Origin of the sequence: Ochrobactrum teleogrylli (genome assembly GCF_037482325.1) — a bacterium.
Classification (GTDB): domain Bacteria; phylum Pseudomonadota; class Alphaproteobacteria; order Rhizobiales; family Rhizobiaceae; genus Brucella; species Brucella teleogrylli.
This window is the reverse complement of sequence record NZ_JBBHKQ010000002.1, coordinates 634387-692057: the sequence shown is the minus strand read 5'-3', so window position 1 is coordinate 692057 and position 57671 is coordinate 634387. Positions and strand designations below refer to the sequence as shown.

Genomic DNA, 57671 nt, shown 5'->3' with positions numbered 1-57671 from the left:
AACGCCCCTGGTGGGACATGAGGGTCGGGAATTCGTTCGAGGATTCGTTCGTCATCGCGACGCGACCCTGACCAAGAAGATCCATGACCTGCGTGAAGGTGTGGTTGGTGGCGCCGGGCGGGCCGTACTCGCGCAGCATGTCGCCGTAAAGCTGGATGCCCTTGACGGTGCCCGGTTCGCAGAGCGAAGCCTTGCCGCTGGCATCCGTGAACCCACCGCCCATGTTGTAGATGAAGGCGCCGAGCGAGTAGCCGACGGTGCCACGCAGACCGCGTGCAGCCCATGGCGTGATCGAGTTGTCGCACGCCTTGATCTTGGCTGCGACGTCGGGAAGCTGTTCAAGCGTGTTGGGCTTCTGGATGCCGCACTTCTGGAAGACGTCCTTGCGCCAGTAGAACAGTGGGCCTTCTACGTTGATCGGGATGCCGGTCACCTTGTCGCCGAAGACGCCGCTGTTGCGAAGCGCCGGGCTGAAATCATTGAAGTCGAACTCGGGCGACGTCGACGCATCGAGAAGCGGCTTCAGATCGGCGTACCAACCATTCTTCTGAAAAAGCTGGGCTTCGCGGTTCGGAAGGGTGAGAAACACGTCAACATCGGGCGACTTCGCCTGCATCAGCGTGGACAGACGGGTACGGTACTGCTCTTCCGCGAATGCCTCGAAGCGAACCTTGATACCTGTCTTCGCGGTGAACTCCGGTACGCTGTCCTTGATCTTCTGGGTCCAGGACAGGTTGTTCAGCATAAGGTTGATTGTCTCGCCCTCATGCTTCTTCCAATCGAAGTCGGCCGCATGGGCTGCCGAAGCCATCATCATGGCGGTCGCGGCTGCCGCGATATGCATGCTCGTCCAATTCATAAACGGTTCTCCTCCGTGAGTGGGAATCGATTCTGATCCCGCCGCTGGTCGCTTCGGACATCCGTCGCGGCGTTGCGCTCTCCCGGCGCAGGTCGCAACATCATCCGCTCTTTCGTTTTTGTCAACTTGTTTTCGTGTTTGGTCGAATTTGATGCAATGCAAAGCTTTTGTGCGATGCAGCAACCAAAAGCGAAAAGAAAAATACAGGAAAACAGCAAGAGAAGCCGTTTCTGACTTCAAAACAGTGAGCGGTTTTGGTAGATATCCGCGCATATGCATCGTGGAACTCTCTTGAATGAACCAGCCCTCTAGGTCGTCCAATCTGAAACGAAGCGCCGAGCGGCACGCATTGATCATGTCCACACTCGAGGCGGAGGAGTACGTTTCGATCGAGTCGATGGCGGAGCTGTGCGGGACGTCTGTCCAGACTATCCGAAGAGACTTCTCCGAATTGGCAGATAAGGGGCAGGTCGTCCGATATCACGGTGGCGCGAGACTTCCGGATCCGTCGGAGGACAGTCCAAGTTACGAAAACCGGAACAGCACGAACAGTGATGCGAAGGCAGCGGCAAGCGAGTTGTTGCTGAATCTTATCCCTGACGGTGCCACCCTGTTCCTGGCGGGCGGGTCGACGCTTGCGATTTCCGCACGCGTTCTCGCCAGACGCGAGAACCTAACGATCGTCACGAACAACATCCACGCAGCCGTCACGCTCTATGACAGGGCTGGGATCAATGTGTTCGTAACGGGCGGGTGGCTGAGGACTGCTAGTGGATCTCTGATTGGGGACGATGCCGCAAGTGCGGTCGATCGTTTCGCACTTGACTTCGCAATCGTGAGCGCAAGCGGGATCTCGGACCAGGGGGATCTGCTTGAGTTCGACGAAACCTTGGCCGGACCGGTTCGCACGATGATAAAGAATGCACGAGAACGAATCCTGGTGATCGACAGTTCGAAGTTCGCAGCGAAAGGCATTGTCCGGGCAAACCATATTAGAGAGATTGGCCATTTGCTTACTGACCGATCCCCGGGCGAGCATATGAGAGCAATGATTGAAGGATTTGGGTGCGAGCTTCATGTCGCACGGTAATAGTAGTCTAGGCTAAAGCGCCTTTCAGTTGCGGCTGCTCGCAGTGAGCGCTGTCGGGAAAAGCCACAACCCCGTCGGAGAGCCAACACAGGTGACTTTCGCTCTCCAGAGATTACAACGCGATAACAGCTTCGATCTCAATCTGCGCCCAAGGCAGGCGCAGCTCGTGACTGCGCGGCTATTTCGCGGCGTGGGTAGTTGTAATTCAATCCAGTTCTTCGGCCCGATCAACGGCGTGCCCACCGCGCTAAAAGTCGCAATAGCAAGTCGCTATATGTCTGAAGTTCCATAATAAGTCTTATGTGATCGACGTATATAACAGCAATATACAGATGCGACAGATGGGCAAGATAGAGATGCGACATTTTTAGGTCGCGTGCCCTGTTCAGATCGAACGAGGAAAGGAAGACTGGGCGGCTCTTCACACGTATCCGTTTAGAGAGTTGCCATGTCTTGTTTGATTACGATGTCGCAGAAAGAACTCAATAGATTGGAAGTCATTCAGAAGATTCGAGATCGTCGTCTGACGGTTATCCAGGCGACTGCATTGCTGGATCTCAGCCGCAGCCAGATCCATCGTCTTTTACAGGCTTACGACAAGCTTGGGCATTCGGGTCTGATGTCGGGACGACGCGGACGCCCGAGCAATCGTCGTTACAGCGAGGATTTCCGGAATGCGGTGCTTGATTTGATCCGGGCTTATTATCGGGATTTTGGGCCGACACTGGCCTGTGAGAAGCTTGTCGAACGCCACCAGCTTTCGGTCAGCAAGGAGACGCTGCGGCAATGGATGACGGCGGCGGGTTTGTGGACGTTACGGCGCGAACGCAAGCGACAACTGCATCAGCCGCGCGGTCGGCGTGATTGCTTTGGTGAGCTGGTACAGATCGATGGTTCGCATCATTGGTGGTTTGAGGAGCGGGGTCCCAAATGCGCCCTCCTCGTTTATATTGACGATGCCACGGGCAAGCTCCTGCATTTGCGCTTCGCTGGATCAGAGAACACGTTTGATTATTTTCATGCGACGAAGGCCTACCTGCAGCAATGGGGCAAGCCGCTGGCCTTTTACAGTGACAAGCATGGTGTGTTTCGCACGACCCATGGTTCGCAGCAGGATCGCACGAGCGGTCTGACCCAGTTTGGCCGGGCGCTTTATGAACTCAACATCGACATTATCTGCGCCAATACCCCGCAGGCCAAAGGCCGTGTCGAGCGGGCAAACAGAACTTTGCAGGATCGTTTGGTCAAGGAATTGCGACTGCGCGGCATTGATACGATCGAAGCAGCCAATGCTTATGCGCCGGAATATATTGCAGACTTCAATGCTCGTTTTGGCAAGGAGCCGCGCAATCCTAAGGATATGCATCGACCGCTGGCCGCGCATGAGAACATCGATGGTGCGATGTGCCGGAAGGAAGTACGGACACTGTCGCAAACACTGACACTGCGTTACGACAAGGTGCTGTTCATCCTGGAGCCGACGGAGTTTGCAAAGCGGCTGGCTCGACAAAAGGTGATTGTCTGCGACTATCCGGATGGCCGTCTGGAGATCATGTATGGTACGGACACCCTGCCCTACAGAACATTCGACAAGCTTCGTTCTGTTCATCGCTCGCCTGTTGTCGAGAACAAGCGACTGGATGACATGCTTTCGATTGTGGCCGAGATGCAGGCAGGCCGGGAACTGCAACGCAGCCAGAGCGGTCCCCGTCGCACAGGTCAGACGAACCATTTGTTTGGCGTGCCTGATGGCGGCATTGCCAAGTTGTTTGAGCTTGGCGTTTCCAGTATCGGTGCGGCATGAAATTACCGAATTCTTTTCCCCGGTTGAAGGGGTTTCGCTTTCCGCGTGAGATTGTCGCTTATGCAGTATGGGTCTATCACCGGTTTGCGCTGAGCACGGCCGATGTGGAAGATCTTCTTGCAGAGCGAGGCGTGATCGTAAGCCGGGAAACGGTTCGCCTTTGGGTCAACCGCTTTGGTAGCCATTTTGCTCATTGCATTCGCAAAGAGCGGCCAAGGCCGAATGACAAGTGGCATATAGACGAGGTCGTCATCACGATCAGCGGCAGGAAATTCTGGCTCTGGCGTGCAATTGATGCGCACGGCGATGTTCTCGACATCCTGGTTCAAGCGCGCCGTAATACAAAAGCCGCCAAACGCTTCTTCTCAAGGCTGGTCAGGCAATTCGGTCAGCCCCGTGTCGTCGTGACGGACAAGCTTGGTAGCTATGTTAAACCGATACAGGCTATCGCGCCAAATGCCGATCATCGTGCTCATAAGGGCTTGAACAACAGAATTGAAAACTCGCATCGTCTGTGCCGAAAACGTGAGAAGATCATGGGGCGGTTTAAATCGCCGCGTCAGGCGCAACGGTTTTTGTCAGCCCACGATCAAATCAACACGATCTTCCGTCCTCGACGTTACAATCTCACCGCCATCTCCTACAGACATGCAAGGGCAGATGCTTTCTGCCTGTGGGCCGAATATACCGCAGAAATGGCCACTTGAAAAACACATGCGCAAGCTGCTCGAAGCCCTGCCCAAACAACTTGGCAATGCCCTGCCTGATCTGATTTCGAAGGTTTGTGCGGAGCATTCCCGCTTGAGTTGGCTTGATTTGGTCCACTTTTGACACCCGCGAATATATCGTTGTTTTGGAGCAGGTATGGATCGTCTGCTCCGGCCAGCAATAAACGTAGAGCGTCAACGACTGCTGACTTTCCAACGTTATCTGGTCCCACGATGATATTGAGTCCCTCGTTGAAGTCGAGGGATACCTTCGAAAATTTGCGAAAGTTCGAGACTTTCAAATTTGCCAAATACATTGATTCTCCCCAGCCAACATATAACAGCGTTATTCGAAGCGTATGTAAACTGCGGAGCCCGGTTTGGGTCGTCAAAGTTGTTGAGTTGCGCACCAAATTGGTCTTGTCTTGACAATGGTCACAAAAGTGGCGGATAGCTTGCCTCCCCTGCGGCTTAGCCAAAATGGTGATCCGTTAAATTTCAATCACTTGCTGTTAGACTGACTATGGTTCGCGGTTCGAACCCATTCAAGGCATTTAGAGTTTTAGGTTTTGCCGGATAAAGCCATCAGCCGGGCTCCCGTAGTCGGCCCCGTTCTAGTCATCAGAATCTGGGTCAGGCCGGAGATGAGATCCTTTCTATGCCAAGAAATTTCCCTTCATCGAGGTGTCGGGCGCTTCTGGCGCGGCGTCGGCATAAGAACAGGAGATCGCTGAACTGCGGCCGCCGTGCTCTGCGTTGTCCTATTGGAGAAGTTGACCACATCGACAAATAGGTCAGTCAAACCAATTCTGGCGAGGCTACTTCATTAAAATGCTATTTCGGACCAACACTCTTGGAGGAATCGAGTAATTAATCGACAACTGGGCAAAACACAGTGATCTAGTATATCCATCTTTTGAATTAGTCCATTATCGCCTTGGTTATCCGCTTGACTTTCGAACTTTAATCGAGCAAATATTCGATTATCGATTAAATGATCGAGTAAAGAGCCGGGAGGGCTTTAGGGAGGTTTCCATGTTTCGAAGCACGATCTGCGCAATAGTTGTGTCGGCATCCGTCCTGTATGCGCCGTTCACGGCGCACGCTCAGGCGCTCAACGGCAAGAAAATTGGCATTGCGGCGCGCGAGATTACCAACGATTACAACCGCGACATCATCGCGGGTGCACAATCACTGTTGGAAAAGGACGGCGCTCAAGTCGTCGTGACTGACGGCGGAGCTGACCCGCGCAAGCACAATGAAAACATTGAAAGCCTCATCAATTCAGGCGTTTCGGGGATTATTGTCCAACTGGGCGACGCTCAGCAGTTGGCGCCAATCGTAAAGAAGGCAAGCGCGGCGGGTATTCCAGTCGTAACAACCTCAATCGGCTCGAAGGTCGAAGGCTCAGTCGCCGATGTCGGCGGTGACGATCCTCTCATGTCTGCAATTATGGGTCGGGCGCTGCTCTCAAGTATTCACTATAAAGGCGATATCTATGTTTTCTGGGTACCAGGCGCCCCCTTGCTCGAAACACGCAAGCGTATCCTCCAGGCGATTGTCGCCGACTATCCGCAGGTTAAGCTGCATGAAGTGCCGACCGAGCATAGCGTCGCGCGAGTTCAGGCGCAGATGGAAGATATTCTGACCGCCAATCCCGAGCCGGGCAGCATCGCCGCCGTGTGGGGCGCTTATGATTTGCTGGTTTCTGGCGCGGTGGAGTCCATCCGACGCAATGGCCGCAATGAAATTAAGGTCGCTTCAATTGACGGAGATCGCGTCGGTTTTCAGATGTTGCTGGACGTCGACAGCCCGTTTATTGCGACAGTCGTACAGGACGTTCCGCGTATTGGCGCTCTTGCCGCCGAGATTTTGACCCAAAAGCTGGGGGGGAAGGAAGAGTTTCCCGATACGCTATTTACCGATGCATGGCTGGCCACTCGCGCAAATGGGGTAGCAGCGGCTGAAAAGCGCTGGGGCTCCAATGTTTGGGACGATCTTGCCATCCCGCGTTCGGATGTCGAAAGCCGCTGGAAGCAGGACGGTGAGCTTCAGGTTGTCCATCCCGTTTTGCCCTGACGGAACTATGGTCGGGGCGCGGGTACGCCCGCGCCCTGACATGTGAAATAAAGCAAGAGGTTCTGTCATGGTTCCGCACCAAACGGGCAAGCCTGCGGGGAGTGCGTCCGCGCCTGCGCTGGAATGCCGTTCAATCCGCAAGATCTTTCCTGGTGTGACTGCGCTCAGTGATGTGTCGCTTTCGATCCGTAAGGGTGAAATACATGCTCTTCTGGGCCAGAATGGCGCGGGCAAGTCAACGCTCGTAAAAGTTTTAACCGGTGTTTATCAGACCGATGGCGGCGAGATATTCGTTGACGGTAATCCCGTCCGCATGCGCAGTGCGGTGGACGCTGAAGCCAACGGCATCGCTATTGTTCATCAAGACCAACAGCTAATTGCGCAATTCGATGTCACACAGAATATCTTTCTGGGACATGAAAAATTGTCCGGAGGCTTTCTGGATAAGAGGGCCATGGCCGCCGTCGCCGAGACGGCTCTTGAGCGTGTAGGCGCGGCATTTACTCCCGACACTCTAGTGCGAGATTTGAGCGTCGCGCAACGTGAACAGGTGTCTATTGCCGCGGCCTTGTTGCGCGATCCCAAGATTCTCATCCTGGATGAACCAACAGCATCGTTAAGCGAGAAAGAAGCCGAGCTTCTTTTCACCATGATCCGCTCGTTGCGAGATCAAGGTGTAACAATCATCTATATCTCACATTATCTCGATGAAGTGCTGGATCTGGTCGACCGCATCACCATCTTACGTGACGGACGTCTTGTCGAAACACGTGATGCGCTGGGCACAAGCCGCGCGGACATTGTGCAAATGATGGTCGGACGAGAGATTTCCCAACTTTATCCGAAAGAAGCCCTCCCACTGGGGGAGGTACTGATTGAAGTAAGGGGGCTCCAACAGGGGCAAGCTGTTCGTGGAGTGGATTTTTCCGTCAGACGGGGTGAAATTTTTGGCATTGCCGGTTTAATGGGGGCAGGTCGTTCGGAATTGGCGATGGCGCTGATTGGAGCCTTGCCGCGGAGTGCAGGTGAAGTCATCTTGCGGGGACAGGCGTCCGCTCCTGCCAATCCTGGCACTGCAAGACGTGAAGGGTTCGCAATTATTCCCGAGGACCGGCGGCATGAAGGCCTCCTCACTGGCATGACGATGCGCGAAAATCTAACCTTGCCTAATATCGGACTCTGGTCGCGTGGTGGGCTGATCAATCTGCGGCAAGAAAAGGCGGATGCAGCCTCGATAGTGCGGAACTTGAACATTCAGCCCCCTGTTCTCAACCACCTTGCGCGCAACCTTTCAGGTGGCAACCAGCAGAAGGTCGTTATCGGCAGGTGGCTTCCGGGCGATTCCGAGGTTTTCCTATTCGATGAGCCGACGACCGGCGTCGATGTCGGATCAAAGGTAGAAATCTATCGACAGATGATCGAATTGGCGAGGCGCGGTGCAGCGGTCTTTTTCATCTCTTCCGATTTCGAGGAAGTCGCCGGCATGTGCGATCGCGTCGCGGTTATGCACAAGGGACGGATAAACACTGTTCTTGAAGGTCAGAACAGCAATCCCGAGACCATGCTGTACTGGGCTTCCGGCAGCAACGAAAAAGAACAGCACACGCCCGCTACCCCTGCCGCACAGCACGGACATATGCGACCGGAAACGCAGAAACCAACGAAAACGACGGTGACCCGCTGGTCAACCCTCGGCGGTATGGCGCTGGTGCTGGCGGTCATTACACTTCTCGCCCCCAATTTTCTTTCGATAGGAAATGTTTTCGATGTGCTGAAACAGGGCAGCGTTCTGGCGTTCATCGCTCTTGGCTTGACCATTGTGCTCGTTGCTGGTGGTTTTGACATGTCGGCTGGCGCTGCAAGTCAGTTGACCACCAATATCGCGTCCGGCCTTCTTATCGGAGGTACAGGCATGATCGGCGCGATCGGTATGGGTTTGGCTACGGGCGCCGCAATTGGCGTGGTCAATGCGATGCTCGTACTTTTCTTCGGCATGCCGGCTTTTGTCGCCTCACTTGGCACGATGTTCGTCACCATGGGCGCGACATTGCTCTATAATGGCGGCCAGGCGTTAACGCTCTCAAATGAGCCTGCCTTCTTCTTCATCGGTCAGGGATATGTTGGCCCCGTGCCGTTTGTATTCATCCTGCTGCTTGTCGTGGCGGTGCTTCTGCACTTGTTATTGCGCCATACCAGACTGGGCTTGCGGATGTATGCGGTCGGGCAAAATCTTGAAGCCGCCGAATTGCGCGGCGTGGCTCGCTCGCCCTATGCTTTTGCATCTTTTGTGATTGGCGGATTGGTTCTGGGTCTGGCGGGCGTCGTTCTTGCTTCCTACAGTTACGGCGCATCTGCTTTGGCGACCGGCATAGATTTTCTGATCAGCGCGCTGGCGGCGGCCTTTCTGGGCAGCGCGCTGTCGCGGGCCGGTGACCTTAGTGTCACAGGAACGGTGATTACGGCGCTCTTCCTTGCTTCCTTGTCGAATGGCCTTGTCCTGATCGGCGTTTCAAGTCAGTTGCTTCCGGCCATCCAGGGGCTCGTTCTCATTCTCTCTATTGCGCTGGGTGTGTTTCGGCGACGGGAGATTGGGCAGGTACTGATTTTTTGAGGGCTTCGCGATGAACACTATGGTCACTTCCTCTGTATTCATCCGCAGTGCAGTGGATTTTCTGCGCAATTATGGCGCGATAATCGGCATGCTGCTCGTACTTGTGCTGTTCTATCTGCTCAAGCCGGCTTTTCTCAGTCCTGCGAACATCGCAAATGTCCTACGCCAGAGTACCGTCCTTATCATTCTTGCAATCGGATTGACTGTCGTTATGTCGATGCGCGGGGTGGATCTTTCCGTGGCGCAGGTTGCGGATGCCGCCGGACTGATCGCTGCATTACTGATTATCCATCACTATCCAGTGTGGATGGCCTATCTTTTGCCGCTTTGTTTTGGACTGTGCATCGGTCTGATCAATGCCGTGCTCATGGGCTATATCGGAGTACCAGCAATTATCGGAACACTAGGGATGATGTTTATTATCCGTTCCGGCGAATTGATGATGACAAACGGTGCGGAGCCCCAGATGCTCTTCACGCTGCCGCGCGGCATGACGAAGCCCTTCCTGTTTCTCGGTCAGGGGATGATTGGTCCATTCTCAGCATTGATCGTTATGACAATCATCGTCTTAATAGTTACATTCGTGCTGATGCGCTATACTCCCTTTGCTCGTCAAGCCAAGGCGGTGGGGCTGAACGTTCGGGCCGCGTTCCTCGCTGGAATTGATATCCGGCGCATCTTTGGAGCTGGCTTTGTGGTCGCGAGTCTGCTTGCTGCAATCGCAGGCGTTGCTCTCGTCTCTAGGACCGGTATCGCGGTGCCACGTGGAGCAGAACCTTATCTGCTTGATGCTTTCGCGGCAGCGTATTTGGGGACGCTCGCTTCCAGACGTGGCGAAATGAACATACTCGGCACAATACTTGGCGCTTTGTTCATTGCTTTCCTCGGTAACGGACTGACGCTGCTCGGTCTTGGAGCGCCTTACCGTCTCGCGCTGAACGGAGCCTTCATTCTGTTCGCCATGGCTGTCGGCGGACTGAAACGTCAACATTGAAACAATCGAGGAGAGAACTGATGATTATCGATGCGCATAACCATCTTGGCGTCCGCGCTGGTGCAGTTCAGACAGGGGCGGACCTGATCGCAAGGATCGACGCGGTAGGTGTGGATAAGGCTGTGATATTTCCCTTTGTGGAAGGGAATTTCACCAATGAACCCATTAAGGAAGCATTCGATCAGTTTCCCGACCGCCTTATCCCTTTTTGTGCTGTCAATGCATGGGAGGCAGGTGCCGCCGATGAGGTGCGCCGATGTGTGGTGGATTGGGGTTTCAAAGGGTTGAAACTGCATCCCACCATAAATGGCTATCATCTTTCAGATCCACACCTAGTCGATCCACTATTCAAGGTCGCGGATGAGCTCGGCATTCCAGTGATCGTGCATGGCGCTAGCGATCTTTATAACAGTCCCCCTGAGTTCGCACTCATGGCTGCGCGCTTTCCCAATGTGCCGCTCCTGATGGCGCATATGGGCTTTTTTTGGTCCGTGGATCAGGCGATCAGCTTCGCACGAGAATTCCCGAACCTCTATCTGGAAACATCACGGGCACCGATATTCGAGATTCAGACCGCCGTTCGTGCGCTCGGTCCAGATAAGGTAATCTGGGGAACAGATTCGCCGTTCGTTGATTACGAATGGGAGTTCAGAAAGATGGAAAGAGCGACGGACGATTCCGAAGGCTACTCAAAAATCGTAGGTGGTAACATCGCCCGCCTGTTGAAGCTGTAAAAAGGGTAGCTTATGCCGATGAGCAAGCGATCCACAAACAGAGGGGCGGGGCAATGAGCAGTCATGGGGATAAGGGTGAAGTCAACGGCTACAGGCGTCTTGACCTTGCTGCCCGTGCGGCATGGCTTTATTACGAAAAGAGCAAAACACAAGATCAGATCGCAGCAGAACTCGGAGTTTCACGACAAGTCGTGCAGCGTTTGATTGCGCTTGCGCAAAGTGAACGTCTTATTCGTTTTCAACTCGTTCATCCCATGAGCGAATGCATCGAACTAGCGGAGCGGCTCATGGATCGCTTTTCGTTGCAGTATTGTGACGTTGCTATGAACGAATTCGGTAATATCGAGGATATACCCGCAGTCGGTCTGCATGCGGCATTGTATCTCGAGACGGTCTTACAGCAGAAAGCGCCACTGACTATTGCTATCGGGAATGGCAAGGCGATGCGCGAAGTGTCCCGGCGTTTGCAGCCCATCAATCGTCCGCAGCACAAATGTGTATCGTTAATGGGCAATTTGACCCGGGATGGGCGAGCGAGCCATTACGACGTGGTCACTTGGCTTTCCGAACGGATCGGCGCCCAATGTTTTCCCCTGCCAATGCCCGTCGTTACACATTCCATCGATGAGCGGGAGGTATTACAGGCCCAACCTGGATATCGCAACCTTAAGGCTCTGGTCGGGGAGGCAAGCCTTCTTATGATGGGAATTGGCTATTGGGGGCCGGAGGCATCGCTTTACATGGACGGGTTCATCACGGCAGCCGAAACCGGGCAAGCGATGGAATGTGGAGCAATCGGAGAGCTGCTAGGAACCGCTATTGATGCGAATGGGCGTGTTGTCGATGCTGATTATCATCCGCGACTGACGTCCTTTGCGCTGACTTCTCCAGCCGAGCGACCGACGGTGATTGTTGGTTCCGGGACAAATCGTGCAGCCGCTATCACGGCGGCACTCGCGGCGAAACTTGCTAATGGTCTTATCACCGATGAGAATACAGCACGCCGGATATTAGACGGGGTGTAATTCGCGCGCTTTCATATATTGGCACCCCCCGACAGCCAACCCTTGAACCAGACGACACTCCATGCATGCGATGGTTCCTCGGGCTCAGAAATCCCGCGACCATGAAAGTCCAGTTTGTACCCGCTTGAATAAAGGATACCCTCGTGACCAAGCTATCGCGCGCAACGCTTCAAAGCTTCGATAAGGTGCACAAGCCCGGCTACGACCCTGCCGGGTTAAAGCCGGGTATCGTGCATTTCGGCGTCGGCAATTTTCACCGCGCCCATCAGGCAGTCTATCTGGACGATCTGTTTGCGACTGGCGAGGGGCACGACTGGGCGCTGGTGGGCGCCGGTGTGCGTGGCAGCGACGACGCCATGCGTGATACGCTCAAAGTCCAGGACTGGCTGACGACTGTTGTGGAACAGGAGGCCGATCATGCGGGCGCGCGCATCACCGCATCGATGGTCGATTATGTGACGATTTCGACCGAGGAAGGGCGCAAGGCCCTGATGGCCTATCTGACATCAGCCGATACGCGCATCGTTTCGATGACGATCACGGAGGGCGGCTATTATATCGACCCGGCAAGCCAGACCTTCGACCCCGCCCATCCGGATATCGTGGCCGATGCCGCGCATCCGGACCATCCGAAAACCGTGTTCGGCCTGATCGTTCAGGCACTGAAGCTGCGCAAGGCGGCGGGTGTCCAGCCTTTCACGGTCATGTCCTGTGATAACATTCCGGGCAACGGGCATGTGACGGAAGACGCCGTGACGGGGCTTGCCAAGCTGAGCGAGCCGGCCTTTGCCGACTGGATTTCTGCCAATGTCGCTTTCCCGAATTCGATGGTGGATCGCATTACGCCCGCCACCGGCGCGCGCGAACGCGAGATTGCCGCGAAGGATTTCGGTGTCGATGACGGCTGGCCGGTCTTCTGCGAAGTTTTCAAGCAATGGGTGATGGAGGATAATTTCCCGACCGGACGCCCGGCTCTGGAAAAAGTCGGCGTCACCTTCACCGATCAGGTTGCCGCTTATGAACTGATGAAAATCCGCATCCTGAATGGCGGCCACGCGGCCATCGCCTATCCGGGCGGCTTGCTCGACATTCATTTCGTGCATGAGGCCATGGAGCATCCGCTGATCCGGCGCTATCTGGAGAAGTTGACCAAGGAGGAGATCATCCCGGAAGTGCCGCCCGTGCCGGATACCGATCTTGAAGCCTATCGCGTGTTGATCGACAAGCGCTTCGCCAATCCTAGCATTGGCGACACCATCCGCCGCTTGTGTCTCGATGGCTCCAACCGCCAGCCGAAATTCATTCTGCCCACCGCTGCTGACCGCGTGGCGAAGGGCCATTCGGTGACCGGGCTTGCGCTCGTTTCCGCTTTCTGGTGCCGCTATTGCTATGGCACCACAGACAGCGGCGCTGTCATCGAGCCGAATGATCCGTCATGGGATCGCCTGACCAAGCAGGCAGCGCGCGCCAAAGCCGACCCGGCTGCGTGGCTTTACATGGATGATATTTTCGGAGCGCTTGCCGCTAATCCCGCCTATGTCGCCGCATTCAGTTCGGCGTTGAAAGCGATCTGGCAGGATGGCACGGTCAAGACGTTGGAACGCTACCTTGCGGGGCAGCCACTCTGATCAGAGCGGCGCTGCAATCAGATGCCCGGTCGCGGCGTGGCGCATGACTTCCATCGGCACGCCGTAAATCTCTTACAATGCATAGTTCGACACGTCGCTGGGTTACATCAATCGAACGCAAAATCATGTGTGTTGCTTTGAATACCCGTCCACGCCGCACAAATTAATCTGCGCGCGACATCGGTATCGGATTATTGGATTTGAACGTGGAGCCGCCATCGCCATTCAATTTTGTGCAAAGACAGAGAGACGCAATTTGTTCTAACTCGTTGAAGAATTATATTTTATTGGGAAAGGCCCATGTTCTTGACTGGCAATCAGATTAGCGATGAATGATAGATAGACTTACGCGCCGTTTTCGTCATTTTGATGAGCGTTTGCCAACATCGGTTCCCCAACACGTCGAATTTCTTCCTCATCTAACCTTCTTTCAATGAATGGCTCTGAAACTGTTTAGCGCCTCCTATCACTTAGCATAGAATGTTTTCTCCGTTTAGAAGATGGTCCCCCATAGCCAATAGTGCGAAAATTATCTCTCTATTTTGTTTCTCATAACAGAATCGAAAGGAGGACTGAAACGTGGTCTTGTCGCTGCCGCGCGCGGCACTTCATAACAAACGGATTAGCATATCAATGTCGGCATTGGTAATGATCTTCCTGTTATTCGGGCTTGTTGCGTGTAGCTCCAAGCTAGAGCGAAGCGCTGCGAGTGTGTCGTTTTCTCGAACTGACTGCAAACGCGTGACAGTTTATGTTTCTACTGTCAGGGCCCCAGTAGATGATTCTGGTACAACGTTTGCGAGTGGCTACTCACCGCACCTGAGATTTGTGAAACATGTAGTATCAGTCCCACCTACTCACAAAGCTAACGTGGTTGAATGGCCCAGTGCACGACCAGATCCGGCCAAGGAATTTGTTACACTGACATCCCGGAGCCTCACTGCAGACGAGTTTTATTCGGCTATAGTTTCTGCCAATCGTATCCCTTCTGTCCGACTATTTGTACATGGATATAATAACACTTATCAGGAATCGGTCTACCGACTCGCGCAACTTGCAGCAGATTCCCATGATGGCCAGACCGCAGTGTTATTTGCCTGGCCGTCCCAGGGTAACGCGCTAAGCTACAGCACGGACAGGCGCGCTGCGCTAGCTTCGACCGCCGGTCTTGCCGAGACAATTGAGATCCTTGTCCAGGGAGGAAGGATCAAGGTCGGCCTCCTTGCACATAGCATGGGAGCGTGGCTTGCGATGGAAACCCTATCCGGATTGAGCCGAACCTCTCGACGTCAGGTGGCTAGGCGTTTGGACAATATAGTATTAGCCGCCCCAGATATCGATACTAATGATATGATCCGTCAACTAAATACGATCGGGCGACTTGCGCACCCACTGAATCTGCTGGTATCTGGTGACGATGAAGCGCTGGCGGTGTCCCGGATTATTACCGGTGGTCAACGAGTAGGGGCGGACGACGTTTATAATCCATGGGTCAAGAGGGCCGCTATGCGATATGGGGCGCGGGTTATCGATATTTCGGAACTCAGCGCTTCTGACAGTTTTCGGCATTCTCGGTTCACCGCGATGGTGTCACTCTACTCGAAGTTTCACAGTCAAATAGACGATCAATCTGCCGTGAAATATGCTGGACCGGGTACTTATGTTTTTCATGCTGCGACCGCTCAGTTGGAGCCCACTGATCAATGAGTACATGTAGTGTCCACCATCGGTGTGAAGTTCGATAACTACTGTACATCACAATTTACGTTGACATTCGAGCGTTACTTCGCTGTCAAACTGGGCGAAAACTCGAATCCAACTTAGATAATTATCACAAGCCAGTTGGCAAATTTATAATGAACTTCGCTCCTTTCGGCTGGTTGGGTTCTGCCGATAATCGTCCACCATGCGCTTCGACTATGGAACGACAAATGGCAAGTCCCATGCCCATTCCGTTAATCTTCGCGGATACAAATGGTTCAAAGATGTTTTCAAACTCGGTGAGACCAATACCAAGATCGCTGATTTCGATGCGAACTCCTGCGTTTGTCGGACCCGCGTTTATTCTGAGGACTCTCCCATATTGAGAGCCGTCCATCGCTTCTATCGCGTTACGCATTAAATTCACTAGCACTTGGAGTATTTGTATTCGATCTACCATCAACTGTGGCAAGCCAAACTCTCCTTCGACGAATATTTCAATTCGGTGTCGTAATGCATCTCCAGCCAACAAGGCTCGCGCTTCAGATATTATGTTTCCAATATCGGTGAGAATGCGCTCATCTGCTGAGTGTTTAAATAATGCTTTGATTCGATTAACTACATCACTGGCGGTGTTAGCATCTCGTATGAGGCGTTCAGCCGTTTGTTTTGCCCGCTCTAGATTCACCGGTGTTGCTGACAACCAACGATGACATGCATGTGAATTTGCCACGACAGCAGCGAGTGGCTGATTAACCTCATGCGCAATTGAAGCCGATAGCTCGGCGAGACTTGCCGTTTGGCTAGCGCGAAAAAGCCTCTCCTGAGCCAAGCGCAGGGCTTCCTGAGCCCGCACTTCGCTATCGATGTCAATGCATATAACGTTCCATTGTACTATTTCACTAGCAGTATTTTGCATTGGCACTGCGCGAGTTTCGACCCAACGGTATTCGCCGTCGAAGCGCTGCAAACGGTGCTTATGCGTGTAGGGTTCTCCTGACGAAAGGCATTGCGAATATCTCTTCTTAACTACTGCTACGTCGTCAGGATGAACACTTGTGTCAAGCGTGGCCGCCAGCCGTGATTTTCCTGAACTATCCAACTCCTCGAGCTCATATCCAAGAAATTCACGAAACTGTTGACTCCGGTAAACGGGCTCACCATTCGGCGCAGCACAGTCAACCATTGCTGGTAACGTCTCAACCAAGCGCGAAAGGAAACGTTCTTTTTCTCGCAATTCATTTTGAGAAACTTCTTGGTCATGAATGTCAATGTTGGCGCCGTACCAACGGATTATATTGCCCTCCTCATCGCGAAGCGGGTTAGCATAACCCTGCGTCCATCGATATTCACCATCCCAGCGGCGACTTCGAAACTTGTGTTCAAATTTTTCGCCGGTTTTGACTGAATTGGTTATCTTGTCCAAGTAAAGCAGTCTGTCGTTCGGGTGTACGCTGCTTTTCAACGTCTCTGCGAGTCCTGGCTCGTCATCGTTTTTTCTCGGGTGAAGCCCCATATAGTCCTTCATCGTCTTATTGATATATGCGGGGTGGCCTTCTGCCGAAACAGACCAGAGTTGGACAGGTACCGTATCTACTAGTTGTTCAAGTTCCCTCTCACGATTGCGCAGTGCCAACTCTGCATGCTTACGTTCAGTTAAATCGAGGATATAGGCTACACCTTGTCTACGCTGACCTTCAAAACAAGCAGCACCAATCAGTACGGGTACTCGACCCCCGTCCTTCCTGAAAAACTCTTTCTCCCTTGGTTGCATTAGACCTGTATTGGCAAGTTCCTGAGCTTCTTGAAGTGCGTGCGCCTCTTGCCACTCCGGCGGAGTTAAATCTAGCCAGCTGAATCCTTTTTCAAATTCGTCACGACTATACTGGACCATGTTAAGAAAGGCGTCGTTCGCATCCAAAAGTTGTCCATTCAGATCCCACGTGACAATTCCGATAATGTTGGAATCGACCAGCCGACGAAGCTGACTTTCGCTGCGTCTTAGCGCTTCTTCCATCATCACTTGGTCATGTATGTCATGACATAAACCGTACCATTGGATTATACGTCCGCACCGATCACGCATGGGCTCGGCCCGACTAGACATCCAATGAAAAGCCCCATCCGCCCGGCGTAAGCGATAACGCATCGCGAATACCTCGCCAGTAGCGATACACCGGCGAAGCGTCGAACTGAATTCCTTGGCGTCATCTTCGTGTATACAGTCAATAAGCACGTCCAACTTTGAGCGGCCAGGGCTTTCTAGGTCATCAGAGCTGAAACCAATGAAATCGACCATACGCTTATTGAAAAAACTAGGTTCGCCTTCATCCGTTAAACGCCACAAATGACTTGGAACCATATCTACTAATAATGAAAGTTCTTCCTCACGCGACCAAAGTGCCCCGTTATCCACGGCGTCATTTTCTAAAGAGGTCCGATCTGCCATCGCCAATCCCCTGCCAATCTGTTAGATGCAGAAAACTCCCTTTGGCTATCATACCATATTTGAAATAAATCTGCCTTGTCCTCATCAAGCGCAGCGCAAACGTCTAGGAATAACAAAGGCCCATCACGAGTACTATGGCTCGTGATGGGCAAATTATCGTAGATAGTAACTTGTCGAATCGTCGTTTATCGACTGATAAATCTCAGTAAATCTTCATTTATAGTGTCGGCGTGGGTGGATGCCATGCCGTGCGGAAAGCCTTTGTAGATTTTAAGTTCAGCATTCCTAAGCAGCTTCGCGGAGAGCAACGCCGAATTGGCATACGGAACCACTTGGTCGTCATCACCATGTAGCACCAGCGTGGGAACGGTTACGGCCTTCAGATCCTCGGTAAAATCTGTTTCCGAAAACGCTTTGATGCCTAGGTAATGAGCATTTGCCGCCCCCGTCATACCTTGCCGCCACCAGTTCTGGATCAAGGCTTCCGAGGGCACGGCGTTCTCTCGATTGAAGCCATAGAATGGTCCGCTTGCAACATCCCGATAAAACTGTGAACGATTTGCCGCCAAGGCGGTTCGGAATCCATCGAACACTTCAATGGGTAATCCATCCGGATTCGATGACGTTTTTACCATAATAGGTGGGACGGCACCGATCAGTACCAGTTTGGCGACGCGTCCGTCGCCATATTTGGCTGTATAGCGGCTTGCTTCTCCACCGCCGGTGGAGTGTCCTACATGGATAGCGTTTTGAAGATCAAGATGCGTGATGACCTCTGCGACGTCGGCCGCATAGTGATCCATGTCATGCCCATCACTGACTTGGCTCGAGCGACCATGACCTCTGCGATCATGCGCTATTACACGATATCCCTTCGCCAGGAAGAAGAGCATCTGGTTGTCCCAATCATCTCCGCTCAAGGGCCATCCGTGATGGAAGACAATCGGTTGGGCGTCCTTTGGGCCCCAGTCCTTGAAAAAAATCGCCACGCCGTCTTTTGTGACGACATATCCATGACGGTCACTGAATTCCGTTCCGGACGATTTCTCAGCTGAATTTGCGGAAGCTGGACCAAATGTGGCGCCGGCAGCTGCAAGACCAAGGGTACCTGACATGACAGCACGGCGGGTGGCCGTGATTGATAGCTGTTCCATATTATACTCCTATATGCAGTCGAAACTGCATTTTCTGAATTTCATGAGCTGATCGGCCCACATGGGAACGCTAACAAAGTTGCTAGGCGAAATGACCTATCCCCGGGCTCAGTTCCGCTCCATCTTTGGGAGCAATGTATCTGTCGCTTTGTTGAATGCGCAAAACCGCTTCTGCCCTAGCGACGAGCGGAGGTCTCCGATATGAAGTTGTGCCCAAGCAGGCGGCGCAAGCTGAAGGACGAAGATTTCACCGGTCTTCGATCTAGTGATCAAATTGCTGCAATCATCGAACCCGCAGGGAGCGAGGCTTCATCGCAAGTGCAGCATGGTACATGCTTACCGATTACGAATATAGCTCAGGGAATAGAGATGTATCTACCATCGCATGGAACAATCAAAGCCTTGGATGAATAGTGTCATGGTACAATGCAGTTCATGCTCTTCTGACGGCCTCAACAAAGGACGGTGAAGAATAATCCTGAAGGAAAGATCATGACAAATCATGTACCAAACAGAGGACTCGAATGGGCGAGTCTGACACTGGGTCTGGCCCTGGCTTATTGTATGTTTCCGTATATTGATCGACCGTTCGTTGCGTGGAATGCAGGCTTTGTGGGTACGATCATTATTTGTTGTTCGATTATGGCAATCTGCCATTATCGTAGCTGGACCGAATGGGTCAATTTTGTACTTGGCTGCTGGACAGTGATTTCACCTTATGCCCTCGGTTTCGAGGCACTGCCCTCGGCTACTTTGGTTCATATAGCGCTCGGTATCTGCATCGCCGCAAATGCTGCTATTCAATTGATTTGCGAGCCTGGAACAAAGACCTCGGAACAGCCACAAAACGAACCCTTTTGAAGAAAGGAAACCGGAAGGCAGCCAGGAGCTTGATTCAGTTCCAACATGACCGGATTGGGAGATTTTGTTGGATGCGCTGTGCGTTGCGTGTGGTCCTGCTGTAACGTTATTACCGCGATCGCACGCCATTGAGAAACAAAGTTACGGCGGAGGCCACCGTGGCCCGTGCCTCGCTTTCGGTAGGTGGAGTGCGCAATCCGAGCACAACCTGTAAATGAAGATTATCCCGGATCATTCCGACGAAATGCCCGGCAACAAGCAAAGGATCGCCTATCTGAATTTCTTTGCGGTCGGCTGCAGCCTGGAGAACTTTGGCGAGATGAGCCGTGGTGCGGCCCGGGCCCTTCTCATAAAACACGCGCGCAAGATCGGGAAACCGCCCGGCTTCAGTGATGATGATACGATAAATGCCCAGGACCGAAGGGCTCATGTAAACGTCCAGTAGGTGGTTACCAAAAGTCGTCAGCATATCGGGCAAGTCACTTTGGGTAGTGTAGTCCAGAGAGAGTGCAGAGATCGCGCGATCCGCATTATCGGCAACCAGAGCCAGGAACAATCCCTCCTTGCTGCCAAACTCACTATAGATCGTTCGCTTCGAGCCACCGGTACGCTCTATGATCGCATCGATGCTGGTGGTTGCGTAGCCCTGCTCGAAGAAAAGCTCCGCTGCAGCACGAAGAATAGTTTTCCGTCGAAGTTTTGTCCGTTCGCTTTTCGTATCGGTCACTTTATCGGCCTTCTTCAATAACTTCCGCTTGACCGGTAACCTACATTACCATAACCGTCAACGGTAACGACAATTACCCTTTGGTGCACAAGATGATGACCTGGAAGAAGAAAAAAATCGTTGGTCTGGTGTTTTGTCTCAGCGCGATTGCAACCGCTGCGGGAGGCTGGGCGTGGGCGCGCTCGAGCGAGCGGACGACAACGGACAATGCCTATGTTCGCGGTAATACGACTGCAATCGCATCGAAGGTGACCGGATATGTCACCGTGGTTGATGTAGCCGACAACCAGACTGTACGAGCAAATGATGTTCTGTTCAGAATCGATGACAGGGATTTCCGCGCACGTCTGGCGCAGGCTGAAGCAAATGTGCAGGCGGCACAGGCACATATCGAAAATGTTGAGGCGGAGATCCAGCTTCAGCATATTCTGGTCAAGCAGGCGACGGCACAGAAACGGGCAGCAGAGGCAGATCTTGCTCTCGCGGTCAAAGCGTCTCAGCGACAGCGTGAACTTGTTCGCACAAATTCGGTCAGCAGAGCTCAGGTCGATGAAAGTGACGCTGCGAGGTCAAAAGCAGAGGCTGGCTTATTAGGCGCAGAGGCCGCGCTGGAGGCACAAGAAACACGTATCAAGGTTCTCACCACACAAAAGGAAGCAGCCCTGGCTGCTGTGCTTCAAGCCGGGGCTGCGCGTGACCTGGCCCGAATTGATCTCGACAATACAGTCGTTCGTGCTCCCTTTGACGGCGTTATTGGTAACCGTCAGGTTCGCGTCGGACGCCTGGTTTCCCCTGGAGCTTCACTGATCGATCTGGTCCCAATCAAGGACGTATGGATTGTCGCAAATTTCAAGGAAACACAGATTGAGAATATTGAACCCGGTCAGTCGGCCCAGGTAACGGTCGACGCCTATCCAGGAACAATTATCGAAGGAAAAGTTGACAGTTTTGCACCGGGTAGCGGATCGGCCTTCAGTCTCCTGCCCGCTGATAATGCTACTGGCAATTTCGTCCGCGTCGTGCAACGTGTTCCAGTCAAGATCAAACTTGTTCAGAACCCAATTCCCGGCCGTCTGGTTCCTGGACTTTCCGCCCGGGTCAAGATCGATTTGGGGAGTGAGAATTGATGCTCTCTCCCCCAAGCGTCTCGAGCCAAACCAGGCGAAATACAGGATGCTTCCTCCTCGCGGGCATAGTGATTGCCACTTTGACTGAGGCAATTGCGGGTACCGCTTTGACGCTTGGTAAAGGTGATATAATCGGTGACGTATACGCTACTCCCGACGAATTCGCCTGGCTCGACATCGGATATACGACACTGAAGATGATCGCGTTCCTTATGGCATCCTGGATTGCGAAGACCGTTAATTTGCGGGTTATCGTTGTTGCGGCGACTGTGATGATAACATTGGCAAGTGCGGTCACTGCCTTGACGACCCGACTGGATTTGCTGATTGTTCTGCGCGCATTTCAGGGGTTTTCGGGAGGTCTCCTACTGGTAATCGGACAAACCGTTATCTTTCGAGACTTTTCGCCTTCTCGCCAGCCTGTTCTACAAGCCTTGTTTGCAACAGGGGCTGTGGTTGCACCGGCGACCCTCGTACCGGCACTGCAAGGATGGCTATTGGACAGCTATTCTTGGAAGTGGATTTTTTTCTCAGTAGTTCCTATCGGATTGCTGGCAGCCGGGCTTGTTCTCCTATCAGAAGAAACCATCGGCACCTATATTCCCTATAGGCGCTTTGACTGGAGTGGCCTTCTACTGGCATCAATCACGCTTTTCTGCCTCGTCTATGTGCTCAACCAGGGCGACCGCTGGAACTGGTTCGATGAAGGTCGCATCCGGTGGCTGACCGGAATAGGTGTGGTGACGCTTTGCCTGTTTATTAGTCACCAAGCGAGCCGGCCTGAGGATGAAGGACTGCTCGAGCTCAGTGTTTTCAGGTCCGTCGATTTTACGTTCGCATTCATAGTAAGTTTTGTAGCTGGTGCGGCATTGTTTGGAAGCACTTATTTGATTCCGAGTTTTGCAATCTCGGTCCTGGCTTTCACGCCAACGGATACCGGTATTCTTTTGCTCGCCAGTAGTATACCTTTTGTATTTTCGCTTTTCTTGTCTGCCTTCGTATTCCAGGGCCTGGGCGTCTCTCCAATTGTCACCGTACCCTTCGGGATCGTGATGATCATGATCGCTATGTGGCTCCTGTCAGGCTCCGCAGGCGACAGCGGAATGGACGACATGTTGAACGCCGTTCTCCTGCGGGGCTTGAGCCTTGGCTTTCTATTTCTGTCTATTACGTTGATCGCATTCAGTAGGATGAGTGCACGTAGTCTCCCTGCCGCAATCGGCATCTTCAATACTGGCCGCCAGTTTGGCGGTCTTCTGGGAATAGCTTGTCTTCAGTCTCTTATGACGCGGAATATCGCAGGCAATGTATCTGTGCTCGCCAGCCATATCACAGCTGGATATTCTGCTGTAGGCGATCGGTTAGGAACAAGTGTGGCAGTTCTCGAGGCCCGCGGGATGACTACGGCTGCTGCAAATCAGGCGTCCAAGGCGTTATTGAGCAAGGCTGTCGCGTACCAGTCTACGGTAATCGCTTTCGATACGGCATTTTTCACGATTGCATTGCTTTTCGTTTTTGCTGCGCCGACACTGATCGTTACCAAGATTATCTTGACGCGAATGGCGAGCGCCAAAAAGGGCTCGCATTCAACTTCTGTGGATTATCAAGACAAGGACATATCCACCGCTAGCCCTGTCCAAGGTTACAAGAGCGCCACAAGCGTTGACAATTAGTGCGAGGGCAGGTTAAGCGCTCAATGAGCAAGCACGACCGCCACTATTCATAGCCCCGGCTGTTAACCGTTGTTACGTCTCAGGAGTAATTGTCAGTATTATCGCTGACGCATGGTCGGTGCAGTAAATTACTGAAATTACCTTTGCTCTATTGCCAAAGCAATCTTGCGCTTGGAGCGCCAAGTCGTTGCATCGGGCTGGATCGCCAAGCGGATTCGATACCGGTAACCGATGCGCGGCTTGATAGTCGAATTTCTTGAATAGCTCGTGTCGCGCTATTCTATTCGTTCGTTGTAATATTCTCCAGGCAACCGGCTGGAACATAACTCCTATACCTAGGTGTGGCGAGTATTAGACATAAAGTGTGTAATCGAGACACTTCCGATCAATAGCCATTCGTCGCCGTTCTCGTACATCATGGCCATGCAAGCGATAAGCACTCGATCGCTTTCGGAGGAAGATCGCATGCATGTTGATGCAGAATTGCATCGGCGGTCCTACGGCAAATTGCCATTGCAAGTGATCCTTGAACTGGCGAGATCGTGAATCTGTTCCAACATACAATGGCAAATATGAGTGCACCTTTTCCAACAACGCCCGTCAAATGGGTGAAAACGGAGACACCTTATGAAACACGAAACCAACTTGAGCAAATCAGGACCCGACGAACTGGTGCCCTCCCGCTATGCATTGCGCATCGGTGAGATTGACGTTCTGGTCATCAGCGATGGTGTGCTGCCTCTTCCAACCGAAATGTTGGGGCACAACATTGACCCGGACGTACGAGCAGAATGGTTTGACGATATGTATCTGCCACCGGATTCGTTTGATTGGTCGCTGAACGTGGTCGTAGTGCGTAGCGGTAATCAGACGATCCTCGTCGACGCTGGATTGGGTCTCGATCCTGACCTCAACTTGCCGCGCGCGGGACAGTTGGTCAAGCGACTGGCCGGTGCCGGTATTGATCTTGCTTCGGTCACTGACGTGGTTCTCACCCATATGCATATGGATCATATCGGTGGTCTTCTTGTCGAGGGCGTAAAGGAAAGATTGCGTCCTGATCTGCGGATTCATGTGGCGGCCGCAGAAGTTGAGTTCTGGGAAGCACCGGATTTTACATACGCTCACATGCCCGATGGCTTTCCGGATGCGCTCAGGGCAACTGCCAAACGATTTGTCGAGCAGTATCGGGATCAACTGTGCCTGTTTGATGAGCAATGCGAAGTGGCAGCGGGTGTGATGGCCTATCGCACTGGTGGACATACCCCAGGACACTGTGTGGTTCGTCTTGCATCGGGTGAAGATCGACTGACCTTTGCTGGCGATGCCATCTTTGCTGTCGGATTTGACCACCCAGACTGGTATAACGGTTTTGAACATGACCCCGAGGAAGCAGCCCGCGTTCGTGTACGTCTTTTAACCGAGCTCGCCGAAACCGGTGAACAACTGGTGGCGACCCATCTACCGTTTCCATCCGTGGGACGCGTTGCGGTCGACGGTGACGCTTATCGTTGGGTCCCCGTTTTCTGGGATTACTGATTGCTTTTATGATGAGGATTTTCCGGGCACACTCTCGCCAGTGTGCCCGGTATTTTTTTATCGTGTCGGATATCAGCACATCTCGTGAAAGAAAATCTTCCTGGACACAACCAGCGACCTATCCAATGTATGGATAGGGGTTGCTCTGTGCTCAGTCGTTCAGGAGCCTGTTTGTCAAAGAACGGATGGTTTCCATTCATTCCAATATAGATAACGACCGCCAAGCTTTCGACGAAGTCCCTGCTCCTCAGCTTCCGGGGAGGATCCGGATTTGATCTGTGCCTGATATGCTGTCTGCTTATCTTTCCAAACGGCAAAACGACTTTCATGACCTGAAGAGTACGTGGATTATCGGTCAGCTGGGTAAGGGGACAATGCCTGCCGGAGGCATTGAGAGATAAATTAATCAGACAGAACACCAGCGCTTACCGGATGGATTATCTGTACATCTTGAATGCCGACGCTGATGGGCTCTCAGCCGTGATACAACGGAATGCGGATCGCTGCGCGGGAGGGACGCAGCGATCCGCCAATTGAGCGACAAACGTGGGAGGATATACGTTCCAGGCCCGACAGATAGTGTCAGGTAGTCGCTCAGACTGACGGCTGGGTGACCTGAACCGCGCGAGCGGCGATTTGCAGGCGGATCCACAGATTGATAGCACCAACCATCACCGTCAGATTGACAATTTCGTAATCCTTCAATTGCGTTTTGATCAGTTCTTGATCGCCTCGCAGTTCTTCACGTTTTTCACCATTGATGAGTGCTTCGGTCAATGCGAGGGCTGCTCGCTCCTTGACACTATAGAGAATTGATTTTCGCCAAGCGCTGACCATGAATAAACGCATCTCTGCTTCACCATTCGCGCGGGCTTCCACCACACTCGTTTTCACGCAGGATGCGCAGCCACTCATCTGTGAGACCCGCAACCGCACCAATCCGCTCAACGGATGCTGCCACACACTCACATTGATCATTCTTTCAACCACCAGCAGACCTTTAATCGCTTCTGGCCTGGTAGTGTATGAGGGAATAGGCGACATCGTATTTGCCTCCCTTTCTGGCTGAAGATGGCCTACTATGTTCAAAACCGGCATTCAGTTCCATTGTGCTGGGTAACGGGAACAGCAATACTTTGGTGCAATCACATGTGTACGGACGGTGGGTGTAACCTTTCTAAAAGCCAGATATGAATACTGATTTTGTTAAGTAGAAACGACTGCGTTTTAACGGATTTAGCGTATTAATTGAAACCGTTCTGTGAGGTCATGCTGAAGCGCGACTTTTACAGTTTGAGTTTACGTAGAACGATGTCTGTTTGCGATGAGTTTTTGTCGAAAGACTTCTGCTGGCGTTTTGTACCCCAAACATTTGCGCGGCGTATTGTTGAGGCGATGACAGATGAATACGAGATCTCGGTCACTCAACGTTAGTGGATCAAGGTCTCTGGGGAGCCATCGTCTTGTTCGCCTGTTGGTGTTTTCGACCGTTCCCTTTTGCCAGGGCGACTGCGGATCACAGAACCAAGTTTGTGATCCGATCCCGGCCTGCAGGTAAGCCCATTCCGTGAACTCAGTGCCGCGATCAAAAGTGATCGAGCGCCGGGCCATTTGGGGCAGGGGTTGCAGTACGCTAATCACCCCCTCGATCACCGCAAGTGACCGACGATCATTGTTGCGCAACAAAACTGTGAAACGGCTTACCCGCTCGACCAGAGACGTCACATTGGCTTTGCCGAACGTCTTGCGAAACTGGATCGTGTCGCATTCCCAATGTCCAAACTGCTTGCGCCTGGCGACCATGTCCGGGCGATGTAAGATGCTCAGTTCCGGCGGAAATCGACGTCCATGACGGCGCCGGGCATGACGTGGACGTCGTCTGGCACGACGTTCAGGCAGATATTTCCAAAGCCCTTCGTTTCGACCGTCGTCGGAATAAACAAACTGATAGATCGTTTCATGACTGACAGAGATGGGGTGGCGCTCCAGTTGCATTCTCCCGGCAATTTGCTGCGGCGACCATCCATCGCTGATGTGCTTGATCACGGATTGACGCAAATGATCAAACCGGATGAGCTTGCGTCGTTTCGAGCGACGTTCACGTGCTTTCTGATCGGCAACCGTGCAGTAATAGCCAGTCAGGTCCGTGATCTGATCGTCGACAAATCCATTGCGTTTCAACTCGCGGAAAACGGTTGAGCGATGTCGTCCAAGCTTCTCGGCAATAACGTCAACGGAGAGGTTTGCAGCGCGCCAGCGGGCGATCTTGCGGCGTTCATCCAGATCAATATGCGCGTAGGTGCGTTCCATGACGGGTTCCTTGCTTAGGATAACTCATTGTTATCGTTTGCAAGTCGCACTTCAAGCTTGAACCCACCTTCCCAAAATGCAATACGGCGTAATCGCACCGTGCATATGATCGAGACTACGAAGTTAATAAATATAGGGTTCTCGACCACCCAGCTTTCCTACGGAATGATTTTGCGGCTCACCTCGTCCGGTTCTACAGCTTCAATCAGAAATCTGGTCATTTCCATTTCCAGGGACAACTCCAGTGGCGCTCGGCATTACTTGTTGTCGAAGTTGGAAGGGACGTGAATGTGTCAAACGAAACTGGTTTGGATCTACCAGTAATGTAGCTATTTCTAACAGCGCATCAGTTGCGGTAGGTCCGATCGTTCTTCAAGAAATGGCGGCGCTAGTTGCTTAGCCTTATTGATAAAAATTAGGATCGGCAATGCCGATCCTCAGTCTAATTATATTTTGTTGTTTTATCATTGGCCCCACAGCAACCGACCTGGTTCCTGGGTGGAGCTGATTGGTTTGTATACGGTCTTGGGAGCATCTGGGCCGTGGCCAGCACGCGCCTGCTTTACAGATGACGTTGGACGGCTATCGGTTCTCGTTGATGGATATTGCCAATCCGATCCGATATGGTCACTTTGGGCAAGGACACTTCCACTCGAAAGAAGAAGTGCTGCAGCGGTTAGAATTATCGCTTTCATTGTGGTTCTCCAATGTTTCCGTTGTGCGATCTGCACAATTCGACGGTAGGAGCTTATTAATCACTTGACGATCATCTAATCGAAAGGGTTGATCTATCATGATGCATAGTAACCGATCGGCGATTGAATAGCCGAGACAGTTCGTTACGGCATTAATCCATATGGTGTATGGTATTATCAAGGCTCGAAGCCGTACCGGATCTCTTGGAGTGGCCACAATTAATCGGATGATCATCGCAACGATGTGCTGAACCTAGACCTTGGTACAATCGGACAGATCCTACTGTTCGATAGGAGATGCTGGGAAGATGGAACATAGTTGACAACAACTTGTAAGAAGAAGTTGTTGGAGAAAGAGATGAAGAAACTGACAAAAATCCTGACCTTTGCAGTAATGTTTTTTTCTGGAACTATTGCACAGCCAGCGTTTGCCCAATCCAAACCCACCATAGTTCTTGTTCATGGTGCCTTTGCAGAGTCCTCGAGCTGGAACGAAGTTATCTCTCGGCTCAAGCGCGACGGTTATAAGGCGATAGCAGCCGCAAATCCGCTTCGGGGCGTCATGGCAGATGCGGCAACTGTCTCCGCAGTTATTCGATCAATATCGGGGCCGGTTGTCCTCGTCGGACATTCCTATGGTGGTCCCGTTATCACAGAAGCCGCTAACGGTAATCCCAACGTGACTGCGCTCGTCTATGTTTCTGCGTTCGCACCAGATCGAGGTGAAACTAGCCTTGGCCTTTCAAAAAAGTTTCCCGGCAGTACATTAGCGGATGCGATTTTTTCAGTAGAGCAGGAGCGGGGTGAACGTGATCTCTTCATTCGGTCGGACCGTTTCCATGATCAGTTTGCAGCGGATCTATCCGAAGATCGGTCCGTTTTGATGGCGGCCACCCAACGTCCGGTCGCACAAGCGGCACTGGAGGAGAAATCTGGTTTCCCCTCGTGGAAGAGGTTGCCGTCCTATTCGATCTATGGAACGCAGGATCGAAACATACCGCCGGCCGCAATGGAATTCATGGCCAAACGTGCGGGCACAGTAAAAACTGTTGTCGTAGATGGAGCTTCCCACGTGGTAATGATCTCGCATCCGGAAGAAGTCGCTGCGCTGATAGAGGAAGCAGCTTCCGTACATTAGGCGCTCGGGCAACTACCGCCGTAAATGAATCTCCTACAAGGAACTATGACCCTGGGACACGTTTGGCAGGCGGGGCCGGTTTGCGTGTCACTCCATTTCTTGCAGACATGACAGGAGCCCACCATGATCAAGACGTTTATCCGCATTGCGTTGGCAACCACTATTCCGATTTCGACGGGGTTTGCCCATGAACAGGCCAGTGAAACATCCACAGTAACGGTCATTTACGACCAGGTGCTTCCGAATGTGCCGGGAAAGAGCATGAAGGGCGTGCTCGTGGAATATGAACCGGGCGGTACTTCGCCTGCTCATACCCATCCTGCTTCTGCCTTCATTTACGCGACGGTTCTGGAAGGAGCTATCCGTAGCCAGGTCAATGATGGTCCGGTTATTACCTATCACGCAGGTCAGAGTTTCTCGGAATTTCCGGGTGATCGACACAATGTTAGTGAAAACGTTAGTCCGACCAAGCGTGCCCGCCTTTTGGCGATCTTCATCGTTGACACTGATGAAACCAACCTCACCACCAATGATTAGCGACTCTGACCTTAAGAGGAGGAGGAAGAATATGTATATCCCAGCAAAATCTTTCATGACTTCATCCAGGCAGCAGATGAAGGAGAGCGAGCAGTCCTCACGTCCCGGGGAAACTCGCTCCCGAATTCATTCGTCCTGCAGGGAAGGTGGTGTCATTGAAACGGCTCAAGAACGAACGGGTTGCCCACGCGGACTTAATCCAAGCTGCCCGTTCGCCTTGACTTGCAAGTCGGAAGGCCAAGTTTGCACTACTAAGACAAGGCGCTCCTTTGTATTTTGACCTCTTGCATTTTGATGTGTCAGGTTCTGGTTTCGATCGCAGGTTGCCAAACCGAATTGAAGAGGACGAAGAAGCACTTTCCCTCTTGGGGGCTATGTCAAAAAGGCAATGTTGCCCCGAGCTGGTACCAAGCCTTGTTATCGAAGATCTTGCCTGGTGTTCCAGGCGCTGCCTTAGTAGAAGTATCCGGTCAGCCTCACGCTTTCGGCCCACAATGCCTCTGCGATATCGGGATCGATTGCAAAAGGTCGAACGCCAAAACGCTCTTGTCTTTCTACCCGTGCGATATCGCAGTTTTCGCAATAAACCCCCCCAATACCCGCCAACTCGGGCGCGGTAGCGCACCAGATTGTCGTGGCAGCGCCTTGCTGTGGTGTCTTCATATCGCGATCCGGATCTATGACTGGTTGTCCGTTATTATCGATTGCGCCGAAGGAGTCGATTTCCTCCCGACTGAGGTGACGCGCTAATGGACCGAGTATCGAGCCGGGATGTACCGAAAATGCCCTCACACCATGATTGATACCACGTGCATCAACTGCAACGGCGAAGAGCGCATTGGCTGTCTTGGCTTGACCGTAGGCGAGCCATTTGTCGTAGGGGCGTTGCACGAAATCAAGATCTTCGAGCGCAAGTCCGCCCAACTGATGTCCCCGTGAGGACAGTACGATGACGCGCGCATTTTTGGCCGCGCAAAGAGCAGGCCACAAGGCCGCGGTCAGGCGAAAGTGACCAAGATGATTAGTCGCAAACTGGCCTTCATGGCCTTCTGCATCGCGAAATAGAGGAGTGGCCATCACTCCCGCGCTGAGGATCAGAATGTCCAGGGAGCCATGCTCAATGACAAACTTATCCGCAAAGCTGCGAACAGAGGCGGGATCAAGGAGATCCATCGTGAATAGTTCAACATTTGGAATATTGCATAGCATCTTGCCGGCGGTGCCAATGTCGCGCACCGGAACGATCACACGGGCCCCTCTCCATGCCAGAATACGCACCGTTTCAAGGCCGAGATTTGACGCGCCGCCTGTCACAACGGCAGTCTTACCTGTGAGGTCGATATCGCGAATAACCTCTTGGGCAGTAGTACATGGGCCGAATGGGGTGCCGAGCGGCGTTTGACCGTGCTGCATATTCTTCTCCTGATTGTGCCTTGAAAAGGTAGAAATCGATGACAGGAAAATCTATAGTCAAATGGCTTGTTTAATGTAGATATTGGCCGGTTGTGATGTTCAACGATCCCCTTTCCCAGCTGCTGAATTTGATTGAAGCCAGCGCGACTATGTCCGTCGGACTTGAGGCTTGCGGGCGTTGGGCAATCGACGTGCCTCCTGTAAGTGCCTTGAAATGCAACATCATCAGGCAAGGTAGTTGTTTTCTGGAAGTGCAAGGTGAGCGATTGATGCTTGCTGCAGGAGACTGTTTCCTGATCGGCCCGGATATCCCCTTTGTCATCGGGAGTGATCTGAATTGTCCGCCCATTCCAGCGGCTGAAGTCTTTTCGCAGAAAGCCTACAAGAACCATGCAAAGCTGGACGGTGGCGCGGGTCCGGGGTTCCTTTGCCATAGTGGTCGCATGGATCTGCCTTTAAACAGCGAACTTCTGCGAGAAATCTTACCATCGATCGTCGTGATTCGAGCGGAAAGCATTGTAGCGGAACGTCTTCACTGGCTCACCAACAGACTGGAAGAAGAGCTCGCCGGCGATGTTCCAGGTGGTGCAGCGATGGCTATTCCGATCATGCAGATGATTTTTATTGAACTGATACGTAGTCTGCCCGTTATGACTGATCGCAGTTGGCTCTCTGCCCTCTCAGATCCCAGAATTGGCGGTGCATTGATGGCGATCCATCGGGACCCAGGGCACAATTGGCGGCTGGATGAACTTGCAGGCATCAGCCATCTTTCACGGTCCCAGTTCTCGGCACGGTTCCGTGCCGCTGTCGGAAATAGTCCGATGGAGTATATTTTGCGCTGGCGTATGATGCAGGCGCACAAACTGCTGGCGCGACCGAATATGACAATTGCGTCTGTGGCTGCCCAACTGGGGTACGGCTCTGAAAGCGCCTTTATTTATGCTTTTCGTCGCATCCTTGGTACGACGCCACGCCGAATGCAGCAACAAATACGCTCTTCCGAGAATCCAGAAAAAGACAACAAATACAAAAAGTTGTAATAAATATACTAGCGTTACTGCATAGAATAAACACTCCATCGGAGTTCACTAGCCGGTCGATCGGCGATAAGGAGATTGCCTTGCCAATGTTTGGCAACCCTTAACCCGTCGGGTCAGTTCCATCAAAAATAAGTCAAGCTCCTATAGATTTCCATAGCATGCAGATCGAGAGAGTTCAGGTTAAACTGAGCATGATGATCATCGGTGAATGCTGAAAAGGCTGCGGCAAATGACGTTTACTTCTATATCGGATGAAGACGATCATATTTACGCTATTGAAGCTGCGCAAATTGTTGAACGTGTGGTGGGGATCGCCTGGGCGACCGATAAAGATGGCGCGGTTATTTATCTGACCGAAGAGCTGCTTTCCCTTGTCCAGTCTTCATTGGAGCAATCCAATAAACCGATTGGTAGGGCTTTATATGGCTGGTCAAAACTTATCCATCCCGATGACCTTGATGGTTTTGCGGCAATATGGCTTAGGTCATTGCGTACCGGTGAAAAATATAGTTACGAACATCGGCTTTTAAGTTCGAGCGGCGCTTATCGATGGTGTCGCAGTTCCGGACAAGCTTTGCGGGATAAGCAGGGTAAAATCCGTGGCTGGTATGGAACCATAATCAATGCCGATGTCCCATCAATTGACAGCGAGCGCTTCAACCTTGTAACGAACTTGGCGTTGGACAGAAAAGCGCGTTCCGATCAACCAGAAACACTTGATCTTACCCATCCGGACGACAGGATATCCGCATCTCATGCCGCCGCTCGTGCATTCTGGACCGGTGTTCCGCAAATCACCCGACACCGCCAACGCCAGGCCGATGGGACGTATCGCAGGATCGAGACCCGGTCGGAGCCAAGCTATAGCGTCAGCGTGGATATCGGAGACCTGGTCACCGAGCAAGACCCTCCTAAACAAACAGCGGCCGAGTTGCTTGGAAATGATGAGACAGAGCCGATGCGTTCGGCCAAGGTTGTGGAGAGCATTTTCGGCAATGGTTGGGCGTTTGACGCAGCAGGAAGATGGATATTCCTCCATCCATTCGCACAGAGTTCTCTCGGTGTCACCCTGGATTATCTTAATGCTGCTGTAGATGAAGGCCATACTGCGTGGAAACGAGTACTACATCCTGATGATTATGAAGAAGTTGCGGAAAAATGGCGTCACTGCCTGGCGACCGGAGATGACTTTAACGTAGAATTCCGCTTTCGACGGGCCAACGATGTGTATGTCTGGGCAAGAACCGCCGCCAGGCCCGTACGCGACGGCAATGGGCAAATCTCAGGCTGGTACGGTATTGCACTCGATAATGATCTATATAAGAAAACCGTAACTGCGTTACGCGAGCGGGAACAAAGCCTGCAACAGCTGATAGACACAGTCCCTGCACTCGTCTGGACGATTTCGGAAAAGGGGTCGCCAACTTATGTCAACAAGCGGTTTACCGAAGTAACAGGCGCGACGCTCGAGGATATCACCGCAGTCGACAAGTCTCCGAATCTCAGTGTCATCCATCCAGATGATATTCACAAGGCAAGAGATGCCATTCATCGTTCCCTGACGACGCATGAACCGTATGTTCAAAGATACCGACAGTTGCGTTCTGACGGCAATTATCGCTGGACCGAAACCCGCGCCGAACCGTTGCGAGACGAAACCGGCGCGATCGTCCAGTGGTATGGTGTCTGCGTCGATATCGACGATCTGGTAACTGCCCAAAAATCCCTGTCTGATCGGGAGCGCGAGCTTTCAATGCTCGTCGATATGGTGCCGAGCTTTATCTGGCGCCTTACCCCGGAAGGAGAGCCGAATTACTTCAACAGGCGTTTGATTGATTTCTTCGGTATGGATGTGGAGGACGCGGAAAAGATGGGGCCAAAACGTCTGGCAGCCATCATGGAAAGCACGACACACCCCGACGACGTGGGGCGGGTATCCCAGGCGCTCAACCACAGCATTGCCACTGGCGAACGCTTTTCGATGAGATACCGACTTCGCCGGGCTGACGGCGTATATCGCTGGGTTGCCGGACAGGCAGATCCACTGCGAGACGATGATGGACGCATAATCCAATGGTATGGTCTATCTACCGACATTGATGATCAGGTTAAAGCCGAGGACGCCCTCAGACACAGCGAGCGCCGTTATCGCGATCTTTTTCAGTACATGCCGATCGGCCTCACCCAGGTCGACGCCAAAAAACTTGTTCTTCTGTTCAATGAATTGCGGGCGCAAGGGGTGAACGACTTGCGCGACTATATAGACGAGCATCCAGAATTTCTAACACGGGCTGTCGAGGCTCTGGAAGTCGAAGAGGTTAATCAGCATATTCTCGAAATGTTTGGGGCCCAAAATGCCGACGAAATGCGTGGTTCCGCCACCCGTTATTGGCAGCCCGGCATGGACACGATTCGCCGTTCGATAGAGGCGCGCTATCGTGGAGAAGAGGTTTTTCAGGAAGAAACAAAAGTAATGCGCCTGGACGGTCGCGTCATCGATGTCCTCTTTACGACTGCACGACCTGATGCAGTGGCTGATAAAAGTCTGGTTGGATTCATCGATATAACCCAGAGGAAGCGCGCGGAGGAAGCATTACGGGAAAGGGAACGGTCACTTTGGCGTCTGGTGGAAGCCTTACCCGTCATGATCGACTGCGCTGATCCGAACGGCGAACCGGTCTATCGGAGCGACCGATTGAGCCAATTTCTCGGCTATGGTCTCGACAGGCTCGACGAAGACGGCAAGCTCAATGCAACGCTTGATGCAGGAGTGCATCCTGACGATTTGGCTGGAGTGAAAGAACAATACGCACATTCACTCGCTACAGGGGAGCCATATGCACGTAGACATCGTTTACGGCGTTTCGATGGGCAATATCGCTGGGTTGAGACACGGGCAGAAGCAATGCGCGACGGACAGGGTAATATCGTTCAGTGGAACGTTATATGTCTGGATATTGATCGCGAAGTCCGAGCGCAGGATGAACTTCGTCTCACACATGAGAAATTAGCTCGAGCGAGCCAGGCCTCAAGCCTTGCAGAGCTCTCGGCGTCGATCGCACACGAGGTCAACCAGCCTTTGGCGGCTATTGTAGCCAATTCCCATGCCTGTCGGCGCTGGCTCACCGCCGAACCGCCAAACACCGAACGAGCCCTTAAGACTGTTGAACGCATCACACGGGATGCCACATCTGCCGCCGACGTTGTCGGTCGAATTCGAGCTCTATTCAGGCAGTCGGCTGACGCAAAAAAGAAAATCACGCTGAACGACGTCATCGCGGAGGTGCGCGGGCTCATGACGGAGGAGCTGCTGCGCTGGCGTGTCCGCACCGTCGTCGAAATAGAGGCAGATTTACCGTATGTGATGGCGGATAGGGTCCAGATCCAGCAAGTCCTTTTGAATCTCATTCGAAATGCCATTGAAGCGATGGAAGCCATCACACGTGATCGCCACTTGACGATAAGGGTGGTTCGCGACGGAGGTTTCATTCAGACAAAGATCAGCGACCAGGGCGTGGGAATTACATCCCCGGAAAGAATATTCGAACCGTTTATTACGACGAAAGAACAGGGAATGGGCATGGGACTCGCGATTTCCCGTTCGATTGTCGAGGCACATGGTGGTTGCCTGTGGGCGGAAAAGAATGAGCCGTACGGAACGGCGCTAATTTTTACTCTCCCCGTGGAGGCGAAGGCGACAAGTGATGAGCATTAGCCAGTTGGTATTCATTGTAGACGACGACGAGCGCATCCGCGAAGCCCTGGAGGAACTTTTGGCTTCGTATGGCATGCGCACTATGTCATTTGGATCGGCAAGAGATTACGTCAATGCTCACAAGCCTGATGTTCCGTCTTGCCTCGTGCTCGATGTCGAACTTCCCGATATTAACGGTCTGGAACTGCAGAAACAGATTTCGGTGCAGGAACATCCGCCCATCGTCTTCATCACTGGACATGGCGATATTCCCAGTTCTGTTCGCGCAATGAAGCGGGGCGCTGTCGATTTTCTGACCAAGCCTTTCAGTGACGCAAAACTCCTTGCGGCAATCAATGCGGCAATCGAACAAGATCAACAGCTACGCAATAGTCGGGCGGAAATCGAATTGCTGAGACAGCGCTATGGAGAACTCACATCCCGAGAACGAGAGGTGATGCCGTTAGTCGTGAGCGGTCTCCTCAATAAGCAGGCAGCTGCCGAACTCGGCATAAGCGAAGTGACGTTGCAACTCCACAGAAGGAATGTCATGCAAAAAATGGCGGCAGCGTCGCTCCCTGATCTCGTACGCATCGCGGAGAGGTTGAAAATACCGATCACCCACTCGCGCAGATCAAAAGGGGAGGAACTATGATCGAGAGCAAGCTCGTAATTGCAGTTGTTGACGACGATTCACGGTTACTGGAATCAATGGAAGATCTGTTGGAGTCGACAGGGTACATGGCTCGCTGTTTTTCTTCTCCCGTCTCACTGTTAACGCGGGGGCTTGGAGGCATAGACCTCGTTATAACGGACATCGGCATGCCGGACATCAATGGCTTCGAATTGCGAGAAATAGTTCAGGAGGTTCGTCCTGATATTCCTGTATTTCTCATTACAGGAAGGCACGAAATAGCGGACCAGGAGCGAGCTCAGGGAATAACAGGTTTCTTCAGGAAGCCGTTCGATGGACAGGAATTGCTTGCAGCAATTGGTGAAGCATTAGACAAGCGTCGAATGGAGGGTGGACATGAGAACTGAACAGCAGTCACACAATTTGAAACCAGGGCAATCGTCAAAACGCGCAACGGATGCGGAGCAGCCATTCGTTGTGATCGTAGATGACGATGAGGCCATACGAGAGGCACTCTTCGAGTTGATCTTATCGGCAGGGCTCAGGCCCATAGCTTTTGCCTCTACACGCGAGTTGATTGGAACAGACCTGCTGGAAGCACCGGGTTGTCTAATCCTCGATGTGCGCATGCCGGGCACAAGTGGGTTGGATTTACAGCGGCAATTGGCACAAAGCGGCAATCCCAAACCGATCATTTTCCTGACGGGTCATGGTGATATTCCGATGACTGTCGAGGCAATGAAAGCTGGCGCAGTCGATTTCCTGACCAAGCCGGTGCGAGATCAAACATTGCTTGATGCGGTTACGTCAGCAATAGAAATGGATGCGCAGCGACGTTCCCACGCAGTCATCGTCAAACGCAATATCGAGCATCATGAGACATTGACCCCCAGAGAGCGAGAGGTCTTGCGAGAAGTGGCACGCGGGCGACTTAACAAGCAGATTGCTTTTGACTTGGGGATCAGTGAGGTAACTGTCAAGCTTCACCGGGGAAATGTCATGCGGAAGATGGAGGCATCTTCCATAGGGGAGTTGATCAGGATTTGGGAAACACTGCCATCGCAGATTCAGAATGCATGACACAAACCCTGCTGGAGATTGATCGTTTCAATTGGCGGAGTTCGGAAAAAAGAGCGCGACATCAATCCAAGGCTGGTTTGATGAAGAATCTGTCCTGATTGTCTGAAAACCTAAATATGGCCTCACGATGAAGCCAATGATATTGCTCGGCTTTCGACCATATCGCAAAGAACGCGCACACGCATGGGAACCAGGCGCTTATAGGCATGCACAGCGTGAAACGGCATAGACGGAAGTGGTACCATTTTCGAAATTTCGACCAGAGTTCCTTTTTCGAGGTCGTCCTTAACCACACAACGCATCACAACAGCTGCACCGAGACCATGTCTGGCAGCGGCTTTCAATGCCTGGCCTGAATCGCAATCGACACGTCCTTGTGGGACGAAGTGAGTACCATCATCCAGCTTTACGTCGTTCGGGTATCCATTGCCCATATACCTTGCAAAGGGCAACCTGGCGGCTTCCTTTATCGTGCCAGGCAAACCATGATTGTTCGCAAAATCCGGAGAACCGACCATAATCATTTCAAAATCGGCCAGTCGGCGAATGATCAAATCACCATTCTCGATTGCTCCAACTCGAAATGCCACGTCATAGTCTTCGCGAATAATATCGACGTGACGATCGGTCAGGCCGATTTCAAGATGAATTCCCGGGTAACGCTTAGCAAAGCCGGACAATATGGTGTCAAGGAACAGCGGGGCAAGTTCGCTAGACATGGAGAAGCGGACACGACCTGATATCTCCTTGCGTGCATTGATTTCATCATCGGCAATATCGAGTTCGCGAAGCAGGGGAGACAAGCGCTCGAATAGCAAATGCCCGTCTGCGGTCAGTACGAGAGCACGCGTCGATCTTAGAAAGAGACGCGCTTCGATGAGCCTTTCAAGTCGTCCGACACTTCTGGAAACAACTGAAGGAGATGTCTTGAGCAGCCGAGCTGCTGCACTGAAGGAACCTGCTTCCACAGTGCGCACAAATGCCAGAAGGCCTGCGGTTTCATTCAAAAGGTTTGGCATTCGAACTCCGGAAGCAAAAGTGAAATACCCAGCCAAGGGCTAATGGAACACAGATCAAATCCATATTTTACCTTTAGATCAATATGGAGAAAGTATATGGGTCTTCTCAAAGGCAAGGTGGCCGTCATCACAGGCGGCAACAGTGGTATCGGTAAAGCAACTGCTAAACTATTCGTGGAGAACGGAGCACAGGTCGTCATAACTGCTCGCCGACAGGACGCTTTAAACGCAGCACTGAAAGACATCGGCGGAAATGCCATTGGCATTTGCGGCGATGTCTCCGATCTTTCCCACCATAAACGGGTGGCAGATGAGATCTCCGATCGCTTCGGCGCTTTCGATATCTATTTTGCAAATGCCGGTGTCATTGACCTTAAAGCGTCTGAGGCAGTAACTGAAGATATTTATGATCGACATTTCAACATTAATACAAAAGGTGTCTTCTTCGGTGTCCAGACACTATCGCCACTCATAAATGACGATGGCACTATTATTGTCACCAGTTCTCTGGCTGCAACCAAGGTCCTTCCTGATCATACAGTCTATGCCGGTTCGAAGGCGGCTGCGGTGGCATTTGTGAAGAATTGGGCTCTCGAATTCAAGCACAGGCGTATCAGGGCAAATGTTATCAGCCCAGGACCCACAGATACTGAAATCCTGGGCAAACTAGGAATCTCAGATGTCGAACGCGAACCGTTTCTCAAATTGATGGCCGAAACCATTCCCGCAGGCAGACTGGGAACAACTGATGAACTGGCACGAGCCGCTCTGTTCCTGGCTTCACAGGCGAGCAGCTTCATCAATGGCATTGATCTCCACGTCGATGGCGGAATGTCGCTTGTTTGAAGGATCTGGCTTTATGACACAGAATAATTCTGAAATTGCTGCTTTTGTTGAGAAACTGGCAGAAGTGGGCAGCCATTATCGCATGGACGAAATGGAAGAGTTGTATTCGGAAGATCTGGCTTTCCTGGTGTTGACGCCAGATGGCGAAATCTCCCGCTTTTCGAAAGCGGGAATATTCGAGGAGTTCCGGTCACGACGAGACGCAGGGGAACTTCCTCTTCTTACCACAAAACGATTTCTTCATATTGAAGCGCAGGGAGATGAAGCCACTGTCATTCTCTTTCGCCAGATGAGTGAGAAAGCGACCCCTGCATTTTATGAACTACGCCTTAGAAAGCAGGAGGGCAACTGGAAGGTTTGCGGTGAAACAGTATTGCCGTGGCCTGACCTTTCTCAAGCTGGCAGCTTTCTTCCTCCGCGAGAAAAGCAATTACCAGATCAGACCGGAACTTGCGTGGAAGCGTTAGCTCTCAAGCGGGAATAGTCGTGCTTGAACGACCGTAGATATATGAAACCTCGGTGGCGAACAGTTGCCACCGGGATCATTCGAATCCTGTCAACAAGCATAGATTGCTCAGTAAATTGAACTCTGCAAAACTTCATCAGTCTTAATATGGGGGTCAGACGTTGTTCTCGTAACAAATTTCTCTCTGACACGTTTGCAAGTTGAATTTTTCAAAGGTGATCATTGTGACTGGGATGCAAAAAGCTGAAGCATTGAATGGTGTACGTTTCCAGAGGCGGGTCTGGAACTGGGTGATTGAGTGTTTCGGAAGAGATCTGGCGAACAATAGAGCGGAAAGAAATCGGCGGTTTCTCGAAGAAACTGTGGAACTGGCCCAGTCTCTGGGGTGTGATAAGGCTACCATACTTCAAATCGTTGAATATGTTTACGCTCGGGACCCTGGTATTCCTGAACAGGAAGTCGGCGGCGTTATGGTAACTTTTGCAGCGTTATGCGAGGCAAACAACATCGAAATGGCTGCTGCCGGACGAAACGAACTCTCGCGCATATCGTCAGCCGAGGTAATAAGAAAAATCCGGGCGAAGCATTCTTTGAAACCAGAACTTTGAGCCAAACCAAACATCAGGGATACGGCCGGCTCCGGAAGTTGGATGTGAATGTTGTTCCCGACCTTACACCAATACTTAGGACGTAAGTTTCCTCGTATGTCGTACAGGATGCTTCATTCCAACAGCCAATCGCCCCGCGTTGTCTGCCGAGATATTTTTAAAAACGATCTGGTAAAGCGGATCGAAAACAGAAACAGCGATCGCGGCTTCGGCATACTGTATCGAGTTGGGATATCGGGATCTCTTGAAAAAGGCACGAGATCGCGCATCAAGCAGGTGGGTTACATGTCTGTCTACCGTGTTCATCGTCTCGATACTGGAAACTAGCCAGCACGTCCGACACTCAGACGAGTGTCCAGGCCGAAATGCCCACCATTACCGGCATCTCGTAAACAGGAGAAATCATCATGTCCAAGCATATCCTCATTGTTGGCGCCGGTTTTGCCGGTGTTATGGCAGCATTGGCTGCCTCTCGGCTGAGGCACGAAAAGAGTGTCTCAGCTGAGGATTTGAAAATCACCGTCGTATCCCCTGAACCTGAGCTGGTCATCCGCCCGAGACTCTATGAACCCGAGCCCGATAAGATGACAGCTCCTCTTGGGGATCTCTTCTCCGCTACTGAGATCAATTTCATTGCTGGTACAGTAGAAAAGATCGACGTTGCTGGTAGCCAAGTTGCGATCATAGATGGCAACGGTCGAAGTGTCCTACAATCCTATGACAGACTCGTGCTTGCTGCTGGCAGTCGCGGCTTTCAGCCACCAATCCCCGGGCTTGAGGAATACGGCTTTGCCTCCAACCATCTTGAAGAAGCTGTAATACTGGACCAGCATCTGCACAGGCTTGCTGATCATCCGGCAAGCCCCGCACGAGACACAGTTGTGGTAGGCGGAGCGGGTTTCACAGGATTGGAAGTCGCTACCGAACTCGAAACGCGTCTGCGTGGTATTCTGGGCTCCAAGGCTCGTCCGCGCATCATCATTGTGGACCGGAATCCGCATGTCGCTCCGGCAATGGGAGAAAATCCACGTCCATATATTGAGCAGCGTCTCAAAGAACTTGGTATAGAGACCCGATTAAACACGGGAATTGCAAGACTCGACGAGAATTCAGTAACGCTTGATAACGGAGAACGGATCGAGACGGCGACAGTGATCTGGTCGGGAGGCATGCGCGCCTCTCCGCTCACAAGTCAGCTCGAGGCAGAAAGAGACCAGCTCGGACGTATAATAGTGGAACCGGATCTTCGCGTACCTGGTCACGCTCAGATTTTCGCGACTGGAGATACCGCAAAGGCGGCAACCGACAATGAGGGAAATTTTTCGCTGATGTCCTGTCAGCATGCACGTCGACTTGGCGCATTTGCAGGCCATAATGCAGCAGCGGAACTCTTAGGCGAGCCAACCTTGGCGTATAATCAGCCCGCATATGTTGTTTGCCTTGATCTCGGTGCTGACGCTGCAATTTTTACACGTGGATGGTCCGGCAAAGTTGAAATCACCGGCACCGACGCGAAGAAGGTGAAGCAGGAGATCAATACAGTCTGGATTTATCCGCCAGCTCCAGACCGGGCCACGGCATATGAGAATGTTCATATAGCGCGGACGGTCGATTTCTAGTTCGTTCAATCAATGTCATCCTCGGGGAATTTGATCCGCTCGATCTCGGGGATTACGATTATGGCCCGCTTTGCTTGTAAGGCGGGCCATAATGAACATACGAGTTACGGCGTGTTTGTCCGGCCAAAACAGTGTTCTTAGGCTGCACGGCGGCAGAGCGCAACGAAGCTCTTTGCGGCTAATGAGGATTCGCTCTTTCGGAAGGCAATGGCGACATCTGAGGTCGTAGTGATGCTGCTTACATCCACATAGCATATGCCAGGAAGGCCCACGGCATTCATCGATTTGGGCACCAGTGCCACACCGAGTTCAATTGCGACACGGCTTGCTATTTCGGTGAAATCCAGTGCATGCGCATTGATATCTGGTTCGAAACCGGCGCTTCGGCAGGCTTCGAGTGTTGTCCTGTGAAAGCCGATGTCGGCCGGCTGGCGCGGTGTGAGGAAGGTTTCTCCCTTCAAGGCGTCGAGCCGGAGTGTGCTGCAATTCGCCAGGGCATGGGCTTCATTCAGCACGGCAACGAGAGGTTCACGCTTCACGATTAGGCTGGTCAAGCCGGGTGGCATCGGGGCGGGCCAGCGGATGAAACCCATATCCAGCAAGCCTTCCGAAATGCGCGAGAGTTGCATTCGCAGTTCCATTTCAGTGAGGTTGACCGCGACATCGGGATATTCCGCCCGGAATGTACGGATGGTTTCGAAAACGATGCCGGAATAGGCGGCTGATGCGACATAGCCGATGGAGACCTGCCCGATTTCGCCCCGCCCGGCGCGTTTGACTGCCACCATGGCCGCGTCGGTCTGTGCAAGGATCTTGAGCGCTTCGCGGTAAAGCACCTCGCCCGACTGGGTCAGTTGCACTGAACGCCGCGACCTGTCGATCAAAGGCGAGCCGACGATTGTCTCCAGCGCCATGATCTGCTGGCTGAGGCCGGGTTGGGCGATGCCCAGTCGCGCGGCGGCGCGCTCGAAATTCTTCTCGTTCACCAGAGCGCAGAAATAGCGCAAGTGACGCAACTCGAAGGAGCGAGCGGCGGGGATTTTATTCGAAGCTGGAGGCATTTGAGCGCCTTTTTGAATAATTCAAAACTATGAGGCCGATAGTTATCATAATTCATAGTTATGAAAAAGGCATCATCGGCTTATTGGATAAAATGACAAAAGATGATTAATGAAGTCCAGTTTATATTCCGAGAGGGACTCCCGTGAGCATCCTAGCCCGATCGCGCCGCGCATTGTCGGTCGTAGCCATTTCCAGCACCACTTTCGCCGCTGCGACCGGAGCGTTTGCACAGGAGGCAGCCGCTCCTACAATTCTCGCACCCATCGTTGTCGAAGGCGGCCGTGAGGACCCGACAGCACCGGTAAAAGGCTATGTCGCAAAGACGAGTATCAGCGCAACCAAGACCGGCACTCCGCTGGTAGAGACGCCGCAATCGATCTCGGTCGTCACTGCTGATCAGATCAGGGCACAGGGCGCCCAGACTTTGGGGCAGGCGCTCGGCTATTCGGCAGGTGTCGTTTCCGAACCCTATGGTTCCGACCCTCGTTTTGACTCGCCTCTTGTCCGCGGTTTCGATGGCCGGCAGGTGCAGTTCCTCAACGGGTTGCGCCTGATGCGGACCGCGGGCACCTCGGCGGTCGATCCCTATATGCTGGAGCGTATCGAGGTGGTGCGCGGTCCTGCTTCGGTGATGTTCTGGCAGGGTAATCCCGGCGGACTCATCAATATGATCAGCAAACGCCCGACTTTTGAGAAATTCGGTGAAATCGGCTTCCAGGCTGGCAGCTATAATACTTACGGCACTTTCTTCGATGTGGGTGGCCCGGTTCTCGGCAATGACAATCTTGCCTATCGCATGACGGGTCTGGTGCGCAAATCTGGAACCCAAACCGATTATCTCGACAATGATCGGTACTTCATTGCTCCGGCCTTCACCTGGAAGCCCGACGAAGACACCAAACTGACAATTCTGACCAGCTTCCAGCATGACAATCCCAGCTCGCCCTCAGGCTTGCCGCCAAGTCTGACACTGAATGCCACGAATTACCGCCTGCCACGCGAATTCTACGTGGGTGATCCAAGCTTCGACGATTCTGATCGCAATGTCGTCAATCTTGGTTACGAGCTGGAACATCGCATCAACGAAACCTGGACGTTCCGCCAGAACGCTCGCTATGCCGCCCGCAAGTTGGGTGTCGTTGGAGGAGGCCTGCCGATTACTTCCTGGACGGGGGTGTAGGGCCCAAAGTTCTTTTGAACGCCTGGGCGAACGCGCTATGTGAATGGTGTCCGACAGCTTCGGCCACCGCCGCCACTCTCTTGCCCGCCCCCAGCATGCGCTGTGCGAGGATCATGCGCCATGTGGTCATGTGGTCGAGCGGAGGTTGGCCCGCGCGGTCCAAAGGTCGAGTGCCACGTTGGCCCATTTCTCGACCTGATGGAATGTATAGAGCGCAGCGACCGCGATCAGCGTCACGGCAGCAACGACGATCCAGGCATTCCATGCGGCATAGGTTTCAGCCGCATAGCCGAGATACCAAGGCGACAGCAGAAGACCGAGACCGGCAATGATCTTGAGGACATCGAAAGCCATCCGGTTATCGGAAGACAAAGACTTCAGCATCGTTCATTCCTCCGTGTCGGTTTGCTTGCCTCTTCAACGAACCGTCTTTCGCGAACGGGAGGCGGGTGCGGCGGCGCTTCCGCCTCCGCCATCGCGAAGCCTGGAAGCCGGATCGGGCGGAGGCAAAAGACGCCTTTCATCCGCTCCAGGCAAAAACGGTGCGAGTTCATCCCGCGTGAACGCGCCCGCCGCGATCTCGTGCAGGGCAAGATCGCCCACGCTTCGATCGACTGCGTCGAGCCTCGGTTCCGCGCCCGATGCGGGAGGCAGCGGCAAGCGTCAGCGCGAACCGGTTCGGCAGAACCTTCTGGCAATCGAAAGCGACATGCGTATCCATCGCCGGACCTCATGCTGCCTTTCGTGTGCCTGAATCATCCCCATCATCCGCAACCTCGCGTTCAAGCGCGAGCAGCGCCTGCTCGACCTCGTAGAGCCGCGACGGCCGGTCGTTCTCGGGCATGCCTTCGTTGGTGGCCTGGTCGATCAGGTACTCAGTCCAGGCCCAGTTCATCAGAATCGCGCGCTTCGCCTCCAGCGTTAGCTTCCGATCGCTGATCACCTTCATGGGCGTCGTCCAGCTTTCAGGACCGGACGGGTCGTTGCGGTTCACCGCGCCGTCGGGCGCACGCCCGTAGGTCTCCTGAAGGGCGGCGAGCCCGAGCCGGTCGAGCGTCGCGTCCGAGAAGGCGTGGGTTGATTTTCCTACATATGCCTGCTTCTCATCGGCGCGCTGGCTGCGGCCATTGCCTGTCGTCTGCCGGGGCGGTGTCTGGACCATATAGGTCAGACCCTGTCGCTCGGCATAGCGGATGGCCGATTGCAATGTCGGGAAGCTCAGCTCGACCTGGGTCAGCGTATCGTCGCCGCCCGTGTAGCCCATCAGCGGCTCAATGAAGGGCGCGGTGCGCCGCTCGAACACAAGTCGCCAGCCCTTCGTGCCGGCCTTGCCGGAGGTCGTCACCGCGCGGGACGGCTTGTAGATGCGCGCAACCGCGCCATCCGGGAAGACCGAGTGCCCCATCGAAAGGGGCTTGTGCCGGTTGTCGTTCGACGGCCACTCTTGCGGAATTGGTGTTCTGATTGATTCGTTGATCTTTCTCGTCGTCTCCATCGTTCATCCCTCCCTCTCTGGCGAAGGATGCGGCCGACGGCGGCCGGATGGCCCGCCGCCGGCGCCTGCCATGCGTCAACTCTTAATGGCGATGCGCTTGACCTGCGACTGCGCCTTCTCGCTCTTGGGCAAGGTCACGGTCAGCACGCCGTTTTTGAACCGCGCGTCGACCTGGTCGTCCTTGACCTCGTAGCCGAGCGGGATGCGACGCTCGAAGCGGCCATAGAAGCGCTCGGAGAACTGTCGGTCCTTGTGCTCCGTCTCGGAGCGCTTCTCGCCCCGCAGCGTCAGCACCCCGTCCTCGAGCAGGACCTCAATGTCCTTTTCTTCGAGGCCCGGCACCTCAGCTGTCACCTTGATTTCCTTCTCGCCGTCGGAGATCTCCACGCTCGGCCAGCCGCCGCTGAAGGCGGAAGCTCCCACGAGAGAGGGCAGGTTGGAGCCGAAGCCGCGGAAGACGTCTTCGAACAGCCTGTTCACCTCGCGATGCAGCGAAAGGAACGGATCACGATCGCCATCGCGCAAGACACTGGGAACCTGATTGCCGCTGCTGCGGCCCCAGGGGATCAAATCACGGACACTCATTGTTCTTCTCCTTTCTGTTCGTTCGATTGACAATGCTTTCCCGTCGGCGCCGGGAAGTGCCCGGCGCCTTGCGGGAATTACGCTGAGAGAGCTACCTCAGGCGGCCTGCTTGTCGGCCTCGATCTGCCTGGTCTCGACCTTGGGCAGTGCCTCGCCGGCCGCGATCTGAATCTTGCGCGGCTTCATTTCTTCGGGAATCTCACGCTTGAGATCAATCGTCAGCAGACCATTGACGAGGCTGGCGCCCACGACCTTCACGTGGTCGGCCAGTTCAAAGCGACGCTGGAATGTGCGCGCGGCAATTCCGCGATGCAGATACTGGCTGTTATCCTCGCCAGCCTTCTGACCGGATACAACGAGCATGTTCTGCTCCTGGGTGATGGTCAGTTCGTCCTGCGAGAAGCCGGCCACCGCCATGGTAATGCGGTAGTCGTCCTCGCCGGTCTTGGCTATGTCATAAGGCGGCCAGTTGTCGATGGTCTCGACACGGCTCGCAGCTTCGAGCGCGTTCAGCATTCGGTCGAAGCCGATGCTCGACCGGAACAGGGGAGTAAAGTCGAAAGTGGTTCTCATAGCCACATCCTCCTTGTGAAGCAATATGGGTACAAGTTGTTATCCCGCAGGACGCTTTTGCATCCGCTCGGTTTTCCGACCCCCAATGGGCGTCAGACAACTACAATTTAGTTTCGCCGCAGAACTGTTCAAGGGGGAATCTTCGTGTCGATACGACTTTGATCCGGAGATGAAAATTTCCAATTAATCAACGTGCGGACCATGAGGAGGTGACGATATGCGGCTGAGAACATCAGCGCCATTTCTGGTCTGCTCGATGGCGCGCTGATCATGCAAATCAGCCAAACAGGTGTAGCCGCCGAGGTGCTTGCTTAAGCTGTGTCTTTCTCAACGAAGAGAGTTCTACACACGATGGCTTCCCGTCAGTGCTGCGCTGTCGACTGCACTCCGCGAAAAACGGCAGGTTTCCGACCGCGACCGAGTTAAGTCGAATGGCTGAAATGGGATTGGAAGTTGACGCCTAACATTCACGATTTATCGGGTTGTAGCGTAAAAACGGCGGATTTTTATCTCTTCTGTTAGAATACGGCGATTGGCGGTGTTTTGGCGGATTCGCGTTAGGAATTCGAACTTGGTCCCCGTTAACAAATTAAGCCGCGAATTTCGATATAGTCCGTTCAACTAAACGCAGGAATCGTTTGTTGCGAGCCTCCGCAACCAAAAAACCGTAACAAAAACAGTGTGTTAAAGCCTCCCTCGGGAGGCTTTTGTCGTTCGCACTACAACTCGTGGAAGCACACTGGAAGCGTCGCGAATATGGTTGCAGCGCAGAAACGGCGGCCCAGCCTTCTATAATGAATGATGGAGGGGTGTGGCGGAAACGCAACGCCGTCGAAGGTGAGTAGCGCCGGGGAAGCACCGAACGACCATGCTCTGCCCACTGAAATATCGGGAAAGGTCGTCTCGGCTACAGGCGAATGTCCGACATCCGCCCGTGCCTTGGGCCGCCACAAGTCGGCAGCCATCCACCAATTAATCAAAGTGGCCGGTGCGCGGCTCTCATTCTTGCCACCCTATTCGCCGGACCTTAATCCGATCGAACAGACCATCTCCAAGATCAAACATTGGGTGAGAAATGCGCAAAAGCGCGCCATCGCCCACACATAGCGTCATATCGGCAGCTTGGTAGCAACCATCCAACCTGCCGATTGCCAAAACTATCTCGATAATGCCTGATAAGGTTCCGTCAAAAGATGAAATGCTCTAGATATCAATGACCAGTTTGCCCTTCGCACGCCCACCTTCCAGCTCGTCATAAGCATGCGGCGCTTGGTCCAGCGAAAAGCTGCGATCATCCACAATGGGGCTGAGCTGACTTGCCTCGACTATCTTGGCTATGTTCCTCAGGATCGCGCCGTGCTTTGCTTTCTCGTGATTATGGAGCATCGGGATGAGCATGAAAATTCCATGCAATGTGAGGCCCTTGGCGTGGACAAGTCCGAGATCCAGGGTGGCCCTTGCCGCCGTCGTTGCGATGCGTCCGTCGAGGGAGGCCGCCTCGAATGAATTTATGAGGTTCGGACCACCGACTGTATCGATGATAGCGGAGAAGCCTCGCCCCCCGGTCAGACGCTGCTTGTATTCGGCAGGGCTCTCTTGCTTGAACAAGATCGCTTCGCTGGCACCCAGCGAAAGCGCAACGCGTGCGTCATCCTCATTCTCGACAGTCACTGTGATCGAGTTGGTGATACGCTTCGCGAGTTGAAGCGCGATGTGCCCGACGCCGCCTACGCCGCCATGGATGAGAAGGTTGTCATCTTCACGCAGTTGTAGGCGCTCAAGCAGGTTTGTGGCCGTAATCGACACCAGAGGAAGCGCCGCACTCTCTTTCACTGAAATATTCGATGGCCGTTTCGCGATCAACTCCTGGTCTGCGGCAATGTACTCGGCAAGAGCGCCACCGCGTCCCTTCACGCCGCCAGCGCAGCCGAATACCTCGTCTCCGACTGAAAAGCCTTCAACGCCATCCCCGATCGTCGCGATCACTCCAGCGAAGTCGCAGCCGATCGCAGACGGAAGTTCTGGGCCGATAGGAAGACCGGCGCGGATTTTGTTATCGATCGGGTTGAGCGAAGCCGCTGCTATCCGGACAATCACCTGCCCAGGACCCGGGCGAGGAGTTTCGATGTCCTGGACCTCGAAATTGCTGGTCGGGCCGTGTTCTTTTAGGATTAGTGATCTCATGACAAATCTCCCGTTTGTGTATCACTGACGGGTAAGCGATGTTCATAAATCAGACAAACGAATAATACTTCTTGACCCTATTAGCTTTACTAATGACGTGGCGCTTCGCTCATGTTAGAGCGCGTTTCGATCTGAATGAATCAGATCGGCGCTCTACCCCTTTCTATTTCAAGCATAATCTTATCGATCCTCGTTTCACTCCGGTCGGATTATGCTCTAGTAACCTTGCTATGAACAGGGACTTTCCAATGCGCGTTCCAGACCTCGAAATCGATTTGCTTCGCTCTTTCAGCGCCGTCGCTCTTACAGGAAGCTTTACCACCGCAGCAGAGCTTGTAGGCCGCTCACAGTCGGCAATCAGCCAGAGGATATCGCGTTTGGAGGCGACCCTTGGCCAGAAGCTGTTCGAGCGAACAGCGAAGGCCGTGGTACTGACCCGAAATGGGGAGCGCCTTCTAGCCTCAGCCCGACGATTGCTCGATTTGAACGATGCCGTGGTACGCGATTTGATGCGACCGACAACAAGTGGGAATTTGCGACTGGGAATATGCGAAGACTTCATTCCTTCCCAACTGCCCCAATTGTTGTCCAGGTTTAGTCACGTCTATCCAGACGTCCACCTCGAGCTGATGACCGGACTGAGCGGCGAGCTCCACGCAGCCTACCGAGATGGCCAACTGGATGCTGTCATCGCAAAAAAGGATGGCGGGGCAAAGAAGGGCCGCGTGATCTGGCGGGAGCCTTTGGTCTGGACAGCGAGCAGCGACTACGAGGTCGACTTTTCTCAGCCGGCTCGGCTCGTTATGCTGCGCGCTCCCTGCGCGTACCGGGACATAATGATCACTGCATTGGATTCGGTTCGACAGGAGTGGATGTCAGTTTGCACTGCCTCAAGCCTGATGGGCGTACAAGCGGCCGTCGCGGGCGGTCTTGGCATCACCGTGCTTGGCGCGACATTCGTTCGCGGAAGCATGACGATCCTACAAGCACCCGACCATTGGCCTGCGCTCCCGATGACCGAAATTGCGGTCGTCTCCGAGGACGACTCCCCGACAAGTCCAATCGGAACACTTGTGACGTTTCTCACGGGCTACCTTGCGGCCTCGGAAAATCCATACCTTCAGGGCATTGGCAACATCTCAGGCAGAGTTTAAGGCGACTGCGGGATTGACTGGCTGCCGCCATGCGGCGAAACGATCATTCGCCAAATCGTGGCTTGACTCTTAGGAGGGCGTCAGGGGCGTTCAATAGTTGTCTGACCGCCACTCCGATATGTTGGCGAAACTTGGCATAAAGCCTTCTGTCGGAAGCGTCGGCGACAGTTACGACAATGCACTCGCCGAAACGATCAACGGTCTCTATAAGCCCGAAGTCATTCATCGCTGCGGGCCATGGAAGAACTTAGAGGTGGTAGAATTCGCCACTCTGAAATGGGTCGACTGGTTCAACCACCGACGACTTCTGGAGCCAATCGGAAACATGCCGCCAGCCGAGGCTGAAGAGCGATACCACGCTATGCTGGATGAACCAGCTATGGCCGCATGACGCAAACCACATGGCCTCCGGTAAACTCTGTGCGGTTCACCTGATCAAGATCGGCGTCCGATAGCAGCTCCCATTTACTTGGCGGTCGCGGGCCACAACTCGGCGATGGGGAGGGAGGTGTTGTACTTTACCTGCTTTAGAGCGAAACTCGACCTGATATTCGCAACACCCGCGGTCTTCGAGAGCTTGTCCAGGATAAAGTCTCTAAGCGCTACGGTATCCCGAGCGACGACCCTCAATAAATAGTCGGCATCGCCTGACATCAAATAGCACTCCATGACCTCCGGGAGCTGGCTGACGGTAGCCTCGAACAGCCCTAATACCTGCTCGGACTGACGCTCCAACGTCACATGGATGAAAATACTGATAGTGCCGCCGAGCTTCTCCGAGTCCAGTAAGGCAACATGTCCTTTTATTATACCGGTCGCCTCGAGGGCTTTGACGCGCGCGAGACAAGGCGACGGAGACAATCCGACGCGTGAGGCGAGCTCGACGTTGGTGAGCTTGCTCGATTTCTGAAGTTCCGCGAGTATCTTGCGATCAAAGTTATCAATCTTCATAAAGCACTCCATTTCTGCTGCTCCGCATGCATCTAGAAGCACGATATGCCGATTTCACCGCCGCAACGTCCATAATCAGCATAAACCACTCCTGTCTTTATGGTACAAGCGTTCTAAATAAGGAGGAATAAACCATGGACGAGATTTCCGGTCAAACAATTGCAAGCGCAGCTAACCCAACGGACAGTGATCCTGTAGAGACGCTGGATTGGCTGCAGTCGCTCGAAGCGGTAAACAAGGTGGAAGGAGGGCGTCGCGCGCGTTACTTGCTGGATGCACTCGATCGTCGAGCGAAGCAGCTTGGTGTCGTGGAGGAAAGCCTCCCATATTCGCCGTACAGAAACTCGATTGAGCTGAGCAAGCAGCCTCCCTTCCCAGGCGATCTAGCGATGGAGGAGCGTATTACGTCGATCATTCGATGGAATGCGCTCGCGATGGTCGTTCGCGCCAACCGAGCTTACGGCGAGCTGGGCGGTCACGTCGCAAGCTACGCTTCCGCAGCGGAAATCTTCGAAATCGGCTTCAATCACTTCTTCCAGGCAAAGAGTCAAACCCACGGGGGCGACCTCGTATTCTTCCAGCCGCACTCGGCTCCCGGTGTCTATGCACGCGCGTTCCTCGAAGGTCGTCTCAACGAAGAGAACCTGGCTCACTATCGACAGGAAATCACGGGGGATGGCCTGTGCTCCTATCCTCATCCCTGGTTGATGCCCGATTTTTGGCAATTCCCCACCGGTTCGATGGGTATCGGCCCGATCAGCGCCATCTATCAAGCTCGCTTCATGCGCTACATCCGCGACAGAAAGCTGTATGACACCGACAAACAGCATGTCTGGGGCGTGTTCGGCGATGGAGAAATGGATGAGCCCGAGTCCATAGCCGCGCTCTCGCTCGCTGCCCGCGAAAAGCTGGATAACTTGACCTTTATCATCAACTGCAACCTGCAGCGCCTCGATGGCCCTGTTCGCGGCAATGGGCAAATCATCCAAGAGCTGGAAAGCCTTTTTAAGGGCGCTGGCTGGAATGTGATCAAGGTTCTCTGGGGTTCGGAATGGGATCCGATATTCGCCCGAGACGAAAATCATAATCTTCTAAAGCGCTTTGCTGAGACCGTCGACGGTAAATATCAGACGTTGGGAGCGAAAGACGGCGCTTATAACCTTGCGAATTTCTTCGACGAAGACCCCGAGGTGCGGAAGCTGGTTGCACATATGTCAGACAAAGACATCGACCAGCTGAGGCGCGGGGGCCACGACTTCCGCAAGCTCTACGCGGCATTCAAAGCCGCCAAGGAGACTAAGGGGCGCCCGACGGTGATCCTTGCAAAGACGAAGAAAGGCTACGGCATGGGTGGAGCGGGAGAATCCCGGATGACCGCTCATCAAGCGAAAAAGTTGGACATCGATGCGCTGATCGCCTTTCGGGATAAGTTCAATCTCCCTCTTACCAATCAACAGGTCGAAAACCTAGAATTCTTCAAGCCTGCCGAGGACTCGGCCGAGCTCGCCTACCTGCGAGCCCGTCGCGAGTCGCTCGGTGGATATTTGCCTAAGCGCCAGAAGTCGGTCGAGCGAACGGAAGTTCCCGCCTTCGCGACTTACGCGGACTTCGCGGTACGAGCCGACAACAAGGAAATGTCGACAACAGTGGCAGCAGTCCGTCTCTTCAGCAACCTGCTGAAGAGCAAGGAACTGGGCCCCCGGATTGTACCCATCGTCGCTGACGAAGCGCGTACGTTCGGGATGGACAATCTCTTCAGGCAGGTTGGCATCTATTCGCCAGTTGGGCAGCTTTACGAGCCCGAAGATGCTGGTTCGATGCTCTTCTACAAGGAGTCCGTCGACGGTCAATTGCTTGAGGAAGGCATCACAGAGGCTGGGGCGATCTCGTCGTGGGTCGCTGCGGCTACGTCATACAGCGTTCACGGCAAGGCTATGCTGCCGTTCTACATCTACTATTCCATGTTTGGGTTCCAGCGTATTGGGGATCTTATCTGGGCAGCAGCCGATCAGCGAGCTCGCGGTTTCCTGATCGGTGCGACTGCAGGCAAGACAACCCTTGGAGGCGAGGGACTTCAGCATCAGGATGGCAACAGCCACTTGATGGCCGCTATGGTTCCGAACTGCCGCGCATATGACCCAGCTTACGCCTACGAGATGGCGGTGATACTCGATCACGGCGCACGGAGGATGTTGCAGGATGGTGAGGACGAATTCTACTACATCACCGCCATGAACGAGAGTTACGCGCAGCCTTCGATACCAAAAGATGTTGAAGACGGCATAGTCAAAGGCATGTATCGTCTGAGCGGCCCCAAGGATGCCGCCGCTGTCAGGTTGGTCGGATCAGGCGCAATTCTTCCAGAGGTCGTCGCAGCCGCGGACCTTTTGAAAAGGGATTGGGGCATCGAAGCCGAGGTCTTCAGTGCAACAAGCTTCAGCGAGCTCGCGCGAGATGCGCGTGAATGTGAGCGAAACAATATCTTCAATGCAGAGGCGCCTGTGCGCAAAAGCCATGTGGAGACACTACTGGCGGGGTCTGCTCCTATTGTCGCGGCGACCGATTATGTAAGGGCTTATCCTCAGCTGATCGCATCTTACGTGTCCGCGCGTTTCCTGGCGCTGGGGACTGACGGCTTTGGTCGGAGTGACACTCGGCAGGCGCTGCGGTCGTTCTTCGAAGTCGACAGACAGCACATCGTTGTCGCCGCCCTGTCCTCGCTCGCCGCAGAAGGCGGGATCGATCGGAAGAAGGTTACTGACGCGATCAAGAAATACAATCTCGATGGCGAGCAACCCGCTCCGTGGTTGCGCTGATGTTCCACACTTCGCGCCTACGGGGTGCGAAATGGTGACATGCCGATGGGCGCAGTTACGCGCGCTCACTCCAATCATTTAGGGAGGATGCGCCCATGGGCGTTCAATATACAGTCGAACTGCCGGATATCGGCGACTACAAGGATGTGCCCGTCGTGGAGGTCCTGATTAAGCCCGGCGACGCGGTAACGGCGGACCAGTCGTTAATAGTTCTCGAGTCCGACAAGGCGACGATCGAGGTACCGTCCCCCGTGGCCGGAAAGGTCGTCGAGCTGCTTGTTGAGGTTGGAAAGAAAGTCTCGAAGGGCGTCCCGGTAATCATCATCGAAGCAGTCGCAGAGACGGCGTCTGCTCCTTCTCGTGCTCCAAGTCCCGCTCCCGTTTCCCAATCATCGTCCGTAGCGGAGCCCACGGCCGAACCCGCTGCGACTGTAAATACGGACGCTCGCACGGCTGCGATACCAGTTGAGCAGCAAAAGGCTACCACGGCCACCACAGTTCCCGACATCGCAACGAACTCCCATGCTACTCCTTCCGTTCGAGCTTTTGCCCGACAGCTTGGCGTCGACCTGTCCGCTGTCAAAGCAACGGGTCCAAGCGGACGCATCCTCCGCGGGGACGTCCAGCTGTATGTCAAGGCGCAGCTAACAGGGGGCGCCCCGTCGGCTGCGCGGAACACTCGTGACACGTCGACTTCGGGAATACCACCGATGCCGTCGTTCGACTTTTCGAAGTACGGTGAAATCGAACGTCTGCCGCTCTCGCGCATCCAGCAGATTTCAGGTGCCAACCTGCACCGCAACTGGCTGAATATCCCGCACGTTACAAACTTTGATAATGCAGACGTGACAGACCTCGAGGCTTTCCGGCTCGCGGTCAATGGAGAGAAACGTCAGCCTCCGGTGAAGCTGACTTTGGTCGCGTTCATGCTAAAGGCGTCCGCTCTTACGCTCGCAGCGTATCCGCGGTTCAATTCCTCGCTGGAGGGGAGTCAACTGATCCAGAAGCAGTACGTCCACGTGGGCTTTGCGGTCGATACACCCAAAGGACTGATGGTTCCGGTGATACGCGACTGCGACAAGAAAGGCTTGATCGAGATCGCGACGGAGATGTCCGCTCTGTCGGAAAAGGCGAGGCAGGGCAAGCTCCTGCCATCCGACATGGAGGGAGGGTGCTTCTCTGTTTCGTCTCTCGGGGGCATCGGTGGAACGGGGTTCACTCCGATCATCAACGCGCCGGAAGTGGCTATCTTGGGAGCTGCCCGGTCACAGATACAGGCCGTATGGGACGGCAAGGAATTCCAGCCCCGACTGATCATGCCGATGAGCTTGTCGTGGGACCACAGGGTTGTCGATGGCGTGGCCGCAGCCCGCTTCCTCGGCCACCTGGCTTCCCTCCTGGGCGACTTCCGACGCGCCCTCCTTTAATCCCGCGGCCGCAAATTCGAAAGTATCACAATGACCACTGTAGAGATTCTTGTTCCCGATTTGGGTGACTTCAAAGACGTTCTGGTTGCGGAAATCTTTGTCAAGGATGGAGACCTTGTAGAGGTCGAGCAACCGATAGCGTCAGTCGAAAGTGACAAAGCCACGATGGACATTCCATCCCCTTCGTCAGGCGTCTTGAAACGCGTGAAGGTCGCTCTCGGGGATAGAGTAAGCAAAGGGTCGCTGCTTGCGGTTTTAGAGACATCCAGTTCGGTAGAAGAAAACCCGTCGCCTGCAGATGGAGGGGAAGAGGAGGCGACGAGCCCGGTGGCGACGACGATTGATACACCGTTGGAGGGGATCTACGATCTGGTCGTTATTGGCGGCGGGCCGGGTGGCTACTCAGCGGCGTTCCGCGCGGCTGACCTGGGCCTTAAAGTCGCCCTTGTGGAGCGGTATGATGCGTTGGGCGGCGTCTGCCTGAACGTAGGGTGCATACCCTCGAAGGCGCTGCTTCATCTTGCGGCGGTCAAAGAGGAAGCGGATCGGATCGGAGCTCACGGCGTTTCATTCTCCGATCCTTTGATAAACCTAGATAAAGTTCGCAATTTCAAGAACGCCACTATCAAAAAACTTACCGACGGACTGGCTCAAATGGCCAAGATCCGCAAGGTAGAGCGTATCACGGGGACTGCTCGTTTCGGTGGCGCTCACCAATTGGAGGTCGCCGACGGAAACGATTTGCGACGGGTCGATTTCAGGAGCTGCATTATAGCAGCCGGTTCCTCGCCGATTTCTCTGCCGTTTCTTCCGGAAGATGCGCGCGTCGTCAACTCGACGGGAGCCCTCAAGCTGGATGCGTTCCCTGAGCGGATGCTTGTAATCGGAGGCGGGATCATTGGTCTCGAGATGGCGACGGTTTACAGCGCACTGGGCTCTTCGCGTATTGACGTGGTGGAACAGCTGGATGGTATTCTGACCGGCGTAGATAGAGACCTCGTATCGGTATGGCAGAAGAAGAATGCACACCGTTTCGATCGCATAATGACCTCAACCAGGCTCGATGCCGTGCATGCTTCAGATGGCGGCCTTACGGCAAGCTTCGGGGGATCGCAGGAAGCAGCATCATATGATCTCGTGCTTCAGGCAGCTGGCCGACGCCCCAACGGTGATCAAATTGGCTTGGAAGCAGCCGGTGTCACTCACGAAAGAGGCTTCATCAGTGTAGATAAGCAAATGCGGACGAACGTTCCTCACATTTTTGCAATAGGGGATATTGTTGGGCAGCCGATGCTCGCGCACAAAGCGGTACATGAAGGCCACGTCGCGGCCGAGGCGGCAGCCGGGCACAAAACGGCTTTCGAGGCGATGGTGATCCCGTCGGTAGCCTATCTGGATCCCGAAATAGCATGGGTGGGTGTCACTGAAGACACCGCCAAGGCGAGCGGCCAAGAGGTGAAAGTATCTCGTTTTCCTTGGGCTGCCTCGGGGCGAGCTATTGCCAACGGCGCAGAGCACGGAATGACGAAATTGATCTTCTCGAAGGAGAGCGGGAGGATTATCGGCGGTGCAATTGTCGGACCCAACGCCGGCGACATGATCGGAGAGATTTGCTTGGCGATCGAACTCGGTGCGGGCGCAGTTGACATTGCCCGCACGATCCACCCGCATCCTACCCTAGGAGAAACAATCGGAATGGCGGCGGAGGTCGCCGAAGGCACCTGCACCGACCTCCCTCCCACAAGACGGTCGTCAGGCTGAAGCGCTAAGATGAATTTGCCGGCTGGGTTTACGATTGAGCCGAGCCAGCTTCCCTCAAGTGCTTATCGTTTGTACATCAAAAAGTCATGAAGCCCGGGTCGCTAGCGATCCGGGCTTCATGTTCTCAGGCTCAATCCGGTCAGAGAACGAGTGTCTAGAGCAGTTCCAGTTAAAACGGAGTCATTGGAACCTTTGGGGACCGCTCTATCTATTTGTTTTTACGTATTATCCTACGCATCGAGAGCCAAGATCAGAAATCGGTCCAGTGGACTGTTTTCCCCGCGTAGGCGCTTCGCACTTTTGGCTCGAAAATGCTCTAAGCAGCACCACCGTCAATCTTGCGCAGCGGAAATACCTCAGCACTTTCGACGAGTGCGGGGATTTTCTCAAGAATTGCCCGGATATGCGGGCTAGCCGCATGCTTCTCCAGAAGATCGCGGCTTTCCCATTCTTCTGTCCATACAAAGCGGCGGGGCTGGTCAAGGTCACGGTTTAGCTGATAGCTGATGCAACCCTCCTCCTTCAACGTGGTGGCAATAACTGAACGAAACAGCGCTTCGAGCTCCTCTTCAACGCCGGCTTTCGACATGAATATCGCAACGGTAGGTGTGGTCATCCT

47 protein-coding genes and 3 pseudogenes (1 of these 50 running past the window's edge) are annotated in these 57671 nt (G+C 53.6%); 32 read left to right on the top strand and 18 right to left on the bottom strand.

The window, feature by feature from the left end; all coding sequences use genetic code 11:
- Nucleotides 1-859 carry the 5' portion of an ABC transporter substrate-binding protein gene (locus tag WIX40_RS20775; protein ID WP_339441875.1) on the bottom strand. 440 nt of this gene lie to the left of the window's left edge, so the window shows 859 of its 1299 coding nt (coding positions 1-859); its start codon is at nucleotides 857-859; its stop codon lies beyond the left edge, outside the window.
- Between the two features lie 295 nt (nucleotides 860-1154).
- Here WIX40_RS20775 and WIX40_RS20770 point away from each other — a divergent pair, with 295 nt between their 5' ends.
- The 3 genes from WIX40_RS20770 to WIX40_RS20760 all read left to right on the top strand — a co-directional run bounded on the left by WIX40_RS20770 (nucleotide 1155) and on the right by WIX40_RS20760 (nucleotide 4460).
- Nucleotides 1155-1949, top strand: a complete 795-nt coding sequence (locus WIX40_RS20770) for a DeoR/GlpR family DNA-binding transcription regulator (protein ID WP_339441874.1) — start codon at nucleotides 1155-1157, stop codon at nucleotides 1947-1949.
- Nucleotides 1950-2397: 448 nt separating this feature from the next.
- Entirely contained in the window at nucleotides 2398-3753 is a 1356-nt protein-coding gene (locus WIX40_RS20765; RefSeq protein ID WP_339441873.1) for an ISNCY family transposase, read from the top strand.
- Nucleotides 3750-4460, top strand: a complete 711-nt coding sequence (locus WIX40_RS20760; RefSeq protein ID WP_339441872.1) for an IS6 family transposase — start codon at nucleotides 3750-3752, stop codon at nucleotides 4458-4460. The genes WIX40_RS20765 and WIX40_RS20760 overlap by 4 nt, the downstream gene beginning before the upstream one ends.
- Here the strand turns inward: WIX40_RS20760 and WIX40_RS20755 are convergent.
- Complete coding sequence (locus WIX40_RS20755; protein WP_339441870.1) at nucleotides 4394-4777, bottom strand: AAA family ATPase; 384 nt, start codon at nucleotides 4775-4777, stop codon at nucleotides 4394-4396. The genes WIX40_RS20760 and WIX40_RS20755 overlap by 67 nt on opposite strands.
- A gap of 718 nt (nucleotides 4778-5495) precedes the next feature.
- Here WIX40_RS20755 and WIX40_RS20750 point away from each other — a divergent pair.
- The 7 genes from WIX40_RS20750 to WIX40_RS20720 all read left to right on the top strand — a co-directional run bounded on the left by WIX40_RS20750 (nucleotide 5496) and on the right by WIX40_RS20720 (nucleotide 15238).
- The gene (locus WIX40_RS20750; RefSeq protein ID WP_339441869.1) at nucleotides 5496-6539 is read left to right on the top strand and encodes a substrate-binding domain-containing protein; all 1044 of its coding nucleotides are present in this window, start codon (nucleotides 5496-5498) and stop codon (nucleotides 6537-6539) included.
- A 67-nt stretch (nucleotides 6540-6606) separates the two neighbouring features.
- Nucleotides 6607-9150 carry an ATP-binding cassette domain-containing protein gene (locus tag WIX40_RS20745; RefSeq protein WP_339441867.1) on the top strand — a complete coding sequence of 848 codons (2544 nt, stop codon included), beginning with the start codon at nucleotides 6607-6609 and terminating at the stop codon, nucleotides 9148-9150.
- Between the two features lie 10 nt (nucleotides 9151-9160).
- Nucleotides 9161-10144: an ABC transporter permease gene (locus WIX40_RS20740; protein ID WP_339441865.1), complete on the top strand. Its 984-nt coding sequence runs from the start codon at nucleotides 9161-9163 to the stop codon at nucleotides 10142-10144.
- Between the two features lie 20 nt (nucleotides 10145-10164).
- The gene (locus WIX40_RS20735) at nucleotides 10165-10878 is read left to right on the top strand and encodes an amidohydrolase family protein (protein WP_339441863.1); all 714 of its coding nucleotides are present in this window, start codon (nucleotides 10165-10167) and stop codon (nucleotides 10876-10878) included.
- 53 nt (nucleotides 10879-10931) lie between these two features.
- Nucleotides 10932-11903 carry a sugar-binding transcriptional regulator gene (locus WIX40_RS20730; RefSeq protein ID WP_339441861.1) on the top strand — a complete coding sequence of 324 codons (972 nt, stop codon included), beginning with the start codon at nucleotides 10932-10934 and terminating at the stop codon, nucleotides 11901-11903.
- Between the two features lie 143 nt (nucleotides 11904-12046).
- Nucleotides 12047-13531: a mannitol dehydrogenase family protein gene (locus WIX40_RS20725; RefSeq protein WP_339441859.1), complete on the top strand. Its 1485-nt coding sequence runs from the start codon at nucleotides 12047-12049 to the stop codon at nucleotides 13529-13531.
- A 633-nt stretch (nucleotides 13532-14164) separates the two neighbouring features.
- Nucleotides 14165-15238, top strand: a complete 1074-nt coding sequence (locus tag WIX40_RS20720; protein WP_339441857.1) for an alpha/beta hydrolase — start codon at nucleotides 14165-14167, stop codon at nucleotides 15236-15238.
- 124 nt (nucleotides 15239-15362) lie between these two features.
- Here WIX40_RS20720 and WIX40_RS20715 read toward each other — a convergent pair whose 3' ends face one another.
- Nucleotides 15363-17681 (bottom strand): PAS domain-containing protein, encoded by a 2319-nt coding sequence (locus WIX40_RS20715; RefSeq protein ID WP_339441855.1) that lies wholly within the window; start codon nucleotides 17679-17681, stop codon nucleotides 15363-15365.
- A 185-nt stretch (nucleotides 17682-17866) separates the two neighbouring features.
- On the bottom strand, nucleotides 17867-18835 hold the full coding sequence (locus WIX40_RS20710; protein ID WP_151653865.1) for an alpha/beta fold hydrolase: 969 nt from the start codon (nucleotides 18833-18835) through the stop codon (nucleotides 17867-17869).
- 492 nt (nucleotides 18836-19327) lie between these two features.
- Between WIX40_RS20710 and WIX40_RS20705 the strand changes: the two genes are divergently transcribed.
- On the top strand, nucleotides 19328-19696 hold the full coding sequence (locus tag WIX40_RS20705; RefSeq protein WP_105731663.1) for an SPW repeat protein: 369 nt from the start codon (nucleotides 19328-19330) through the stop codon (nucleotides 19694-19696).
- A 109-nt stretch (nucleotides 19697-19805) separates the two neighbouring features.
- On the opposite strand, the gene WIX40_RS20700 is transcribed toward WIX40_RS20705, so the two are convergent.
- Nucleotides 19806-20441 (bottom strand): TetR/AcrR family transcriptional regulator, encoded by a 636-nt coding sequence (locus WIX40_RS20700; protein ID WP_080692094.1) that lies wholly within the window; start codon nucleotides 20439-20441, stop codon nucleotides 19806-19808.
- Between the two features lie 77 nt (nucleotides 20442-20518).
- Here WIX40_RS20700 and WIX40_RS20695 point away from each other — a divergent pair, with 77 nt between their 5' ends.
- From WIX40_RS20695 to WIX40_RS20685, 3 genes are all read left to right on the top strand, one after another.
- Complete coding sequence (locus WIX40_RS20695) at nucleotides 20519-21550, top strand: HlyD family secretion protein (RefSeq protein ID WP_339442381.1); 1032 nt, start codon at nucleotides 20519-20521, stop codon at nucleotides 21548-21550.
- Nucleotides 21550-23223, top strand: a complete 1674-nt coding sequence (locus WIX40_RS20690; RefSeq protein ID WP_339442380.1) for a DHA2 family efflux MFS transporter permease subunit — start codon at nucleotides 21550-21552, stop codon at nucleotides 23221-23223. The genes WIX40_RS20695 and WIX40_RS20690 overlap by 1 nt, the downstream gene beginning before the upstream one ends.
- Nucleotides 23224-23850: 627 nt before the next feature.
- Nucleotides 23851-24762, top strand: coding sequence for an MBL fold metallo-hydrolase (locus tag WIX40_RS20685; protein ID WP_151557821.1), 912 nt, complete (start codon nucleotides 23851-23853; stop codon nucleotides 24760-24762).
- Between the two features lie 594 nt (nucleotides 24763-25356).
- On the opposite strand, the gene WIX40_RS20680 is transcribed toward WIX40_RS20685, so the two are convergent.
- Nucleotides 25357-25806 carry a carboxymuconolactone decarboxylase family protein gene (locus WIX40_RS20680; protein WP_036588363.1) on the bottom strand — a complete coding sequence of 150 codons (450 nt, stop codon included), beginning with the start codon at nucleotides 25804-25806 and terminating at the stop codon, nucleotides 25357-25359.
- 255 nt (nucleotides 25807-26061) lie between these two features.
- Entirely contained in the window at nucleotides 26062-27072 is a 1011-nt protein-coding gene (locus tag WIX40_RS20675; RefSeq protein ID WP_339441850.1) for an IS30 family transposase, read from the bottom strand.
- A 1053-nt stretch (nucleotides 27073-28125) separates the two neighbouring features.
- On the opposite strand from WIX40_RS20675, the gene WIX40_RS20670 reads away from it, so the two are divergent.
- Together WIX40_RS20670 and WIX40_RS20665 are read left to right on the top strand one after the other, a co-directional pair.
- Entirely contained in the window at nucleotides 28126-28905 is a 780-nt protein-coding gene (locus WIX40_RS20670) for an alpha/beta fold hydrolase (protein ID WP_043062834.1), read from the top strand.
- 123 nt (nucleotides 28906-29028) lie between these two features.
- A complete protein-coding gene (locus WIX40_RS20665; protein ID WP_151557813.1) occupies nucleotides 29029-29442 on the top strand; it encodes a cupin domain-containing protein in 414 nt (137 codons plus the stop codon).
- Between the two features lie 453 nt (nucleotides 29443-29895).
- Here the strand turns inward: WIX40_RS20665 and WIX40_RS20660 are convergent, their stop codons facing one another.
- Complete coding sequence (locus tag WIX40_RS20660; protein ID WP_010660371.1) at nucleotides 29896-30855, bottom strand: SDR family NAD(P)-dependent oxidoreductase; 960 nt, start codon at nucleotides 30853-30855, stop codon at nucleotides 29896-29898.
- A 95-nt stretch (nucleotides 30856-30950) separates the two neighbouring features.
- Between WIX40_RS20660 and WIX40_RS20655 the strand changes: the two genes are divergently transcribed.
- The 5 genes from WIX40_RS20655 (at nucleotide 30951) to WIX40_RS20635 (ending at nucleotide 37306) form a co-directional block, all read left to right on the top strand.
- Nucleotides 30951-31898: an AraC family transcriptional regulator gene (locus WIX40_RS20655; protein WP_080692097.1), complete on the top strand. Its 948-nt coding sequence runs from the start codon at nucleotides 30951-30953 to the stop codon at nucleotides 31896-31898.
- Nucleotides 31899-32127: 229 nt separating this feature from the next.
- Nucleotides 32128-35613, top strand: a complete 3486-nt coding sequence (locus WIX40_RS20650) for a PAS domain-containing protein (protein WP_339441843.1) — start codon at nucleotides 32128-32130, stop codon at nucleotides 35611-35613.
- Nucleotides 35603-36247 carry a response regulator transcription factor gene (locus WIX40_RS20645; RefSeq protein ID WP_036588374.1) on the top strand — a complete coding sequence of 215 codons (645 nt, stop codon included), beginning with the start codon at nucleotides 35603-35605 and terminating at the stop codon, nucleotides 36245-36247. Before WIX40_RS20650 ends, WIX40_RS20645 begins: the two co-directional genes overlap by 11 nt.
- On the top strand, nucleotides 36244-36633 hold the full coding sequence (locus WIX40_RS20640; protein ID WP_151557809.1) for a response regulator: 390 nt from the start codon (nucleotides 36244-36246) through the stop codon (nucleotides 36631-36633). The genes WIX40_RS20645 and WIX40_RS20640 overlap by 4 nt, the downstream gene beginning before the upstream one ends.
- Nucleotides 36623-37306 (top strand): response regulator transcription factor, encoded by a 684-nt coding sequence (locus WIX40_RS20635; protein WP_036588380.1) that lies wholly within the window; start codon nucleotides 36623-36625, stop codon nucleotides 37304-37306. Before WIX40_RS20640 ends, WIX40_RS20635 begins: the two co-directional genes overlap by 11 nt.
- A 122-nt stretch (nucleotides 37307-37428) precedes the next feature.
- On the opposite strand, the gene WIX40_RS20630 is transcribed toward WIX40_RS20635, so the two are convergent.
- Nucleotides 37429-38325, bottom strand: a complete 897-nt coding sequence (locus tag WIX40_RS20630; RefSeq protein WP_339441840.1) for a LysR family transcriptional regulator — start codon at nucleotides 38323-38325, stop codon at nucleotides 37429-37431.
- Between the two features lie 96 nt (nucleotides 38326-38421).
- Here WIX40_RS20630 and WIX40_RS20625 point away from each other — a divergent pair, with 96 nt between their 5' ends.
- The 4 genes from WIX40_RS20625 to WIX40_RS20610 all read left to right on the top strand — a co-directional run bounded on the left by WIX40_RS20625 (nucleotide 38422) and on the right by WIX40_RS20610 (nucleotide 41864).
- Nucleotides 38422-39171, top strand: coding sequence for an SDR family NAD(P)-dependent oxidoreductase (locus tag WIX40_RS20625; RefSeq protein WP_036588386.1), 750 nt, complete (start codon nucleotides 38422-38424; stop codon nucleotides 39169-39171).
- A gap of 13 nt (nucleotides 39172-39184) precedes the next feature.
- Nucleotides 39185-39655: a nuclear transport factor 2 family protein gene (locus WIX40_RS20620; protein ID WP_036588390.1), complete on the top strand. Its 471-nt coding sequence runs from the start codon at nucleotides 39185-39187 to the stop codon at nucleotides 39653-39655.
- Between the two features lie 206 nt (nucleotides 39656-39861).
- The gene (locus tag WIX40_RS20615) at nucleotides 39862-40245 is read left to right on the top strand and encodes a hypothetical protein (RefSeq protein ID WP_210249382.1); all 384 of its coding nucleotides are present in this window, start codon (nucleotides 39862-39864) and stop codon (nucleotides 40243-40245) included.
- Between the two features lie 407 nt (nucleotides 40246-40652).
- Nucleotides 40653-41864 (top strand): NAD(P)/FAD-dependent oxidoreductase, encoded by a 1212-nt coding sequence (locus WIX40_RS20610; protein ID WP_339441832.1) that lies wholly within the window; start codon nucleotides 40653-40655, stop codon nucleotides 41862-41864.
- Between the two features lie 137 nt (nucleotides 41865-42001).
- On the opposite strand, the gene WIX40_RS20605 is transcribed toward WIX40_RS20610, so the two are convergent.
- Nucleotides 42002-42925, bottom strand: a complete 924-nt coding sequence (locus WIX40_RS20605) for a LysR family transcriptional regulator (protein WP_266031331.1) — start codon at nucleotides 42923-42925, stop codon at nucleotides 42002-42004.
- 143 nt (nucleotides 42926-43068) lie between these two features.
- Between WIX40_RS20605 and WIX40_RS20600 the strand changes: the two are divergent.
- Nucleotides 43069-44046 (top strand): annotated as a pseudogene (locus tag WIX40_RS20600) (TonB-dependent siderophore receptor); the annotation flags it as partial.
- A gap of 37 nt (nucleotides 44047-44083) precedes the next feature.
- Here the strand turns inward: WIX40_RS20600 and WIX40_RS23695 are convergent.
- From WIX40_RS23695 to WIX40_RS20580, 5 genes are all read right to left on the bottom strand, one after another.
- Nucleotides 44084-44203: a helix-turn-helix transcriptional regulator gene (locus WIX40_RS23695; RefSeq protein ID WP_371834168.1), complete on the bottom strand. Its 120-nt coding sequence runs from the start codon at nucleotides 44201-44203 to the stop codon at nucleotides 44084-44086.
- Between the two features lie 29 nt (nucleotides 44204-44232).
- Nucleotides 44233-44490, bottom strand: coding sequence for an SPW repeat protein (locus WIX40_RS20595; RefSeq protein WP_339441824.1), 258 nt, complete (start codon nucleotides 44488-44490; stop codon nucleotides 44233-44235).
- Nucleotides 44491-44836: 346 nt separating this feature from the next.
- Entirely contained in the window at nucleotides 44837-45601 is a 765-nt protein-coding gene (locus tag WIX40_RS20590; RefSeq protein WP_339441823.1) for an NADH dehydrogenase ubiquinone Fe-S protein 4, read from the bottom strand.
- A 75-nt stretch (nucleotides 45602-45676) separates the two neighbouring features.
- Nucleotides 45677-46186, bottom strand: a complete 510-nt coding sequence (locus WIX40_RS20585; protein WP_339441821.1) for an Hsp20/alpha crystallin family protein — start codon at nucleotides 46184-46186, stop codon at nucleotides 45677-45679.
- A 96-nt stretch (nucleotides 46187-46282) separates the two neighbouring features.
- Nucleotides 46283-46759: an Hsp20 family protein gene (locus WIX40_RS20580; RefSeq protein ID WP_006471531.1), complete on the bottom strand. Its 477-nt coding sequence runs from the start codon at nucleotides 46757-46759 to the stop codon at nucleotides 46283-46285.
- 939 nt (nucleotides 46760-47698) lie between these two features.
- On the opposite strand from WIX40_RS20580, the pseudogene WIX40_RS20575 reads away from it, so the two are divergent.
- Nucleotides 47699-47935, top strand: a pseudogene (locus WIX40_RS20575) (transposase); the annotation flags it as partial.
- Nucleotides 47936-47962: 27 nt separating this feature from the next.
- Here WIX40_RS20575 and WIX40_RS20570 read toward each other — a convergent pair.
- Nucleotides 47963-48943: a zinc-binding dehydrogenase gene (locus WIX40_RS20570; RefSeq protein ID WP_339441818.1), complete on the bottom strand. Its 981-nt coding sequence runs from the start codon at nucleotides 48941-48943 to the stop codon at nucleotides 47963-47965.
- A 248-nt stretch (nucleotides 48944-49191) separates the two neighbouring features.
- Here WIX40_RS20570 and WIX40_RS20565 point away from each other — a divergent pair, with 248 nt between their 5' ends.
- Together WIX40_RS20565 and WIX40_RS20560 are read left to right on the top strand one after the other, a co-directional pair.
- Complete coding sequence (locus tag WIX40_RS20565; RefSeq protein WP_339441816.1) at nucleotides 49192-50097, top strand: LysR substrate-binding domain-containing protein; 906 nt, start codon at nucleotides 49192-49194, stop codon at nucleotides 50095-50097.
- A gap of 112 nt (nucleotides 50098-50209) precedes the next feature.
- Nucleotides 50210-50488 (top strand): annotated as a pseudogene (locus tag WIX40_RS20560) (integrase core domain-containing protein); the annotation flags it as partial.
- 74 nt (nucleotides 50489-50562) lie between these two features.
- On the opposite strand, the gene WIX40_RS20555 reads toward WIX40_RS20560, so the two are convergent.
- A complete protein-coding gene (locus tag WIX40_RS20555) occupies nucleotides 50563-51048 on the bottom strand; it encodes an Lrp/AsnC ligand binding domain-containing protein (RefSeq protein WP_182522667.1) in 486 nt (161 codons plus the stop codon).
- A 134-nt stretch (nucleotides 51049-51182) separates the two neighbouring features.
- Here WIX40_RS20555 and mdeB point away from each other — a divergent pair, with 134 nt between their 5' ends.
- The 3 genes from mdeB to lpdA all read left to right on the top strand — a co-directional run bounded on the left by mdeB (nucleotide 51183) and on the right by lpdA (nucleotide 57052).
- The gene (mdeB, locus tag WIX40_RS20550) at nucleotides 51183-53864 is read left to right on the top strand and encodes an alpha-ketoglutarate dehydrogenase (RefSeq protein WP_339441814.1); all 2682 of its coding nucleotides are present in this window, start codon (nucleotides 51183-51185) and stop codon (nucleotides 53862-53864) included.
- 95 nt (nucleotides 53865-53959) lie between these two features.
- Nucleotides 53960-55291, top strand: coding sequence for a dihydrolipoyllysine-residue acetyltransferase (gene aceF, locus WIX40_RS20545; protein ID WP_371834160.1), 1332 nt, complete (start codon nucleotides 53960-53962; stop codon nucleotides 55289-55291).
- 30 nt (nucleotides 55292-55321) lie between these two features.
- A complete protein-coding gene (lpdA, locus tag WIX40_RS20540; protein ID WP_339441812.1) occupies nucleotides 55322-57052 on the top strand; it encodes a dihydrolipoyl dehydrogenase in 1731 nt (576 codons plus the stop codon).
- A gap of 316 nt (nucleotides 57053-57368) precedes the next feature.
- On the opposite strand, the gene WIX40_RS20535 is transcribed toward lpdA, so the two are convergent.
- On the bottom strand, nucleotides 57369-57668 hold the full coding sequence (locus WIX40_RS20535) for an antibiotic biosynthesis monooxygenase (protein WP_182522663.1): 300 nt from the start codon (nucleotides 57666-57668) through the stop codon (nucleotides 57369-57371).
- Between the last annotated feature and the right edge of the window lie 3 nt (nucleotides 57669-57671).

Excerpts from the sequence above, each read along its gene's own strand:
- WIX40_RS20770 (WP_339441874.1), top strand. The coding sequence starts at position 1,155 with ATGAACCAGCCCTCTAGGTCGTCCAATCTGAAACGAAGCGCCGAGCGG.
- WIX40_RS20765 (WP_339441873.1), top strand. The coding sequence starts at position 2,398 with ATGTCTTGTTTGATTACGATGTCGCAGAAAGAACTCAATAGATTGGAA.
- WIX40_RS20760 (WP_339441872.1), top strand. The coding sequence starts at position 3,750 with ATGAAATTACCGAATTCTTTTCCCCGGTTGAAGGGGTTTCGCTTTCCG.
- WIX40_RS20755 (WP_339441870.1), bottom strand. The coding sequence starts at position 4,777 with ATGTATTTGGCAAATTTGAAAGTCTCGAACTTTCGCAAATTTTCGAAG.
- WIX40_RS20750 (WP_339441869.1), top strand. The coding sequence starts at position 5,496 with ATGTTTCGAAGCACGATCTGCGCAATAGTTGTGTCGGCATCCGTCCTG.
- WIX40_RS20745 (WP_339441867.1), top strand. The coding sequence starts at position 6,607 with ATGGTTCCGCACCAAACGGGCAAGCCTGCGGGGAGTGCGTCCGCGCCT.
- WIX40_RS20740 (WP_339441865.1), top strand. The coding sequence starts at position 9,161 with ATGAACACTATGGTCACTTCCTCTGTATTCATCCGCAGTGCAGTGGAT.
- WIX40_RS20735 (WP_339441863.1), top strand. The coding sequence starts at position 10,165 with ATGATTATCGATGCGCATAACCATCTTGGCGTCCGCGCTGGTGCAGTT.
- WIX40_RS20730 (WP_339441861.1), top strand. The coding sequence starts at position 10,932 with ATGAGCAGTCATGGGGATAAGGGTGAAGTCAACGGCTACAGGCGTCTT.
- WIX40_RS20720 (WP_339441857.1), top strand. The coding sequence starts at position 14,165 with ATGTCGGCATTGGTAATGATCTTCCTGTTATTCGGGCTTGTTGCGTGT.
- WIX40_RS20715 (WP_339441855.1), bottom strand. The coding sequence starts at position 17,681 with ATGGCAGATCGGACCTCTTTAGAAAATGACGCCGTGGATAACGGGGCA.
- WIX40_RS20710 (WP_151653865.1), bottom strand. The coding sequence starts at position 18,835 with ATGGAACAGCTATCAATCACGGCCACCCGCCGTGCTGTCATGTCAGGT.
- WIX40_RS20705 (WP_105731663.1), top strand. The coding sequence starts at position 19,328 with ATGACAAATCATGTACCAAACAGAGGACTCGAATGGGCGAGTCTGACA.
- WIX40_RS20695 (WP_339442381.1), top strand. The coding sequence starts at position 20,519 with ATGACCTGGAAGAAGAAAAAAATCGTTGGTCTGGTGTTTTGTCTCAGC.
- WIX40_RS20690 (WP_339442380.1), top strand. The coding sequence starts at position 21,550 with ATGCTCTCTCCCCCAAGCGTCTCGAGCCAAACCAGGCGAAATACAGGA.
- WIX40_RS20685 (WP_151557821.1), top strand. The coding sequence starts at position 23,851 with ATGAAACACGAAACCAACTTGAGCAAATCAGGACCCGACGAACTGGTG.
- WIX40_RS20680 (WP_036588363.1), bottom strand. The coding sequence starts at position 25,806 with ATGTCGCCTATTCCCTCATACACTACCAGGCCAGAAGCGATTAAAGGT.
- WIX40_RS20675 (WP_339441850.1), bottom strand. The coding sequence starts at position 27,072 with ATGGAACGCACCTACGCGCATATTGATCTGGATGAACGCCGCAAGATC.
- WIX40_RS20670 (WP_043062834.1), top strand. The coding sequence starts at position 28,126 with ATGAAGAAACTGACAAAAATCCTGACCTTTGCAGTAATGTTTTTTTCT.
- WIX40_RS20665 (WP_151557813.1), top strand. The coding sequence starts at position 29,029 with ATGATCAAGACGTTTATCCGCATTGCGTTGGCAACCACTATTCCGATT.
- WIX40_RS20660 (WP_010660371.1), bottom strand. The coding sequence starts at position 30,855 with ATGCAGCACGGTCAAACGCCGCTCGGCACCCCATTCGGCCCATGTACT.
- WIX40_RS20655 (WP_080692097.1), top strand. The coding sequence starts at position 30,951 with ATGTTCAACGATCCCCTTTCCCAGCTGCTGAATTTGATTGAAGCCAGC.
- WIX40_RS20650 (WP_339441843.1), top strand. The coding sequence starts at position 32,128 with ATGACGTTTACTTCTATATCGGATGAAGACGATCATATTTACGCTATT.
- WIX40_RS20645 (WP_036588374.1), top strand. The coding sequence starts at position 35,603 with ATGAGCATTAGCCAGTTGGTATTCATTGTAGACGACGACGAGCGCATC.
- WIX40_RS20640 (WP_151557809.1), top strand. The coding sequence starts at position 36,244 with ATGATCGAGAGCAAGCTCGTAATTGCAGTTGTTGACGACGATTCACGG.
- WIX40_RS20635 (WP_036588380.1), top strand. The coding sequence starts at position 36,623 with ATGAGAACTGAACAGCAGTCACACAATTTGAAACCAGGGCAATCGTCA.
- WIX40_RS20630 (WP_339441840.1), bottom strand. The coding sequence starts at position 38,325 with ATGCCAAACCTTTTGAATGAAACCGCAGGCCTTCTGGCATTTGTGCGC.
- WIX40_RS20625 (WP_036588386.1), top strand. The coding sequence starts at position 38,422 with ATGGGTCTTCTCAAAGGCAAGGTGGCCGTCATCACAGGCGGCAACAGT.
- WIX40_RS20620 (WP_036588390.1), top strand. The coding sequence starts at position 39,185 with ATGACACAGAATAATTCTGAAATTGCTGCTTTTGTTGAGAAACTGGCA.
- WIX40_RS20610 (WP_339441832.1), top strand. The coding sequence starts at position 40,653 with ATGTCCAAGCATATCCTCATTGTTGGCGCCGGTTTTGCCGGTGTTATG.
- WIX40_RS20605 (WP_266031331.1), bottom strand. The coding sequence starts at position 42,925 with ATGCCTCCAGCTTCGAATAAAATCCCCGCCGCTCGCTCCTTCGAGTTG.
- WIX40_RS23695 (WP_371834168.1), bottom strand. The coding sequence starts at position 44,203 with ATGCTGGGGGCGGGCAAGAGAGTGGCGGCGGTGGCCGAAGCTGTCGGA.
- WIX40_RS20595 (WP_339441824.1), bottom strand. The coding sequence starts at position 44,490 with ATGCTGAAGTCTTTGTCTTCCGATAACCGGATGGCTTTCGATGTCCTC.
- WIX40_RS20590 (WP_339441823.1), bottom strand. The coding sequence starts at position 45,601 with ATGGAGACGACGAGAAAGATCAACGAATCAATCAGAACACCAATTCCG.
- WIX40_RS20585 (WP_339441821.1), bottom strand. The coding sequence starts at position 46,186 with ATGAGTGTCCGTGATTTGATCCCCTGGGGCCGCAGCAGCGGCAATCAG.
- WIX40_RS20580 (WP_006471531.1), bottom strand. The coding sequence starts at position 46,759 with ATGAGAACCACTTTCGACTTTACTCCCCTGTTCCGGTCGAGCATCGGC.
- WIX40_RS20570 (WP_339441818.1), bottom strand. The coding sequence starts at position 48,943 with ATGAGATCACTAATCCTAAAAGAACACGGCCCGACCAGCAATTTCGAG.
- WIX40_RS20565 (WP_339441816.1), top strand. The coding sequence starts at position 49,192 with ATGCGCGTTCCAGACCTCGAAATCGATTTGCTTCGCTCTTTCAGCGCC.
- WIX40_RS20555 (WP_182522667.1), bottom strand. The coding sequence starts at position 51,048 with ATGAAGATTGATAACTTTGATCGCAAGATACTCGCGGAACTTCAGAAA.
- mdeB (WP_339441814.1), top strand. The coding sequence starts at position 51,183 with ATGGACGAGATTTCCGGTCAAACAATTGCAAGCGCAGCTAACCCAACG.
- aceF (WP_371834160.1), top strand. The coding sequence starts at position 53,960 with ATGGGCGTTCAATATACAGTCGAACTGCCGGATATCGGCGACTACAAG.
- lpdA (WP_339441812.1), top strand. The coding sequence starts at position 55,322 with ATGACCACTGTAGAGATTCTTGTTCCCGATTTGGGTGACTTCAAAGAC.
- WIX40_RS20535 (WP_182522663.1), bottom strand. The coding sequence starts at position 57,668 with ATGACCACACCTACCGTTGCGATATTCATGTCGAAAGCCGGCGTTGAA.